This is a genomic window from Kitasatospora sp. NPDC096140 (genome assembly GCF_040303045.1).
Classification (GTDB): Bacteria; Actinomycetota; Actinomycetes; order Streptomycetales; family Streptomycetaceae; genus Kitasatospora.
This window is the reverse complement of the sequence record NZ_JBEOUW010000029.1, coordinates 55,327-110,230: the sequence shown is the minus strand read 5'-3', so window position 1 is coordinate 110,230 and position 54,904 is coordinate 55,327. Positions and strand designations below refer to the sequence as shown.

The 54,904-nt window shown below is 72.1% G+C and carries 57 protein-coding genes (2 of these 57 running past the window's edge); 27 read left to right on the top strand and 30 right to left on the bottom strand.

Features of this window, described 5'->3' with window-relative positions; genetic code table 11:
- Nucleotides 1-657 carry the 5' portion of an SDR family oxidoreductase gene (locus tag ABT048_RS27440; RefSeq protein ID WP_350524178.1) on the bottom strand. The gene continues 186 nt to the left of window position 1, outside the view, so only the first 657 of its 843 coding nucleotides appear in the window; it begins with the start codon at nt 655-657; its stop codon lies beyond the left edge, outside the window.
- 133 nt (nt 658-790) lie between these two features.
- Here ABT048_RS27440 and ABT048_RS27435 point away from each other — a divergent pair, with 133 nt between their 5' ends.
- Nucleotides 791-1,303 (top strand): MarR family winged helix-turn-helix transcriptional regulator, encoded by a 513-nt coding sequence (locus ABT048_RS27435; protein WP_350524177.1) that lies wholly within the window; start codon nt 791-793, stop codon nt 1,301-1,303.
- Nucleotides 1,304-1,324: 21 nt separating this feature from the next.
- Here the strand turns inward: ABT048_RS27435 and ABT048_RS27430 are convergent, their stop codons facing one another.
- Nucleotides 1,325-2,254 (bottom strand): hypothetical protein, encoded by a 930-nt coding sequence (locus ABT048_RS27430; protein ID WP_350524176.1) that lies wholly within the window; start codon nt 2,252-2,254, stop codon nt 1,325-1,327.
- 938 nt (nt 2,255-3,192) lie between these two features.
- On the opposite strand from ABT048_RS27430, the gene ABT048_RS27425 reads away from it, so the two are divergent.
- The 4 genes from ABT048_RS27425 to ABT048_RS27410 all read left to right on the top strand — a co-directional run bounded on the left by ABT048_RS27425 (nt 3,193) and on the right by ABT048_RS27410 (nt 7,102).
- Entirely contained in the window at nt 3,193-3,459 is a 267-nt protein-coding gene (locus ABT048_RS27425) for a hypothetical protein (RefSeq protein WP_350524175.1), read from the top strand.
- The gene (locus tag ABT048_RS27420; RefSeq protein WP_350524174.1) at nt 3,456-3,821 is read left to right on the top strand and encodes a hypothetical protein; all 366 of its coding nucleotides are present in this window, start codon (nt 3,456-3,458) and stop codon (nt 3,819-3,821) included. The genes ABT048_RS27425 and ABT048_RS27420 overlap by 4 nt, the downstream gene beginning before the upstream one ends.
- Before the next feature lie 191 nt (nt 3,822-4,012).
- Nucleotides 4,013-4,600 (top strand): DinB family protein, encoded by a 588-nt coding sequence (locus tag ABT048_RS27415; RefSeq protein WP_350524173.1) that lies wholly within the window; start codon nt 4,013-4,015, stop codon nt 4,598-4,600.
- Nucleotides 4,601-4,762: 162 nt separating this feature from the next.
- Nucleotides 4,763-7,102 (top strand): serine/threonine-protein kinase, encoded by a 2,340-nt coding sequence (locus tag ABT048_RS27410; RefSeq protein WP_350524172.1) that lies wholly within the window; start codon nt 4,763-4,765, stop codon nt 7,100-7,102.
- A 75-nt stretch (nt 7,103-7,177) separates the two neighbouring features.
- Here ABT048_RS27410 and ABT048_RS27405 read toward each other — a convergent pair whose 3' ends face one another.
- The gene (locus ABT048_RS27405) at nt 7,178-7,609 is read right to left on the bottom strand and encodes a hypothetical protein (RefSeq protein WP_350524171.1); all 432 of its coding nucleotides are present in this window, start codon (nt 7,607-7,609) and stop codon (nt 7,178-7,180) included.
- Between the two features lie 397 nt (nt 7,610-8,006).
- On the opposite strand from ABT048_RS27405, the gene ABT048_RS27400 reads away from it, so the two are divergent.
- Complete coding sequence (locus ABT048_RS27400; protein ID WP_350524170.1) at nt 8,007-8,684, top strand: hypothetical protein; 678 nt, start codon at nt 8,007-8,009, stop codon at nt 8,682-8,684.
- Between the two features lie 135 nt (nt 8,685-8,819).
- Here the strand turns inward: ABT048_RS27400 and ABT048_RS27395 are convergent, their stop codons facing one another.
- A complete protein-coding gene (locus tag ABT048_RS27395) occupies nt 8,820-10,259 on the bottom strand; it encodes a HEAT repeat domain-containing protein (protein WP_350524169.1) in 1,440 nt (479 codons plus the stop codon).
- A gap of 614 nt (nt 10,260-10,873) precedes the next feature.
- Between ABT048_RS27395 and ABT048_RS27390 the strand changes: the two genes are divergently transcribed.
- Together ABT048_RS27390 and ABT048_RS27385 are read left to right on the top strand one after the other, a co-directional pair.
- Nucleotides 10,874-11,551, top strand: coding sequence for a VC0807 family protein (locus tag ABT048_RS27390; protein ID WP_350524168.1), 678 nt, complete (start codon nt 10,874-10,876; stop codon nt 11,549-11,551).
- A gap of 260 nt (nt 11,552-11,811) precedes the next feature.
- Nucleotides 11,812-12,921, top strand: coding sequence for a mechanosensitive ion channel family protein (locus ABT048_RS27385; protein ID WP_350524167.1), 1,110 nt, complete (start codon nt 11,812-11,814; stop codon nt 12,919-12,921).
- Nucleotides 12,922-13,072: 151 nt separating this feature from the next.
- Here the strand turns inward: ABT048_RS27385 and ABT048_RS27380 are convergent, their stop codons facing one another.
- From ABT048_RS27380 to ABT048_RS27360, 5 genes are all read right to left on the bottom strand, one after another.
- Nucleotides 13,073-13,708 (bottom strand): hypothetical protein, encoded by a 636-nt coding sequence (locus tag ABT048_RS27380; RefSeq protein ID WP_350524166.1) that lies wholly within the window; start codon nt 13,706-13,708, stop codon nt 13,073-13,075.
- A 483-nt stretch (nt 13,709-14,191) separates the two neighbouring features.
- Nucleotides 14,192-15,373, bottom strand: a complete 1,182-nt coding sequence (locus ABT048_RS27375; RefSeq protein WP_350524165.1) for an Ig-like domain repeat protein — start codon at nt 15,371-15,373, stop codon at nt 14,192-14,194.
- 367 nt (nt 15,374-15,740) lie between these two features.
- Nucleotides 15,741-17,216, bottom strand: coding sequence for an FAD-dependent monooxygenase (locus ABT048_RS27370; protein WP_350524164.1), 1,476 nt, complete (start codon nt 17,214-17,216; stop codon nt 15,741-15,743).
- 101 nt (nt 17,217-17,317) lie between these two features.
- Nucleotides 17,318-17,710: a nuclear transport factor 2 family protein gene (locus ABT048_RS27365; RefSeq protein ID WP_350524163.1), complete on the bottom strand. Its 393-nt coding sequence runs from the start codon at nt 17,708-17,710 to the stop codon at nt 17,318-17,320.
- A 569-nt stretch (nt 17,711-18,279) separates the two neighbouring features.
- Nucleotides 18,280-19,386: a right-handed parallel beta-helix repeat-containing protein gene (locus ABT048_RS27360; RefSeq protein WP_350524162.1), complete on the bottom strand. Its 1,107-nt coding sequence runs from the start codon at nt 19,384-19,386 to the stop codon at nt 18,280-18,282.
- A gap of 546 nt (nt 19,387-19,932) precedes the next feature.
- Between ABT048_RS27360 and ABT048_RS27355 the strand changes: the two genes are divergently transcribed.
- Nucleotides 19,933-21,246 (top strand): Ig-like domain repeat protein, encoded by a 1,314-nt coding sequence (locus ABT048_RS27355; protein ID WP_350524161.1) that lies wholly within the window; start codon nt 19,933-19,935, stop codon nt 21,244-21,246.
- Nucleotides 21,247-21,341: 95 nt separating this feature from the next.
- Here ABT048_RS27355 and ABT048_RS27350 read toward each other — a convergent pair whose 3' ends face one another.
- The 3 genes from ABT048_RS27350 to ABT048_RS27340 form a co-directional block, all read right to left on the bottom strand.
- A complete protein-coding gene (locus ABT048_RS27350; RefSeq protein WP_350524160.1) occupies nt 21,342-21,959 on the bottom strand; it encodes a TOPRIM nucleotidyl transferase/hydrolase domain-containing protein in 618 nt (205 codons plus the stop codon).
- Between the two features lie 520 nt (nt 21,960-22,479).
- Entirely contained in the window at nt 22,480-23,091 is a 612-nt protein-coding gene (locus tag ABT048_RS27345; protein WP_350524159.1) for an SMI1/KNR4 family protein, read from the bottom strand.
- A 170-nt stretch (nt 23,092-23,261) separates the two neighbouring features.
- On the bottom strand, nt 23,262-24,038 hold the full coding sequence (locus tag ABT048_RS27340; protein WP_350524158.1) for a hypothetical protein: 777 nt from the start codon (nt 24,036-24,038) through the stop codon (nt 23,262-23,264).
- 155 nt (nt 24,039-24,193) lie between these two features.
- Between ABT048_RS27340 and ABT048_RS27335 the strand changes: the two genes are divergently transcribed.
- Together ABT048_RS27335 and ABT048_RS27330 are read left to right on the top strand one after the other, a co-directional pair.
- Nucleotides 24,194-24,706 carry a DUF1877 domain-containing protein gene (locus ABT048_RS27335; protein WP_350524157.1) on the top strand — a complete coding sequence of 171 codons (513 nt, stop codon included), beginning with the start codon at nt 24,194-24,196 and terminating at the stop codon, nt 24,704-24,706.
- Between the two features lie 172 nt (nt 24,707-24,878).
- The gene (locus ABT048_RS27330) at nt 24,879-25,634 is read left to right on the top strand and encodes a hypothetical protein (RefSeq protein ID WP_350524156.1); all 756 of its coding nucleotides are present in this window, start codon (nt 24,879-24,881) and stop codon (nt 25,632-25,634) included.
- A 442-nt stretch (nt 25,635-26,076) separates the two neighbouring features.
- On the opposite strand, the gene ABT048_RS27325 is transcribed toward ABT048_RS27330, so the two are convergent.
- A complete protein-coding gene (locus ABT048_RS27325) occupies nt 26,077-26,373 on the bottom strand; it encodes a putative quinol monooxygenase (RefSeq protein WP_350524155.1) in 297 nt (98 codons plus the stop codon).
- A 147-nt stretch (nt 26,374-26,520) separates the two neighbouring features.
- Here ABT048_RS27325 and ABT048_RS27320 point away from each other — a divergent pair, with 147 nt between their 5' ends.
- Both ABT048_RS27320 and ABT048_RS27315 read left to right on the top strand, forming a co-directional pair.
- Nucleotides 26,521-27,495, top strand: a complete 975-nt coding sequence (locus tag ABT048_RS27320; protein ID WP_350524154.1) for a GlxA family transcriptional regulator — start codon at nt 26,521-26,523, stop codon at nt 27,493-27,495.
- Between the two features lie 82 nt (nt 27,496-27,577).
- A complete protein-coding gene (locus ABT048_RS27315) occupies nt 27,578-27,991 on the top strand; it encodes an anti-sigma factor (RefSeq protein ID WP_350524191.1) in 414 nt (137 codons plus the stop codon).
- Between the two features lie 102 nt (nt 27,992-28,093).
- On the opposite strand, the gene ABT048_RS27310 is transcribed toward ABT048_RS27315, so the two are convergent.
- A complete protein-coding gene (locus ABT048_RS27310; RefSeq protein WP_350524153.1) occupies nt 28,094-28,591 on the bottom strand; it encodes a DUF4265 domain-containing protein in 498 nt (165 codons plus the stop codon).
- Between the two features lie 201 nt (nt 28,592-28,792).
- Nucleotides 28,793-29,191 (bottom strand): VOC family protein, encoded by a 399-nt coding sequence (locus tag ABT048_RS27305; protein ID WP_350524152.1) that lies wholly within the window; start codon nt 29,189-29,191, stop codon nt 28,793-28,795.
- 104 nt (nt 29,192-29,295) lie between these two features.
- Between ABT048_RS27305 and ABT048_RS27300 the strand changes: the two genes are divergently transcribed.
- Entirely contained in the window at nt 29,296-30,312 is a 1,017-nt protein-coding gene (locus ABT048_RS27300; protein ID WP_350524151.1) for a helix-turn-helix transcriptional regulator, read from the top strand.
- Nucleotides 30,313-30,589: 277 nt separating this feature from the next.
- On the opposite strand, the gene ABT048_RS27295 is transcribed toward ABT048_RS27300, so the two are convergent.
- Complete coding sequence (locus ABT048_RS27295; protein ID WP_350524150.1) at nt 30,590-31,309, bottom strand: hypothetical protein; 720 nt, start codon at nt 31,307-31,309, stop codon at nt 30,590-30,592.
- A gap of 387 nt (nt 31,310-31,696) precedes the next feature.
- On the opposite strand from ABT048_RS27295, the gene ABT048_RS27290 reads away from it, so the two are divergent.
- Nucleotides 31,697-32,419, top strand: a complete 723-nt coding sequence (locus ABT048_RS27290; RefSeq protein ID WP_350524149.1) for an SDR family oxidoreductase — start codon at nt 31,697-31,699, stop codon at nt 32,417-32,419.
- A gap of 75 nt (nt 32,420-32,494) precedes the next feature.
- On the opposite strand, the gene ABT048_RS27285 is transcribed toward ABT048_RS27290, so the two are convergent.
- The 3 genes from ABT048_RS27285 to ABT048_RS27275 all read right to left on the bottom strand — a co-directional run bounded on the left by ABT048_RS27285 (nt 32,495) and on the right by ABT048_RS27275 (nt 34,696).
- Nucleotides 32,495-33,100, bottom strand: coding sequence for a 2'-5' RNA ligase family protein (locus ABT048_RS27285; RefSeq protein WP_350524148.1), 606 nt, complete (start codon nt 33,098-33,100; stop codon nt 32,495-32,497).
- 91 nt (nt 33,101-33,191) lie between these two features.
- Nucleotides 33,192-33,605 (bottom strand): SsgA family sporulation/cell division regulator, encoded by a 414-nt coding sequence (locus ABT048_RS27280; protein WP_350524190.1) that lies wholly within the window; start codon nt 33,603-33,605, stop codon nt 33,192-33,194.
- 308 nt (nt 33,606-33,913) lie between these two features.
- Complete coding sequence (locus ABT048_RS27275; protein ID WP_350524147.1) at nt 33,914-34,696, bottom strand: RNA polymerase sigma factor; 783 nt, start codon at nt 34,694-34,696, stop codon at nt 33,914-33,916.
- Nucleotides 34,697-34,991: 295 nt separating this feature from the next.
- Here ABT048_RS27275 and ABT048_RS27270 point away from each other — a divergent pair, with 295 nt between their 5' ends.
- Together ABT048_RS27270 and ABT048_RS27265 are read left to right on the top strand one after the other, a co-directional pair.
- Nucleotides 34,992-35,273, top strand: coding sequence for a hypothetical protein (locus ABT048_RS27270; RefSeq protein ID WP_350524146.1), 282 nt, complete (start codon nt 34,992-34,994; stop codon nt 35,271-35,273).
- A gap of 207 nt (nt 35,274-35,480) precedes the next feature.
- On the top strand, nt 35,481-37,091 hold the full coding sequence (locus ABT048_RS27265) for an amino acid permease (protein WP_350524145.1): 1,611 nt from the start codon (nt 35,481-35,483) through the stop codon (nt 37,089-37,091).
- Here the strand turns inward: ABT048_RS27265 and ABT048_RS27260 are convergent.
- From ABT048_RS27260 to ABT048_RS27250, 3 genes are all read right to left on the bottom strand, one after another.
- A complete protein-coding gene (locus ABT048_RS27260) occupies nt 37,042-37,716 on the bottom strand; it encodes a TetR/AcrR family transcriptional regulator (protein ID WP_350524144.1) in 675 nt (224 codons plus the stop codon). The two genes, ABT048_RS27265 and ABT048_RS27260, sit on opposite strands and share 50 nt — an antisense overlap.
- Nucleotides 37,717-37,946: 230 nt before the next feature.
- The gene (locus ABT048_RS27255) at nt 37,947-39,128 is read right to left on the bottom strand and encodes an MFS transporter (RefSeq protein WP_350524143.1); all 1,182 of its coding nucleotides are present in this window, start codon (nt 39,126-39,128) and stop codon (nt 37,947-37,949) included.
- Entirely contained in the window at nt 39,125-40,018 is an 894-nt protein-coding gene (locus tag ABT048_RS27250; protein ID WP_350524142.1) for a pirin family protein, read from the bottom strand. The genes ABT048_RS27255 and ABT048_RS27250 overlap by 4 nt, the downstream gene beginning before the upstream one ends.
- A gap of 194 nt (nt 40,019-40,212) precedes the next feature.
- Here ABT048_RS27250 and ABT048_RS27245 point away from each other — a divergent pair, with 194 nt between their 5' ends.
- Together ABT048_RS27245 and ABT048_RS27240 are read left to right on the top strand one after the other, a co-directional pair.
- The gene (locus tag ABT048_RS27245; RefSeq protein WP_350524141.1) at nt 40,213-40,785 is read left to right on the top strand and encodes an NADPH-dependent FMN reductase; all 573 of its coding nucleotides are present in this window, start codon (nt 40,213-40,215) and stop codon (nt 40,783-40,785) included.
- Nucleotides 40,786-41,056: 271 nt separating this feature from the next.
- Complete coding sequence (locus tag ABT048_RS27240; protein WP_350524140.1) at nt 41,057-41,380, top strand: hypothetical protein; 324 nt, start codon at nt 41,057-41,059, stop codon at nt 41,378-41,380.
- Nucleotides 41,381-41,579: 199 nt separating this feature from the next.
- On the opposite strand, the gene ABT048_RS27235 is transcribed toward ABT048_RS27240, so the two are convergent.
- Nucleotides 41,580-43,052: a lipase family protein gene (locus tag ABT048_RS27235; protein ID WP_350524189.1), complete on the bottom strand. Its 1,473-nt coding sequence runs from the start codon at nt 43,050-43,052 to the stop codon at nt 41,580-41,582.
- 279 nt (nt 43,053-43,331) lie between these two features.
- On the bottom strand, nt 43,332-43,781 hold the full coding sequence (locus ABT048_RS27230; protein WP_350524139.1) for an ester cyclase: 450 nt from the start codon (nt 43,779-43,781) through the stop codon (nt 43,332-43,334).
- Between the two features lie 109 nt (nt 43,782-43,890).
- Between ABT048_RS27230 and ABT048_RS27225 the strand changes: the two genes are divergently transcribed.
- Nucleotides 43,891-44,571 (top strand): TetR/AcrR family transcriptional regulator C-terminal domain-containing protein, encoded by a 681-nt coding sequence (locus ABT048_RS27225; protein WP_350524138.1) that lies wholly within the window; start codon nt 43,891-43,893, stop codon nt 44,569-44,571.
- A 92-nt stretch (nt 44,572-44,663) separates the two neighbouring features.
- Here ABT048_RS27225 and ABT048_RS27220 read toward each other — a convergent pair whose 3' ends face one another.
- Entirely contained in the window at nt 44,664-45,581 is a 918-nt protein-coding gene (locus ABT048_RS27220; RefSeq protein ID WP_350524137.1) for an NmrA family NAD(P)-binding protein, read from the bottom strand.
- Complete coding sequence (locus tag ABT048_RS27215) at nt 45,581-46,006, bottom strand: nuclear transport factor 2 family protein (protein WP_350524188.1); 426 nt, start codon at nt 46,004-46,006, stop codon at nt 45,581-45,583. The genes ABT048_RS27220 and ABT048_RS27215 overlap by 1 nt, the downstream gene beginning before the upstream one ends.
- 138 nt (nt 46,007-46,144) lie before the next feature.
- Between ABT048_RS27215 and ABT048_RS27210 the strand changes: the two genes are divergently transcribed.
- Nucleotides 46,145-46,840: a TetR/AcrR family transcriptional regulator gene (locus ABT048_RS27210; protein WP_350524136.1), complete on the top strand. Its 696-nt coding sequence runs from the start codon at nt 46,145-46,147 to the stop codon at nt 46,838-46,840.
- 275 nt (nt 46,841-47,115) lie between these two features.
- Here the strand turns inward: ABT048_RS27210 and ABT048_RS27205 are convergent, their stop codons facing one another.
- Entirely contained in the window at nt 47,116-47,673 is a 558-nt protein-coding gene (locus tag ABT048_RS27205) for a DUF3291 domain-containing protein (RefSeq protein WP_350524135.1), read from the bottom strand.
- A 369-nt stretch (nt 47,674-48,042) separates the two neighbouring features.
- Between ABT048_RS27205 and ABT048_RS27200 the strand changes: the two genes are divergently transcribed.
- Nucleotides 48,043-48,756 carry a GntR family transcriptional regulator gene (locus ABT048_RS27200; RefSeq protein WP_350524134.1) on the top strand — a complete coding sequence of 238 codons (714 nt, stop codon included), beginning with the start codon at nt 48,043-48,045 and terminating at the stop codon, nt 48,754-48,756.
- Between the two features lie 59 nt (nt 48,757-48,815).
- On the top strand, nt 48,816-49,694 hold the full coding sequence (locus tag ABT048_RS27195; RefSeq protein ID WP_350524133.1) for an SCO6745 family protein: 879 nt from the start codon (nt 48,816-48,818) through the stop codon (nt 49,692-49,694).
- Between the two features lie 143 nt (nt 49,695-49,837).
- On the opposite strand, the gene ABT048_RS27190 is transcribed toward ABT048_RS27195, so the two are convergent.
- Together ABT048_RS27190 and ABT048_RS27185 are read right to left on the bottom strand one after the other, a co-directional pair.
- Nucleotides 49,838-50,230, bottom strand: a complete 393-nt coding sequence (locus ABT048_RS27190; RefSeq protein WP_350524132.1) for a hypothetical protein — start codon at nt 50,228-50,230, stop codon at nt 49,838-49,840.
- Nucleotides 50,231-50,311: 81 nt separating this feature from the next.
- Nucleotides 50,312-50,887: a TetR/AcrR family transcriptional regulator gene (locus ABT048_RS27185; protein WP_350524131.1), complete on the bottom strand. Its 576-nt coding sequence runs from the start codon at nt 50,885-50,887 to the stop codon at nt 50,312-50,314.
- Between the two features lie 84 nt (nt 50,888-50,971).
- Here ABT048_RS27185 and ABT048_RS27180 point away from each other — a divergent pair, with 84 nt between their 5' ends.
- From ABT048_RS27180 to ABT048_RS27165, 4 genes are all read left to right on the top strand, one after another.
- Nucleotides 50,972-51,850, top strand: coding sequence for an SDR family oxidoreductase (locus ABT048_RS27180; protein ID WP_350524130.1), 879 nt, complete (start codon nt 50,972-50,974; stop codon nt 51,848-51,850).
- A 440-nt stretch (nt 51,851-52,290) separates the two neighbouring features.
- Nucleotides 52,291-52,836 (top strand): hypothetical protein, encoded by a 546-nt coding sequence (locus ABT048_RS27175; RefSeq protein WP_350524129.1) that lies wholly within the window; start codon nt 52,291-52,293, stop codon nt 52,834-52,836.
- 331 nt (nt 52,837-53,167) lie between these two features.
- Complete coding sequence (locus tag ABT048_RS27170) at nt 53,168-53,743, top strand: hypothetical protein (RefSeq protein WP_350524128.1); 576 nt, start codon at nt 53,168-53,170, stop codon at nt 53,741-53,743.
- Nucleotides 53,744-53,880: 137 nt separating this feature from the next.
- A complete protein-coding gene (locus ABT048_RS27165) occupies nt 53,881-54,489 on the top strand; it encodes a hypothetical protein (protein ID WP_350524127.1) in 609 nt (202 codons plus the stop codon).
- Here the strand turns inward: ABT048_RS27165 and ABT048_RS27160 are convergent.
- On the bottom strand, nt 54,476-54,904 hold the end of the coding sequence (locus ABT048_RS27160) for a hypothetical protein (protein ID WP_350524126.1). The gene runs 603 nt beyond the window's last position; 429 of the gene's 1,032 nt are visible here — the last part of the coding sequence; the start codon falls outside the window, past its right edge — the gene reads right to left on this strand; its stop codon occupies nt 54,476-54,478. The two genes, ABT048_RS27165 and ABT048_RS27160, sit on opposite strands and share 14 nt — an antisense overlap.

Below are 54,904 nucleotides of genomic sequence, written 5' to 3'. Positions count from 1 at the left end.
GGCGTGGGTGATCGTTTCGACGGTGACGTCGCGGTCCAGGACCTCGGACAGCACGGCGAGTTGCTCGCGGAAGGTGAGGGACTGGCCGCCGGTGAGGGTGAGGGTGCGGCCCTTGAGGGCGGTGCCGGTCAGTGCTTCGACGGCGATGTCGGCGATGTCTTCGGGATGAACGGGCGCGAGGTGGGCGTCGGGGTAGGCGAGCCGGACGGGCAGGCCGTGGCTGATGGGGTGGGACCAGCCGAGTGCGTTGCTGGCGAAGGCGTCCGCGCGCAGGAAGGTGGTGGGTATGCCGGAGGCGGCGAGGGCGCGCTCGACGCGGAGGTTGTGGGCGGCGAGCGGGTCGGTCTCGGCGCCGGGCGTCAGGACCGAGGAGGAGGAGAGCAGGACGATGTGCTCGACGCCGGCGGCCCGGGCGGTCCCGATGAAGGCGTCGATGCCCTCGGGGTTGGGGTAGAGGAAGACCTGGCGCACCCCGGTGAGTGCGGCCGAGAAGGTCTGCGGCCGGTCGAGGACCAGCTCGACGGTGGCGACACCGGCCGGGACGGTCAGCTCGGCCGGTTCGGCGCTCGCGGCACGGACGGGCAGGCCCTGGGCGTGCAGCCGGCCGAGGACAGCGCGGCCGATCTTGCCGCGAGCGCCGGTGATGAGAACGGTCATGGGAACCCCCGGGTGTCGTGATGGTGACTACCGTCGACCAGAATTGCTCAACGGCCAACACATGCATGCTTGCATGCATGTAATTTCTGGTCAACACATGCCTTCACGTGCCCACGGACCCTACGATGGGCACATGACGACGAACGACGCCCCCCAGCAGTCCCCGGCACCGCAGGAGCCGACGGCCGAGGAACTGCTGGACGCGGTCGGCCCGGCATTCGGCAAACTGCGCCGCACCTCACTCCTGGAGGTCGAGAACCCGATCTCGGCCAAGGACCTGAGCCGCACCCTGGTGCTCAACCTCGTCCTGGAACACACCCGCGACTCCGAGAAGGAGATCACGGTCGGCGCACTCGCCGGACTCCTCGGCGTCGACCCCTCGGTCGCGAGCCGGATGGTCACCGACAACATCAAAGCCGGCTACCTGCTCCGCGCCGCCTCCCAGCACGACGGCCGCCGCACCGTCCTCCACCTCAGCCCCGCCGGCACCGCCCTGATGGCTCGCTTCCGCCGCCACCAGCGCTCCGCGTTCGAGTACATCACCGCCGACTGGGCCGAACACGACCGCCTGGAGTTCGCCCGCCTGATGCTCAAGTACGTGGACTCGCTGGGGCGGTTGAAGGAACGCACACCGTCCGGGGAATGAACGACCACGAGCCAGACGGGCCTACCACGTGCTCGGGCCCGCGTCGGGGTCCTCATTGTCGAGGGCGTCATCCGTGAGGTTGGGGCGTTGCTCCCTCGGGATGAAGTGCCGACGCTCCAGATCGAAGGGCGTGCGGACGGATATGTCTATCTCCGCCTTGGTGAAATCCTTGTGTTCCTTGTAGCCCTCTTTGTCCTTGCTCTCCTTCCCCTCCTTCGCCTGCTGACGTGCGAGCCGCAGTGTCTTCTCCTCGTCCGCGGGGTCATTGCAATTCAGGATGTAAGCGGCGGTCTCATCGGAGGCGGCGAACGGGTCGCCGGGAGTGACAGATATTTCGAGGTGGTCGCGGCCGTTGGGGGCGATACTCTTCGGGAAGCTTTTCAGGACGAATCCGGCGCCCATGTCCGTATCGGCCGGTTCGGCGAAGGTCAGCTCGCCTGGCCCGATGTTGGAGACGGGTACCACCTGATCGGGCGCGGCGCCATGCACGGTTGCCACTCTCAGCGTGGTATCCATCTGAATTCGCGGTTTCTTTCCTTGTTCGATGGTGGCGGCCGAGGTCCAGACGAAGCCGAGCTCTTCAGGATCGGTGTTTGTGATCCGCACGTTCCAGTGCTCATAGCTGCCGCCGACGATCTCCAATTTCACCGTGAAGACATCGGTAGAGAGGTCCCGGGACCAGGACGCATTCGCGATCGGGAACCCGTCCACATCGCGGATGGCCACCTTTACGTTCTGCGGAATTATTGTGAGCATCCCCCCGCCGACCTGGATCTCGATATCGGGAGCCCTTCCGCCGTACGGTGGCCCGATGGCTATCACTTGCAGGAACCATTGTGTTTTCGACTTGTCCACCACAAAGGGGACCACATCGGTGCTGGCCTGATTCGCGAGTCTGAACTGGCCGGTGTCGGGAAACATGTGGTTCACCGGGCTACTCATGGCGATCATCTCCCCTGGCTGTCTGGCCCCTGGCCTGCGCACCGACGAAGAGCTGCAGACTGCCGCGCCCGTGGGAACACACGGCCAGGGCCCGATTGTGCATGGGACGCCCCCAGCATGTGGACGGCGACGGTTGGTGTCGAGTCGTGCGGCAACCGCCCCACCTCAGTCCTCTCAGGATATTCCGGATTTGATTGCGTATCAATTGCGGTGATCATTGCACGGGCATTTTTCGGAACCCACCCGCCCCGTCGGGGGCGAAGCCGCAACGGGCACCCGTTCTTGCCTCCTCCGGGCGCCGCCGTGGACGCTCGACGGCCAGATACGCGTCCGCAGTCACTGTGACCTGCCCGGCCGATCGGGACGAATGTCACGGAATTCGCCTGATACTGACGGTTATCTGCCGGCCTGGGCCCGAGGGAAATACCGTCCCGCCCAGACGTCCGTCGTGACGCTCCGTGAAATAACCTTCAGGATGGTTTCGCATCGAACCGTCAGACCCGACGGGGACTCCGGCGACCGACGAGTCTGAAATCAGGGCGACGCTTGGACGCACGCACGCTGGGCCTGATGCGTCAGGGACGGGAACGGCCCCGCCCCCGCCACGTGTGGGGCGAGTTGCTCACGCAAGGCAACCGGCCGCCCGGAGTTTCGCGCCAGGCTCTGGTCGCGCCCGGTCCGCACTTCCCCCCTTGCCCTTCACGATCGAGTTGTTGATCATGCAGCTCGGATTCGATCGACCTGGCCGTCCCGGGGGCACGCAGTACCACCGCCTTGCCCGCGACCACGCAGCAGGTGGCGAGGCCGAGGAAGCCTGCGTGGGTGGCGTCCCGGATGTGGCATCCGGGTGAACCGGGCCGATGTGACGCCACTGTGACGCCGGATCGGACGGCGCGGTGACAGGCCGTCGCGAGACTGCGGGGGATCCACTGACGAAAGGAGCGCCCATGCCCACCGCACCCACGTTCCCGGGCGTGTACGTCGAGGACGAGGGGACGTGGGAGAACGCGCTGCGCGTCCAGGTCCTCGTCGCGACCGACCCCGCCCGGTTCGACCTGGTGATCAGCCTGCTGGGCGGTGACGCCGGCAACCCGACCGTCCTGCGGCAGGAGACCTACCGGGGGTTGACCGCCGACAGCACCAAGACGGACGACCCCCTCTACCTCACGACGGCCGTCAACGCGGCCTCCGTCTGGTCACCGTGGGCCCCGTGACGGGAGCGAACACTCCCTCGCAGCCCGCCGCCGGGGGGCTGGTCTCCTCCGCCGTGGTCGAACTGACGACGCTTCCCCACACGAACACCCTGGGTGTCACGGTGACGATCCAGGGGCTCCCCCCGAGGCCGATCACCTTCCCCGGCAAGCCCGACTCCGTCGAGACGCTGGCCACCGCCTTCCAGTCGGCCCTGCGAACGGCCGTGGCGAACAAGGCCGTCTGGTCCCAGGCCGTCGTGCGGGTGGTCCCCGACAACGCCGACCCCACCAAGAGCCGGCTCCAGGTCCTGCGGGAGCGGGTCCGGCAGGTCCGGCTGCACGCCCTGGAGACCCTCTCCGCCCGGATGAGCCACCCTGCGTGAGCAGCTGGGCGTCGAGCCCAGCGCCGAACTCGCCGGGCTGCTGCCGCTGCGCAACCGCGTCCTGCCCGCCCGGCGGCGACCGGCGCCGACGCACTGAGCGGCCCTGCCGTGGGCCTGCGCAGGAGCCCGCATGCGCACTGCCACGTACGGGATCTTGAGAGCACGAGCAGCCCGTGGCAGGCTCATGCCGCATGATCGATGAGTTCGCGAAGGACAACCTGCACGGGAGACTGCGGCGGGACCGCACGGCGCTGCTCTGGAAACTCGACGGCCTGTCCGAATACGACGCCCGCCGGCCTTTGACAGCGACCGGGACCAACCTCCTCGGCCTGGTGAAACACGTGGCCACCGTCGAGGCCAGGTACTTCGGCGAGGTCTTCGACCGCCCGTCCCCGGAACCGCTGCCCCGGTGGCAGGACCACGCCGCGGGCAGCGATCTGTGGGCGACCGAGGACGAGACCCGCGATCAGATCATCGGGTTCTACCGGCGCACATGGGAACACTCGGACGCGACGATCAACGAGCTTCCCCTCGACGCCCCCGGCCACGTGCCGTGGTGGTCGGAGCCATATCCGAACACCAACCTGTTCGCCGTCATGGTCCATGTCCTCAGCGAGTCCGTCCGGCACGCCGGGCACGCCGACATCCTGCGCGAGGGCCTCGACGGCCGGACCGGGTTGCGCGCCGAACACGAGAAGCAGATCGACGCGGAAGCCCGGGCAGCCTACTGCGCGAAGATCGAGCAGGCCGCCAGGTCGGCCGCACCGGTCGAGGCATGACGCGCCACCGGCACCCAGCGGCGAGGAAGTTCGGCCTCGACGGGGTCGAGCAGCGGATGGACCTGCGGTTTCCGAGGGCCGCCGTCGGTTCGTGAACGGGTGCCCCACTAGGCTGGGCCGGTCGGCCGGGTGGCCGCTCATGCCTGGGGGAGGGGTCGGAACGTGACCTTGCTGGAGAACGATCCGCGAGAGATCGGCGGGTACCTCCTGGAGGGCAGGCTCGGCGCGGGCGGGATGGGTGTGGTGTACCGCGCCCGGTCGGTGTCCGGGCGCCAGGTGGCGGTGAAGGTGATCCGGCCCGAGCTGGCCGCGGACGCCGAGTTCCGGGCCCGGTTCCGGCAGGAGGTCACGGCCGCGCGCAAGGTCAGCGGGGCGTTCACCGCACCCGTGCTCGACGCGGACGCCGACGCGCCGGCGCCCTGGCTGGCGACGCTCTTCATCGCCGGTCCCTCGCTGGGAGAACGGGTCGCCGACCAGGGCCCGTTGACCCCGCCCGAGGTGCGCAGGCTGGCCGCCGGGCTCGCCGAGGCGCTACGGGAGATCCACCGCGTCGGGCTGGTTCACCGCGACCTCAAGCCCGGCAACGTGCTGCTCGCCGAGGACGGCCCGCGCGTCATCGACTTCGGCATCGCCAAGGCGGCCGGCGAGACCCAGCTGACCAGCACCGGAGTGGCCGTCGGCACCCCGCCGTTCATGGCGCCCGAGCAGTACCGCAGCGGTACGGCGACGGCGGCCACCGACGTGTTCGCGCTGGGCTCGGTGCTCGCCTTCGCGGCCACCGGGCGCGGGCCGTTCGGCGCGGACTCCTCGCATGCGGTGGGGTTCCGGGTGGTGTACGAGGAGCCGGACCTGACCGGGCTCGCGGCGGAGCTGCGTCCGCTGGTCGTTGCCTGCCTGACGAAGGACCCGGAGCAACGTCCCACGGTGGAGCGGCTGTTGGGGCTTGCCGCGCAGGTTGAGCGGGAACGGACGGTTCAGTTTCGGACCGGGCTGGTGACGCCGACGGCCGCGGGCTCGGCGACGCCGACGCCGACGGCCGCGGGTCCGGTGACGCCGACGCCGACGGCCGCGGGTCCGGTGACGCCGACGCCGACGGCCGCGGGTCCGGTGACGCCGACGCCGACGATCCTGGCCGCTCCGCCCGCGGCGGTGGCTCCGCCGGTTCCGGTGACCGCGCCGCCCGCCACGCCGCCGACCGCTCTGCCCGCCGGGGCCGCAGCGCCGACGGGCCCGGTCCCACCGGCCGTCCCCTCGTACATGGCGGCTCCCTCCTACCTGGCAACCCCCTCCACCCGCCCGTCCCTCGCCGACGCCGCCCCGCGCCCGCGGAGGCGCAAGGGTGTGCTGATCGGCTCGGCGGTGTCCGCGGTGGTCGTTGCCACGGCGGGCACCCTGGGCTTCCTCGCCTGGCAGAACCGCGTCCCGGACGAGCCCGGGTCCCACGGCTCGAACCCCGGCCCGTCCTCCTCGGTGACGGCGACGGGTCCGACCGCCGCCTCCGCCTGCGGCCCCGACGGCAAGCAGGCGGTCGGCGCGGACGGTCTGCAGGTCGCCCTCGTCAAGCAGTGGCAGGCGGACTACGCCAAGGAGTGCCCGGGTGCCGCGATCACCTTCAACGGCCCCGCGAGCGGCACCGTGATGGACCAGTACGCGACCTTCAAGTCCGACGGCGTCGCCCTGGACTCCCCGATGACGGCCGATCAGCGGGCCGTCGTCGGCCGCCACTGCCCCACCGGCTACGCCTCCCAGATCCCGGTCACCGTGCTGCCGATCGCCGTGGTCTACAACGCGCCCGGGTTGAAGGGGCTGGAGTTCGACGCCCCGACGCTCGCCAAGATCTTCACCGGCAAGATCACCAAGTGGAACGACCCGGCGATCAAGGCCCTCAACTCGATCTGGAACCTGCCGGACTCGCCGATCGACGTGCGGATCCCGAGCAACGAGTCGGCGGCCACCGCCATCTTCACCCAGTACCTCGCCAAGGCTGCGCCCGCCGACTTCCCGTACCAGCCCGGCCGGGCGTGGCCCGACAAGTCGCGCCCCGCGTCCGGCACGAACGCGTCCGACCTGCCCGCCTACGTCGCCGGGGGCCAGTGGTCGATGTCCTTCGTGCCGCTCCCGGACGCCGGCGCCCTCCAGAAGGCCAAGGTGAAGTCCGGCGGCTCCCAGGCGGTGGAACTCACCCCCCGCTCCGCCGGGTTGATGGCCGCCGGGGGCTCGGTGCAGGGCACGGGCACCAACGTGACGGTCACGATCGACTACACGAAGCCCGGCTCGGGCAGCTACCCCATCGTCGACGTCGGCTACATCGGCTTCTGCGACCACGGCGGGGCCGACCGCGCCTTCGCCGGCACCGCCGTCCTGACGAACTTCCTGGCCCACGGACTGAGCACGACGGGCCAGGCCGCCGGCGAGAACCTCATGTACGGCCCGCTGCCGGAGGCCATGGCGAAGCGTGTGCTGGACTCCCTGGCCCCCCTGCGGGTGAAGCCCGGTAACTGATCGAGGAGCAGACCTGCACGGATCGAGCGTCACCGGGCAGGGCGAGGCGCTGGGTGCCAGCGCCGGGGTGCGGCTCTAGAGTTCCAGGTCCTCCGCCTTCTCGGCCCATGGGACATCGCACAGCCCGGGAGCCGTCCGGCCAAGTGACGGCAGGTCGGCATCGGACTGGAACCACACCACGACGAGTCGGGAGAAGTGGAGGACGGAATCCAACTCCGGGTCCACCGGTTCGGAGGTGAAGAGCCCCGTGCACAGGACGTGGGGGAGCTCCTCCATCGGGCCGAAGGTTGCCCGTCGGAGCTCACGCGGCACCCGAGGCGGCTCCACCAGGTGCACAGGAGGTGACGGGTAGTCCTTCTCCGCTTGCTTGACCGCGCCCGCCACGATCGCGTCGTTCATCTCTCGGGTCGGGTACCCCATCAGCAGTCCGTCGTAGGTCTCCGCCATACGGAGGCTGGAGAGCTTGACCGACCGTCCCGATCCGAGGACCACCTGTGCCAGTGCCATGGCGAGCAACCTACCGGCCTGCCCCGCGCCTGGTAAGCCCACCGCAGCCTGGCCGCACGGCACGGACGCAGCCCACAGACAGCGATCGTGTGTCCGTCCGCCGGTCACGGGACAGGGACCGTCCTCAACAGCAGGGTCCTCACCCGACCTTGCCTGCAGGCGCCGCGACCTCGGCACCCGGCCCAGCGTTCAGAACAGGACCCGAGAGCAGGACCCCAGCGTCGCAGCACCGGACCCGCCGGGCGGCTCGCCGCCTCGGCCGCTTCGCCCCCTGACACACGTTGCACGGCGGGCGGGGGCGCGACCGATGGACCTCCGTGTGGTAGACCAGTGCGCAGGTGCGGGATCACTCACCCGCGCCGGCAGCCACCGGCTGCCACTGACATCGGGGGGATGTATGAGGGTTCGCCGTACCCTGGCCAGATGCCTGGCCGTTGCCACCGTCGCCGCACTCGGCGCGGCCTGCAGCAGCTCCGGCACAACACCGTCGGGCGGTACCGGGGGTGTCGGGGGTGGCGGCGGCGCGGCCGTGCCGCCCCCGGTGGCACCGTCCTCCAGCCGGGCCGGGGGGCTCGCCGGGCGCGGGCCGGTGATGCACGGGGTGTTCGGCGAAACCGGGTTCACCGCCCAGGTGGTCAGCGCCGCCACCAGCGCCTCGCTGCCCGGGATCGCCCCGCCCCTCGGCAGGACCACCCTGCTGGTCCGCCTCAAGGTCGCCTCGGACCCGATCGACCGGACGAGCAAGGCCCCGAACCACATCATCATGGCCGTCAAGTACCCGGCCTGCGGGCCGGTCCCCGACTGCTGGCACACCGAGGGCGGGGCACGCGCCCTCCCGGAGAGCGACGTCCTGGACGGCACCCACATGAACAGCGTGCCCGACTGGTTCGGCACGTTGGACGCCAACACCAGCTACTACAAGTACGTCTGGCAGTTCGTCCCGGAGGGCACCGACTTCTCGGCCGCCCAGTTCTGCCTCCAGCAGAGCGACGGCAAGCCGGACGTCTGTGCCCCCCTCGGCCAGGTCGAGCCCTTCCACGGCCAGATGGACCGGGCCGACCTGGAATCGTCCTAGGCACGGCAGGAACCGGCGTGCGTGGGGCGCCCTCGTGGCGCCCCACGCCTGGCACCCTGCAGCTCGCGACAGCCCGCGGGGCTTCTCGCGGTCCGCGCAGCGAGTCGCCGCCCGGTGCGCGCCCGCCCCTCTCGGCTACCGACTGCCAGGTACCAGGCGGATTACGTCACGCAGCAGTTGGACCACGCCCTCGGTGATCTCGGTACGGCGCTGCTCCGCCAGGGCGAGCAGTTCGGCGGCCTCTGCGGGGCCGGCGTCGAGGGACGGGACCGGGCGGGTGAGCCAGGGGTGCGGGGCCAGAGCGCGGATCTGCGTGGTGGCGTCGGTCTTGCCCCGGGCGGCGAGTCGGGGGTCGGGATCGCCGCTCACGAGGAGGGCGGCGCGCAGTGCGGTGAGTCGGTCCCGCCGGTTCAGCAACCGGTAGCCGGCCCGTCGCACCGCCGGCCGCTGCGGGTCGGCGAGCATGTCCCACAGCAGGTCGGGGGGCAGCTGGGTGGCACTGGGGGCGAGGGTGGCAGCGGCCTCCTTGACCACAGCGGTGGAGCCGTCCCGAAGCAGCACCGTGACCTGGGGGACGGACACCGCGTCCAGGCTCCGCAGGGCGCGCAGCGCATGGACGCGAACCTGAGGGGCCGGGTTGTCCAGGAGGGGGGTGAGCAGCGGGCCGTCAGAGCGGCTACCGGTCTCGGCGAGCCCTCCGATCGCCCCGACCTGCGGCTCGGCCGCCTGGACGGCCGCGCGGTAGTACGCCGGTGAATCCGTACCGGTGCGGCGTGCCGCCTCCCGCGCCAGGGCCCGTACCAACGCGGACGAGTCGTCGAGGAACGGCACCACGTCCTTGGGGGAACCGGTACGCATCAGCCCTGTGAGGGCGGTGATCCGTACCTCGGCGTGACGGCTGCGGGCCAGACGGCGCAGCAGCTCGACCTGGTCGGTCCACACCGCCTGCCGGGCAGCGGCCTCGGCGGCCCGGGCCCTGACCTGCCGGTCGGGGTCACTCTCGGCGAGGACGGCGAGGTCACGAAGCCCGAGGCGGTGCGTGGCAGTGTCGAGCACGAAGCGACGCACCATCGGCTCGGGGGCCGTGAGAAGCCGTCCGGACAGGGCCGTGCCCGACTCGGCCAGCAGCGACGCGCGGAGTTGACCGTGGGCGAAGGCGCCGCGCCGGCGCCGGTTGACCAGCAGAGCCGTACGCACGGTCGCCGCGGTGGCCGACAGGGGATTCTCATGGAGCAGCACGGCCAGACCCGCGCACGCCGACTCCCGAACCTGCCTGACCCAATCGCTGGTCCGCAGGACGAGGAACGGCATCATCTCGGGGTGCGGCCGGCTCAGCATCCGCCGTACCACGCGCTCACGAACGCGGCCGTCAGCGTGCGAGGCCGCCAGGGCGAGCGCGACCGGGTCGGTCTCGGTGAGCGAGGGGGCCTGGCGGCCCGTCGAATACCACGACTCTCGGCGTATGAAGGCATCCAGGCGCAGCAGCAGAGCCGGACGCTCCGTCAGCACGCGCAGCGCTTCGAGCGAATCCTCGGGATGTCCGGCCGAGCCGACCGCGAGCAGCGCAGCGGTCAACTCCTCAAGTGCACCTTGTTCCTGAGCCCGTGCCCCGGACACCGCCAGCCGCACACGCTCCAAGGAGTCCGTACCCGGTGAAGGCTGCGAGAGGGCCTGTTGACGGCGGAAGAAGAAGTTCACCCCCGTCATCCTGCCGGAGCCGACCGACTTGCCGCTTCCCATATACGACGCCATCGAGAGCCCCGCCCCGGGGCACCGCTTGGTGGTCCGGCCGGGGCAGCATCGAGGTGTTCCCTCCTCGCCCTTTCGAGGTGCCCGGGGTGGAAGGGATCTGGACGCCTCACGGCTGTCAGATCGCCTGGTCCTGCTACTGAGTTCGAGTCGAGGGCTGTTGCGTGGGCGTCGTGGCAGCGCAAGGATGTGCGGGCATGAGCGATCTCGACCCCGTAGCCCGGGTAACCCGCATTCGGCGGGTCGGGTCGGGTCCGCGGGCGCCGGGATCACGGTCGCTCGTGTGGCGTTCGATCCGGACCCCGTGAACTCCCGTGAGCCTCTGGAGCTGCGAGGAACGCAACCGCCTCGCCTGAGCGTGGACGGCTGTGTCCGTGAGATCACCATCCTGGCCCTTCTCTCGACCCGGAGGACACCATGACACCCAGGAGGTGCCGGCGGTGACGGCCCCCGAGACGCCGCCGCGGCCGAGCGGCCGACGTCTGCTGCTCGGTGTCGCGTGGGACGTCGTCGTCCCGATCGCCTTGTACTACGGCCTGCGCGCCGCCGGCGTCAGTGTCTTCGTCGCGCTGCTGGCGGGCGCCTTCCTGCCCGCGCTCACCACGGCGGTGCAGTGGCTGCGCACCCGCAGCCTGGAGGGCATGGCGGGTTTCATCGCCGGAACCATGCTGCTCGGCGTTGCAGCCGCGCTGGTCAGCGGCAGCCCCCGGTTCCTGCTGGCCAAGGACGGTTGGCTGACCGCCGTGGCCGGGCTCTGGTTCCTGGTCTCGATCAGGGCCAGGCGCCCGCTGCTCTTCCACGGCGGCCGCCCCCTGCTGGAGGGTCGGTTCCGCTCCGACGGAACCTCCTGGGACGTGCTGTGGGACCGCGAGCCGGCGTTCCGCCGGATCTGGCGGGTCTCGACGGCGATCTGGGGTGTGGCGATGCTGCTCGACGCCGCCGTGCGGGTCGTGATGGCCTACACCCTGCCGGTGGACGTGGTGCCCGGCCTCGGTGCGCTGCTCTGGCCGGTCACGCTGGTGCTGTTGCAAGTGGTGAACGGCGTCTACTACGAGGTGGCCGGGCTCTGGCGGCTGACCGCCGGCACGGCCGGGCGCTCGCCGGCCGACCGAGACTGACGCCGATCATCGGGCCGGCCGCCACCGGCGTGCTCCTCACCGGAAGGTGACGGCCTGCCTGCCGAGCGGACGGAACGCCGAGGTCCGGCTGTGGTGGCGGCCGGGCCATGGGGCAGGATGGCAGTCCGTTCGGAATGCGCACATCCGTTCCGACGTGGCTGCGCACAACACGACCCGACAGGCGACAAGGTGACCAAACAGCACATACAGCGGCCGGCGACGGCCCGTTCCATCGACCTCCACGCCGCGGGGGCGGGACGGTGACCCGGGACCTGGTCCTGCACGACTGGGTGGTGGCCGGCATCGCGCTGACCTCCGGCTGTGTCGCCGGCCTGGTGCTACGGGCCCTGATGAAGTGGCTGGGCAAGCACGCGAGCAGGACGAAGTGGAGCGGGGACGACATCATCGTCGACGCACTGCGCACCATCGTCCCCTGGGCGGCCGTGATCGCCGGGGTCGCGGTGGCCGCTTCGGCCCTGCCGCTCACCGCGCGGGTCGGGGGGCTGGTCGACCAGTCGCTGACGGCCGTGCTCATCGTCATCGCGACGTTCAGCGCGGCCCGGGTCGTGGCCGGGCTGGTGCAGTCGGTGGCCGCGTCCCGGACCGGTGTCGCGGCGTCCGCGTCGATCTTCGTCAACATCACCCGGATCGTGGTGCTGTCGATGGGCGTTCTCGTGGCCCTGGAGACCCTCGGGGTGTCCATCGCCCCGCTGGTCACCGCCCTCGGCGTGGGTGGTCTCGCCGTCGCGCTGGCGTTGCAGGACACCCTCGCCAACCTCTTCGCGGGTGTGCACATCCTCGCCTCGAAGACGGTCCAGCCGGGTGACTACATCCGGCTCACCAGCGGGGAGGAGGGGTACGTCGTCGACATCAACTGGCGCAACAGCGTGGTGCGCAACCTGTCGAACAATCTGGTGATCATCCCCAACGGCCGCCTGGCGCGGACGAACATGACGAACTACTCCCAGCCCGAGCAGAAGCTGTCGATCCTGGTCCAGGTCGGGGTCGGCTACGACAGCGACCTGGAGCACGTGGAGCGGGTCACCCTCGACGTCGTCGACAGCGTGATGGCCGACATCAGCGGCGGCGTGCCCGACCACGCGGCCGCCGTCCGCTTCCACACCTTCGCGGACTCCAGGATCAACTTCACGGTCATCCTGGGCGTCGGCGAGTTCAGCGACCAGTACCGGATCAAGCACGAGTTCATCAAGCGCCTGCACCGCCGGTACCGGACGGAGGGCATCTCGATCCCCGCGCCCACGCGCACGGTCTCGCTCCAGCAGGACGGGGCGGACGCATCCTCGTCCCTCCCACCGGTGCCGCACCCGTGGGACGCGTCGTCCGAGGCGCTGACGGACCGACGGCGGTAGCCGGGCGCGGCGGCGCCACCCGGCGGACCGAGCCGAGGCGAGGCGAGGCCTGCAGCCCGTACGCCGCGCACCCCGTGAGCGGCGGCGCCGGCACGACAAGTGCCGACGCCGCCCGTCAGGCGTGCCTGGCCCGGGCTCAGGGCCGGTGCGGTCAGCTGGTCCAGAACGACGACAGGTTCTGGTAGGTGCCGTGGTCGGCGATGGCGCCCTGGTAGGACAGCGAGTTGCCGTTCTGGGTGTCGATGACCACGAGCTGGTCGCCGCGGAACAGGCGGTAGTCGCTGTAACCGAAGAACGTGGCCGCGTCGATGCCCTGCCTGAAGTCCGCCGGGATGTTGCTGTAGGTGCCGTGGTCGGCGATGGGGCCGTAGTAGGTGACCCGGTTGCCGTTCTCGGTGTCGATGACGACCAGTTGGTCGCCCTTGAAGAGCCGGTAGTCGTTCCGTCCGATGAGCGTGGTGGCGTCGATGCCCCGCTTGAAGTCCTCGGGGATGTTGCGATAGGTGCCGTGGCCCGCGATGGCGCCCTGGTAGCTGATCTGGTTGCCGTTCTCGGTGTCGATGACCACGAGCTGGTCGCCGCGGAACAGGCGGTAGTCGCTGTAGCCGAAGAACGTGGCGGCGTCGATGCCCAGCTTGAAGTCCTCGGGGATGTTGCGATAGGTGCCGTGGTCGGCGAGCTTCCCGTCGAAGGTGACGGCGTTGCTCTTCTGGGTGTCGATGACAGCCAGGCGTCCCTGCTTGAAGAGCCGGTAGTCGTTCCGTGCGATGAGCGTGGTGGCGTCCATGGGATGGTCCTTTCGCTGACGTTCGGTCGGACAGGCCGTTCCCGTACGCTGCGGTTGTGCGCTGCGGTTGTGCGCTGCGGTCGTGCGGGACGGCCCGCTGCGTCGCCCTCTGGCCGATCGGATTCCGCATATGACAACGACAAGCAGCATCCACACAGTCACCCGCTGCTGTCGACAGCGCACCGCACACTGAGAGCCGGAACCGGCCACAATCCCCAGGCGACTCCTCCACCTCAGATCAGTCCGACCGTGTCGAAGCGCCGCCCGCAACCCACCGCCGGGCAGGGGCCCGGGCCCGACGTTCCAGCCCGTCGGGACGCGTAGCGGGAGCAGGGCGGTCTTGAGGGAGTAGGGGCAGGCGGCGCGCCGAAGCCGGCCGGGGGACGGGGCCCGCGCGGCCGGGAGAAGCGGGCGCGGCACCACGCGGCACCGCGCGGCAATCCCGGGAAAGCACGTAGGCCTTGGGCAAGGCGGCAGGTGGTTCTATCGGGGGTTCACGGTCACGGTGATGCTCTCGGGGTTGCCGCTGTTGCCCTGGTAGACGGTGTCGCCGCTGTAGACGGCGGTGACGGTGTGGGCGCCGGTGGTGCGGAAGGCGGTGACGAGGCCGGCGGCGGCGCAGTTGCCGAGGGAGAGGACGAGGCGGGAGCGGCCGAGGGTGGTCTGGGTGGTGGTGTCGGTGAAGGTGACGGTTCCGGTGGGCGTGGTGGTCGAGCCGCGACCGGGGCAGATCAGGTCGCTGAGGACGACGGGCAGGCCGGTTCGGGTGCGTTGGGGCATGGCGGTCAGGACCGTGGTCACCGGCTTGCCCGGGGCGAGGTAGCTGATGGTGATGCCCGCGGCGGCGCTGGTCGCCGTGGGGCCGGTGCCGCCGGCGGGCACGAGGGACGAGCCACCGCCTCCACCACCCGCGCTCCCGGCCGGGGTGACCAGGGGGTTGATGTTGCCGCCTCCGCCGCCGCCGTAGAAGCCCGCGCCGCCTCCGCCGCCGGTGTTCTGGCCGCCGTCGCCGCCGGTGCCCAGCATGCCGGGCGTGCCGGAGGCTGTCCCGCCGCCTCCGGCACCACCGGTACCGCCGTGCGTGGCCGCGCCCGCTCCGCCGCCGATGCCCCCACTGCAGGCCCCGTCCGTGCCCGGCTGGCCGGCGTCCCCGCCCGGGCTTCCCGCGCAGGGGCTCTGGGCGGCTTCACCGGCCCCACCGCCGCCCGCAGCCACGATGAGACGGGAGTCGGTGGTGGTGAGGGGGACGGTGCGGGGCTGGGTGCGGATGTCGGAGGCTCCGCCTCCGCCGCCGCCGAAGTGGGAACTGCCACCGCCGTTGAAGCCGCCGACGCACAGCGTGTTCGGGTAGCAGGATCCGCCGGTGGCGGTGCCCCCGACTTCGACGTAGAGCGTCTGTCCGCCGGACAGCCCGGTGAGCGTGCCCGACACCTGGGCGCCATGGCCGCCGCTCGCGCCACCGAGCCCTTCCATGCCGCCGGCCGCGCCGATCGCCGACACGTCGACCTGTGTGACACCAGCCGGGACGGTGAACGTCTGCTCGGCGCCGGTGAAGGCGAACGTGCAGGTGGTGGTGGGACCCGTGGTCGTGCAGGTGCCTTGCGCGTGCGCGGGCGCGGACAGGGCCACCGGGGCCACGGCCGCGCAGAACACCCCGGCGGTCACGGCCAGGACCCGGCCCCGGCGCCCTCGCGGACCGGTGCGGTGACTGCGTGTGGAGCCCGGCCGGTCGGCAGCAGGCGACAGTGCGAACGTCACGATCCACTCCAGGAGGGGCGAGGGCCGGTCGGCCCGGTGTCTTTCCGCCACTGTGGATCACGCAGTCCGAGCCCCGGCCTCGCTCCGATCTGACACACCGACGGTTCACGCCGCCGGTCCCCCGGGACCGGCCTTCGCCGGCAACCCCGGATCGGGGGCACAACTGCGGCCCGGAGCAAGCACCCAGGCGCCGACACCACGCCGACGCTTCCTGCCGCCCCCGGCAGGCAGGTGCCCCGGGGCGGAACGCAGCAGCGGGCCCGCCGAGCGGCGTTCAGCGACACAGGGTGCGCAGGGTGGCGAGGCAGTCCGCGGCCCGGCGCTGCGGGTCGGTGTCGGTGCTGGCCCAGGCGATCCGGGCGTCCGGCCGGATGAGCACGGCGGTGACGTCCCGCCAAATCACTTGTGCAGCACCGGTATTGACGGTTCCCGCGCGCTGCTCCAGGCCGTCCTTCGGGCACGGCGTCCGAGTCCCGCCGAGGTCCAGCAGCAGTGGTCGGCCGTGGTGCATCAACGGGTGGGCGGTGGGCGCACCGGCCGGGATGTCCAGGGCGAGACCGGCCAGCCGGGTGCCGTTCAGCGGGTGCCCGCCGGGCTGGGTGTCGGCCGGTATCGGGTCGTCGAAGCCGGCGATCCGGCGGGCCCACTGGTGGTTGGTCCGTGGTTCGGTGAGTGCGGCGGACCAGACCTCGCGCAGGGCTATCTGCTCCGGGTTCGCCGCGGCGAACAGGGCGAGTTGCGCGCGGGTGTTGTCGATGACGGCGCGGGCGGCCGGCCGGCGCTCCGTCTCGTAGCTGTCGAGCAGTCCGTCGGGCGCCCGGCCCTGGAGGGTGGCGGCCAGCTTCCAGCCCAGGTTGGTGGCGTCCTGGATGCCGAGGTTCATGCCCTGCCCGCCGGCCGGGAAGAACATGTGCGCCGCGTCCCCGGCCACCAGCACCCGTCCGGCCCGGTACCGCGCGGCCTGGCGGGTGGCGTTGCCGTAGCGCGAGAGCCACCGGGGGTTGCGGATGCCCAGGTCCCGTCCCAGCAGTGCGCGGGTCTGCTCGCGCACCTCGTCCAGGGTCAGCGGTTCGCCGGTGCCGTGGTGCATGGTGGCCGTGGAGAGGCCCGCCAGGCGGTGGACGCCGTCGCCGATCGGGGCCGCCAGGAACGAGCCGGCCGGTCCGGTGGCGGAGAACGGCCCGGTGGGCGGATCGTCGAGTTCGACGTCGGCGAGCCACCCGGTCATGGTGGTGTCCTGACCGGGGAAGTCGATGCCGGCGGCCTGGCGCACGGCGCTGCGGGTGCCGTCGCACCCCACGACCCAGCGGGCCTGCACGGTCCGGTGGGTGCCGCCGGCCCGGATCACCACCTCGACGGCGTCCGGCCCCTGCGTGAGCGAGACGACCTCCTCCCCGCGCAGCACGCGGGCGCCCACGGCGACCGCGTGCTCCTCCAGGAGCTGTTCGGTGACGGACTGGCCGAGCGCCAGCATGAAGGGGTGCACCGCCCCGGTCGTGGAGAAGTCCAGCCGGGTGGTCGCCGCGCCGAAGTGGCCGGTCGGCACCGGGGTGCCGCGTTCGATGAACCGCTCCGCGAGGCCGCGGGTGGCGAAGGTGTCCAGCGTGCCGGCCTGCATGCCGACCGCGCGCGACCGTCCGTCCGGTGCCGCCCGGCGTTCCACGACGGTCACCTCCACCCCGTGCAGGCGCAACTCCGCGGCGAGCCAGAGCCCCACCGGGCCGGCCCCGGCGATGAGCACGTCGAGCATGACAACCACTTCCTCTCACTTTTCGAGCGACTTTCCGAACCATGCGCCGGGACGACGGCGGGCCGGGCACCGGGCGTGGTGCCCGGCCGTGGTCGGGTGGTTCAGCGGGCGCTGCCGAGGTTTCGGTCGCCGTCGGTGCCTTCGAGCATGAGGGTGGTCTCCTCTATGCGGCGGAAGCGGCCGTCGGGGGCGAACTCGCCGAAGAGGTAGACCTCCATGCGGACGGTGGTTCCGTCGGTCTTGACGACGGTCATGGTGTGGCGGTCGGCGTAGCGGTTGCCGGCGGTGAGTTCGTCGTGGACCTCGACGGAGCCGTCGGCGACGACGGTGCGCAGGTGGGCGATGTGGTCGAGGAACTCGGCGCGGTCGGCCCATTCGCCGTCGGTGCGCTGGCGGTAGTCGGGGGCGAAGTGGCGGTCGGCGGCTTCGTCGAGGTCGAGGCCGGGGGTGAGGAGGAGGTCGGTGAGGGCGGCGCGGACGTCGGTGTGGGTCACGGGGATTCCTTCGGTTGGGTGCGGGAGCGTCCCGCTGTGGATCGAGCGAAGATGCGTGCCTGAAGCACGCTTATGACTGTAGCGGAAAAGCGTGCTCGGCGCACGCAAAATCTGGAGCGGTCAGGGACCCGGCAGAACACGACACCCCGCCCATGCCGCGCCTGGGGTGTCCGCAAGGAAGAGCCGGGGCCGGGCCAGTAGGTTGCGACCCGGGCCCTGACGGTCCGTGTCCCCGACAGACGCGGAGCGGATGCCCTGGTGATCTCGGACGGGGTTGCCCAGGAGCTCGGATTCGATCTCACCCGCGAACTGCGAGAGGCGTGCGGGCGGGCTGATCGCCGGGCGTTGGAGGAACTGGCACGAACCGACGGCGGCGAGGCGGCACGGACTGCGGTGCGCGTCCTCGACGGAGGTACCTCCGCCGCTTGAGACACAGCCGGCGATGGACGCGCTGATCCCGCCGACGGGCGTGATCACCGCATCCCGGCCAGGACTCGACCACGTCCGGCCTCGCCCGATCACCAGCCGGACGTACACCTCGGACACTCCCCGCCGACCTCGCGGCAACGCTACCGGCGTGTGGTCGCGGTCGCGGTGAAGCCGCAGCACTCGAAGATCTGGACCGGAGCACCCGACGTCCGCCGGATGGACACCCGGTCGAGCGTCGCCGTGGTGTCCGCCGTGGCGGCGATCACGGCCACGCCGCCGACACCGCCCTCGATCCGGTGCTGCCGGACGGTGAACGTGCCGTCCTGGAGGGCCATCCCGAAGTAGTCGTTGTCCGTCAGCGAGTTCCGGGAGAGGTCCGCCGATCCGACGGCATAGATGCCGACCTGATTGCGGTTCACCGAGTTCCCGGTGATGACCGTGCCCGGCGCGCCGGCGACGATTCCGGCGTGCTGGGTCTGGCTGAAGAAGTCGGGGCCGCACTGGCTGTCCGACGGGCGACAGGCGTTGTCGGTGATCGTGCTCCGGGCCACCGTGCCGGTCGCGCCCAGGACGAAACCGATCCCGTCGGTGGAAATCGTCGGGTGGCCGGTCACCTCGCTCTCCAGGACGCTGACGGAGGATCCGGCGTTGAGGACGGTGACGCCGGAGCCCTGGTAGTCGCTGATACGGGAGTTGCGGATCGTCGCCGAACCGGTGCCCGTCGGGAAGTCGCCGACGAAGATCCCGACGGCGCTGTGCGGGCAGGGCGCGGCGGGCGTGTCCGTGATGTGCGAGACCGCCGCGTTGTTCAGGTCCAGGTGGCCGCCGCTCAGGACCCGGATCCCCGAGCCGAGGGCGCCGCTCGCGCACGTACCCGAGCCCGGACCGCTGACCGCCAACCGGGACATCGCCACCCTCGCGCCCCCGTGGATCTCGACGATCGAGGTTCCACCGTCCTCACCCGGAGCAAGGACAGCAGGTGCAAGGATCCTCGTCGTGTCCGCCCCCGCACCGCTGATCCTCAGGTCCTTGCCGACGAACAGCTGCTCGCGGTACGTCCCCGGGCGGACACGGATCTCATCGCCCGGCTGCGCGGCGTCGACGGCGGCCTGGATCGTCGGATAGTCCGTGGGAACGGTCCTGACCCTGCTTGTCGCGTGGGCGGTGCCCGGCAGCAGCACGCCGGCAGCCAGGACCACCAGGAGTCCGCCCAGCAGGGCGGTGATCCTCGTACGCAGAGACTCCACAGGTGTTTCCCTTCGCGCGCGCCGTCGTCGGACGGGAGCGGTCCGCCGGCCCGTCCAACGGTCACAGTTAGCAGGCATTCGGCTGCGGACACGGCTCGGCACTCCGGTCCGAAGGCGCGCTGCCGGAAACGTCACCCGTCCTCCTTGCCCCGTGTCGTTCGGGGGAACCCGGCCGTGTCGGACCTGAGCACCGTTCGGGCTGTGCTGTTCCGGCCCGCAGCCGCCCGGTCGGCGGCCGTGGTGCTCCGGATGCGGGCCGGAGCCGGTCGGAGTGACGGCTCGTCGGCAGGACACGTGATCCGGTGTCGCAGAGCGCGACACTTCGCCACCTGACGTACATATGTCATAACGATGAGTGACCGATCTGGCTGCGGCTCGCCCCGCTGTCCCGCGGCCGCCGACGGTCCCACCCCAAGCCATTCACGTCAGGAGACATCGGTGATCACAGACCACACCCCAGGACAACCGGCCGACCGCGTGACAGCCGGACGAAGCCGAGCCCGCGCAGGTGCCCGCGCTCGTGAGCAGTGGCGGCGGGCAGGGGCGGTGGCGGGCCTGTGCCTGGCCCTGTCCGGGACGGGCCTGGTACCCGCGACCGCCGCACCGACGGGGGCCGCGGGTTCCACCACTCCGGCAGGGGCCCACGGGGCCGACCCGACGTACACCTTCACCTACACCGGCGCCGCGCAGACCCTCGCCGTCCCGGCGAACGCGGTGATCACGATCACCGCCGACGGCGCCGGCGGTGGCGACAACACCGGCACCGCCTGCACCACCACGGGAACGGGCGGGACGGGGGCACGGGTGGTCACCACCCTCCCCCAGACGACCGCCCCGACGACGCTCACCATCGACGTCGGAGGCGCCGGCGGCAAGGGCTGCAACGGCACCGGTACGGGAGGCGCCGGCGGGTTCAACGGCGGTGCCTCCGGCGGCAGTTACCCGGCCCCGAACTTCAAGTACGAGGGCCCGGGCGGGGGTGGAGCCTCCAGCGTCAGCGCGGGCGGCTCCCTGCTGGCCGTCGCCGGGGGCGGCGGTGCCGCCGGCGGCACCGGAGGAAGCTCGGCCGGGGGCAACGGCGGCAACGGCGGGACGCCGGACGCCACCGCCGGGACCGACGGAACCGCCACCGGCCCCGGGGCCTCAGCGGGGAAGGGCGGCGGCGGGGGCAGCACCGGCACGACCACCGGTGGCGCCGGCGGGGCCGCCGGCACCGCTCCGCTCTGTTCGACGACGGCGGGCGGTCCTGGCAGCGGGTTCAGCGGCACCACGGTCGGCACCGGTGGCACCGGTGGCAGCATCGGCAGCGGCTGCGCCCTCACCGTCATCGGTGCCGGCGGCGGCGGGGGCGGCGGGTACTTCGCCGGCGGGGGCGGGGGAAGCGCCACCGTCAACAACCTGGGCCTCACGGGCAGTGGCGGCGCAGGCGGCGGGGGCAGCAGCTTCACCGCCCCGGCCGGGACCGGCACCAGCTTCAGCACCTCCACCGTCGGAACGGCGAACCACAACGGCCAGGTGATCATCACCTACGTCGTGGGCAAGCCGGTCACCACCTTCCTGAGAGCGATGCCCCAGCGCACCCGCACCGGCGTGCCGGTCGTGCTCAGCGACCTGATCTGCCCCGGCGGCGGATCTACCACCCGGCCCACCGGCACCGTCACCTTCACCGACACCACCACCGGCACGACCCTGGGCACCTCACGCCTGGTCCTCTCCCTCGGCAACTGCGCCGCCGCCGGCCTGGTCACCGCCTTCCGCACCGCCGGCCCCCACACCGTCACCGCCGTCTACAGCGGCGACTCGGTCTACCAGGACAACAGCGGCAGCCCCGAAAGCATCGTCGTGACCGTGAACCCCTGATCAGATCGCCACAGCTCAACCGACAGACCCACCACCCGCGAGGGCCCCGGCCCCTTCCCCGGCCGGGGCCCCCGCCCCCTGGCGATCCACTGCCGTCAAAGATGTCGGAGCAGAGCCTGGAGGGGGGCGGGGACGCGGTCCGGGTCGAGGGCCTCGGTCAGGAGGCGGCCGTAGCGGATCTTGCGGCCCTTCTTCGTGCCCAGGAAGCGGCGCATCTGCCGGTGCGGCGGCCGGTCCTGCTGGGCAGGCTGGCGGACGAAGATGCGCCAGGCCGGGAGGTCGCCCTCGGCCCGGACGATCTCCTCGACCCGTGGCACGCCCAGCGCCCGGATGAGTTCGTCCTCCAGGTCCGCCGCACACACGAAGATGCCGTCCAGCGGCTCGCCGGCCCGTTCGAAGCCGCGTTGGTAGAAGCCCTGTTCGCCCTCGTCGCACAGCCCGACAAGGCGCAGGCCCAGCCCCGTCGGCCCGAGCAGGCCGGCGAACCGGCCGACGTTCATCGCCCCGCCCATCGAAACGACGCACACACCCCGGGACTCCGGGTCTCGACCGTGGCGCGCGGCCAGCACCTCGACGGCCGCGACATCACTCGGCCCCTCCAACAGCACCGCCGTCCTTACCCGCAGTCGCCCGGCCAGCTCGCCCGCGGGCCCACCCGGCCCTCCCGCCGCCCAGCCGGTGATCGCATCCCGGAACGCCCGCATGTCCGTCATACGCCGATTCTGCTCGGCCCGACGCATGAGGGCACGGGGTTTTCGCTCCCGCTGTGAGCGGAGGACGAGGCCGTGGACGTCGCCGAGTGAGGGGCTCGCGGGACGGTGTCGAACCGTCATTCAGAACCTGCGGTGCCACCAGGCCAGTTCGGATGATGCCTGTGGTTCGTGATGGGTTCGCTGCAGCAACACCGCGTCCAGATCGTCGACCCGTGCTCGTAGTTCGCCTGAGGCTCGGGGCGGAAGCATGAAGACGGCCTCTTCGAGCTTGTCGCGGGCCCAGCCTTCGCCGCAGCAGGGGCAGGTGAATTCGGCCTCCCATGGCTTCCAGCGTCGCTTGGTCCCATGGACTCGGGCGGACCACACGCTCATGGCCGTGGCGACGATGCCGGGTATCAGTCGGTCGCGCTCCAAGCGGCGGATGGCTGCGTTCGTCGGTCCTGACACACGTGGGACATCGCGGTAGCGCACCCATGGGCTACTCCGTGATCGTTCGCGTGATCGAAGTGAGGCCGGCGTTCTATGCGGCATCGACCCTTCGGGTGCGGTTCCGGTGCTGTCGAAGGATGCGGTCGATCGGCGCCCGCAGGGCCGGTGAGGTCAGTTCCAGGTCACGGTTGTCGCGCCCAGCGAGCATGTGGTCGAGCCAGCGTTCGTACCAGGCCAGGAAGTCAGTGGCCGACGAGACGTTGGGGCCCCGGAAGCCGTCAGCGTTTCCGGTGACGACGCGGCCCGTCAGGGGACCGGTGACACCGAGAAGCACCAGGTCGGTGCACCCTGCCTCGATGATGTTCAGGAACAGGTCACCTCGGTGAGGCCGGCGGTCGGCGAACGTGAAGCCCCGAGGGCGGCCGCGCTCGCCGTGGGGGTCCATCGTGAACAGTCGGCATGACGGCAACGGCAGCAGGCCGTAGAAAGGCGATGCTCCGCCCCCGCCCAGTGTGGTCAGGAAACTGCGGTAGGGACCCGGCAGTTCGATGTGGTGGTCGGTCTCGAACTCGGCGACCTTCGCATCCGGCAGTGGGGATTCGAGACGGAACCGGTGCTTCTCTTCGCCGAAGGAGTGGCTTCGCAGCGCAGCGTAGGGCGCCTTGGCCAGTTTGTGTCGGATGCGGATGATCCGGGAGTCCATGGGAACTCTTCTCTCTGTCCTCCCGCAAGGTACCTGCTCACTGGCCGGAGTGTCACCAGTGTGATCAGCTGCCTGCGTGCCCAGCCGAATCCTGGCCGGGCATGCCGACGGCCACGCGGCCGGACGCGGGAGAAGTCGAGGCCCACTACGGGCGCAGAGGGCGCCCGACTTCAGCGGCGCGGTTCCTGGTGCCGACCCGGGCGGATCACTTGGTGCACAGGCCCGGCCAGCGCCGCACTGGCCCGGGCCAGGCGATCGCCCGGCAGGGCGAAGTCATTGGCGGGGTTGCGGAACGAATACCTGCCGTCGTTGACCTGTGTACCGCCCGCGGCCGTCGCCCATTGCACCGGACCGGCAAGTCCTTGACCTTCGAGCATGGTTGCGGCGAGCGGTTCGGCGGCCTGCGTTCCCAAGCGGGCGCGCAACGCCGCGGCCAGGCGGTCGACGGCCTCCGGTGGTGCGGCCGCGTCCCCGAAGGCGGGCAGTAGGAGCAGCAGGCGGGCGTGGGGGTCAGCGACTGTGCCACCGACGGCCAGACCGTTGTCCGCGGCGGCGATCAGGTCCGGCCAGGACAGGCCGGGGCTCATGAAGTGCCCGTCGATGCGCGCGAGCAGCTCGGCTCGTTCCCAGTCGGGATGGTGGAGCAGGTAGTCGATCCCGGCCTCGTCGGGAGTGGTGCGGTAGACGACATGGAGGCGGTGGCCGGCAGTGAGCGGAATGGTGAACGTGGGCCAGTCGGCCCGCTGCCACAGGCGCTGCTGGTAGGCCCGGTGCTCCGCCCATGCATAACCCTGTCCGAACAGCAGCCCCCCGGCGCCGCCCGAAGCACAGGAGTAGAGGTGCCCCATCCAGAACAGCCTCTCGTCCAGCAGCTCGGGACGCAGGCGGAAGGAACCGTCGGGGTAGCCGGGGATCCGTGTGGGATGTGCATCCGCGTCCTTGGTCACGCGGGCCATCATGCCGCGCTGCCCTCCGGCTGACGGAGCCGGCCCACTGCGACGCGATCTTTGCGGGACAGCCCTTGATCAAGCAGCGGAATCCTCCGAGCCTGTCCCGAGGAAGTGGCGGCAAATCCGGTGGACAGTGTCGGGATACTGCCGTCATGGCTGTCACCCAGCAACTTGCCCGAGTCACGGCGGAGTACCTCGCCGCCTGCCGCCGGTCAGCCGCGGAATCGCCCGACGGAAACCATCACTGGGATCCGCCGTCCGTGGACTGTCTGGATCTGGACTGGGCGCCCTCCATGCTGGAGCGTGCCTGCGAGCTGACGGGGCTCGACGCCGTCCGCCTGGGGGCGCTCAAGCGCGCGACCGATGGCGACGGCGGCATCGATCTGGACTTCCTCGACGCGGGCCCGCACGCGATCGCCTTCTTCAGCAACTCCGCTCCGACTGCCCTCGTTCCGGAGGCAGTTGCCGAGGTGTCGGCGCTGCTCGGAGGGATCGACATGCAGGCGATCCTCCGGTCGGTCCTGGACAGCGGCGCGGGGTCCACGCTCGGCTACGGGTTCATCGGCGATCCGACGGAGTACCTGCTGGGCCACTTCGGTGCGCTGTGCGACTTCTATGCGGAGGCAGCCCGGGGGGGTCTGCTCGTCGTGCTGTGGTGGGACTGAGTCGGTAGGCCTCGTCGATCAGCAGATCGACAGCCGGGGCCGGGCTGGCCGGTCCACGCCGGGCGGACAGGGCCTTGGGGCAGGCGTTCCCGCCCGCCGGGCAGTCCGAAAACGCCTTTCACGGACCCACGGGCTTGGCTACGGTGGGCAACCCGCGCACGAAGGCTGGTCCATGTCCCGAGAGATCATCACCGCCTGCCTGCCCCCGACCGACCCCGCCGACGTCATGGAGGCGCTCGCCGCCGCGATGGCGCCGTTCTGGAACGACGCCGAGATCCCGCCGGGCGGCGTCTGGCAGGGCGAATGGCAGTGGTGGCACATCTACGGCGGGTACAGAGCGGACGGCTTCGCGGTCCGCGCCGGACACGAGGCCGATCCGCGGCTGATCCGCAACCCGTTCGAGCTCGACGGCCGACCGCGCCCGCCGCAGCCGGCCGGGCGCTGCGACGGCGGGCCGCGCGGCCTGCTCGACCTGGATGTCGACCGCGCGCCCGTGGCGGACCAGGCCGGCGCCGACTGGGACCGCTGGGTCGCCTTCAGTGCCGGCTTCGAGCCCGCGCTGACCCTGAGTGCCATGAACGAGCGGGCCTGCGACGGTGCGACGGCCTGGGCCGCGTACCGCGAGCAGCCGGTCGTCCGGGCCGCGGTCGCCCTGTGGGCGAGCGACGAGCGAGCCCGCCGGTGGACCGGCATGTCCGATCCGGTCGGCCACTACGCCCACACCCGTGAGCAGTTCGTCCGCCGCACGGTCGCCCGCGCGGTGACGCCCGGCGTGCTGCTCACCCTGGACGGCGAGTGGATCGACGGCACCGGCTCGTCGTCCGACCCCGAAGTCCTCGTCGGTGCGCGGTACTTCGACTTCGCCGACCGCTATCTCGACGAACTCGCCGAGGATGCCCTCGCGATCCGCGTCCGCTTCCACACGTGACGAGCCCGCCCCCACCGCGGTCCCGACTCCCTTGCGAGCGCTCGCCGGAACCACCGCGTGCAGATCGGTGCTCGTCGGGCACGGCGCCCGGGCCGGGCACGATGGGGCGCGACCTGTTCGGATCCGTGGCCCTGTGGTGGCGGATGACGGCCGCGATGATGCTCCCCGTGGTCACGCCCGTCCGCTCGTCGTACCTGCGGACACAGCGTGCCCACCCGGTGCCCACGCGACGGGTTGGACGCGAGCAGCCGCAGCACCCTCGCGGGTCGCAGAGGGTCCTCGCCGCGTCCGCGGGGTCAGCCACCTCCTGCCGGTGCCTTGGCAGGACCGTCAGGGGGTCCGAGCTGCCGACGGTCGCGAATCACGGGCGGCGCCGTCGCGGGGTCCGGGCTCCCCGGGACGGCGCCGGTGCCGGGCGGGTGGGACCGCGGCCGGGGAAGGGCTACTTGACCGCGAGGATGTCGATCAGGCGGATGTCGGGGTCGGCGGCGAGGAGGTCCGGACCGACCTGGGCGAGGGCGGCGGGGATGCGGCCGGTCAGGTGGGCCTGGCGGCCGGCGTCGTCGGCGAAGGCGTCGAAGATGCCGAAGGTGGAGCTGTCGACCTGGAAGGCGTACCAGACCTGGGTCCGGCCCTCCTCGGCGGCGATGTCCCGCGCGGTGTCCAGCAGGGCGGCCACCTCGGCCTCCTTGCCGGGCTTGGCGGTGAGCAGGGCCAGTACACCCAGCTTGAGCGTCATCGGGGGTCTCCCTCGTGTCGTGACGGGCCCTGTGTGATGGGCCCGGTTCGGCCGGACGCATCCCGCGTTCCGGCTCGAATTACAAGCTATGGGGCCGAAAACCGACCCGCGAGTGGCGGAAACGACACGTCGGTTACCGTTTCCGACATGCATATCGCCATGGTGGCCGTCGACGGCATCTTCGACTCCGGGCTCTCCGCCGTCCTCGACGTCCTCAACACGGCGAACGCGGTACGCCTTCAGAGCGAGGAGGCGCCGCCGTTCACGATGACCGTCGTCGGGGCGGGCACCGAGGTGCGCACCGGCAACAACCTCACCCTGGCGACCGTGCCCGCCGGGGAACTGCCGCACCAGCCCGATCTGCTGCTGATGCCCGCGGTCGGCTTCAAGACGCCCGACGGGGTGCTGACGGCCGTCCGATCATCCGCCAACGCCTGGGCACTGGAGCTCGGCGGGCGGCTGGCCGAAGCCGGCACTCCGGTCGGCGCGGCCTGCACCGGTACGTTCTTCCTGGCCGAGACCGGGGCACTCGACCGCCTGCGGGCCACCACCAGCTGGTGGCTGGGGCCGTCCTTCCGCAGCCGCTACCCGGGCGTGCTGCTGGACGAGTCCCGAACCCTCGTCCAGGACGGCCGGGCCACCACCGCCGGCGCCGCCTTCGCCCACATCGACCTCGCGCTGTGGGTGGTACGCCGCCACAGCCCGGAGCTGGCCGACAGCGTCGCCCGCTACCTGCTGATCGGTGACCGGCCCTCCCAGGCCGCCTTCGCCGTGCCGACGCTGCTGGCCCAGGCCGACCCGATGATGACCGCCTTCGAGCGCTGGGTGCGCGCCCGACTGGCCGACCCCCCGCCGCTCGCCGTCGCCGCCCGGGAGCTGGGCGTCAGCGAACGCACCCTGCAGCGCACCGCCCAGGCCGTACTCGGCATGACACCGCTGGACTTCGTCCAGGAGGTCCGCCTCGACGAGGCGACGTTCCTGCTGCGCACCACCGCACTGAGCGCCGAGGCGATCGCCACCAGGGTCGGCTACCGCAACGTCGGCACCCTGCGCGCACTGGTGCGGCGCAAGCGCGGCACCACGCTGGACGCGCTGCGCCAGGGCGGCTCGGGGGCCCGCTGACGGCAGTCGCGACACGGGTTCCCGGGCCGGCACTCCCCCGGGCAGCCGGCCTGCGCCGTAGCCGGGTCGCCAGGGTCTCCGCATCGGGCGGGCACGGACCTTCTCCTCCCGGCGCCCTCGGGCCGGCGCCATCTGCAAGGCGGTCGCGTGGTCGTCGGCCTGGTTCAGGGCCGGATTCCTGGTGTCCGGGATGCCGCCGCTGCCGGAGGGCACCGCCTACGAGCTGTGGTTCGACGACAGCGGGACGATGCGGCCCGCCGGTCTGATGCCCGCCACCAGCGGAGCACTTCTGCTGAGCGGCCCCGTGAACGGGGCGCGCGGGGTGGGAGTGACCGTGGAACCGGCCGGCGGATCGGCGCATCCGACACGAACCCCGCTGGTGGTCCTTCCCTTCAGCGGATCATGCCCCCGTGCCACCGGCACGTACACACCCACTCACACTCGTCCTCGTCATCCTCGTAGGACATCCGATCACTTCCCCGGAACCGGTGGGTGACGGGGAGCGCGGACCGGCCGCGTCGGCGATCCCGGCGGGTCAACGGCGCGACCGGTTCCCGGCCCGCTCGCACCCGGTCGGTGAACCGGGTCGAGGCGGCGCTCACTCGCCCTGGGTGTCGGCGCCGGCTTCCCAGGCGGCCGTGACGCAGCCCTCCTCCCAGTGCCACCAGCCCTTCACCTCACCGTGTTCGAGCAGCTTGCGAATCTGCTGGATGTCCGCTTCCGGCGGCACCTTCAGTGCGACCATCCCGAACTGTTCGATGCCTTCGCCGGTGGTGCCGAGCCGGTGGAAGGTCTCCAGCACGGTCTGCCGGGCCGCCGCGGATCCTCCGTCCTTCCGGACGATCAACCGGATGGTGCAGTTCTCCGAGGGGTGAACGGTCTCCCCGGCCCAGCGCAGGCCGTCGTCGTCGACGTCGACCCGAATGACGTCGCCGCTCGCGATGCCACGGACGAACCACGGGGTGTTGTCGAGGCGCACCGTTCCGTCGCCGAGGTCCACCGCCCACAGGCTCTCGACGCCTACGGGCGGCCAGCCGTCCTCGTCGATCTCCATCCGGAAGTGGACCTTCACGTGGGCGTCGCTGATGTTCGTCACCGCGCCATCATCCACGGGGACCGGCGGACACGGAGCCTCGGGGCTGCGGGAAGCGACCGGCCGTACCAGGTCCGACGGCCGCCGTGGTGCGCAGCCGGCCGGTGGGACGACGGCGGCGGGCCGCCCATCGGCACGGGGGCGGCCCGCCCGCCGCATGTCGCGTCACGGTGGTGGCGCGGGGTGCGGCGGGCACAAGCGGCGTCAGCGTGCGAACTTCTCCTTGGCCGCCGGGGTGACGGGGGTGAAGAAGTTGACGAGGTTGCCGTCGGGGTCGCGGAACAGCAGCGACCGGTTGCCCCAGGGCATCGTGGTGGGCCCGGCGACGACGTCGGTGACGAAGCCGGTCAGGTCCCGGTGGACGCGGTCGACGTCGTCGACGAGGAATTCGGTGATCACGCTGTGGTTGTCCGCCGGGCGGGCGGAGCCCGGGGCGAACAGCGGGACGGTGCGGGTGCCGGCGATCGCGAGGGTGGCGCCCGCGGTCTTGAGTTCGGCGAAGTCCTCGGTGGCCCACGTCGCCTGCGCCCCGGTGGCCCGTTCGTAGAACTCGACGAGGCGCGCTACGTCGCTGGTGATGATGCGGATCGAGACGAATTCCATGGGGATCTCCTTGGCTCTGCTGAAGGCGTGCACGTCGCAGGCTAGGAGAAATAGTGGACAGAATCGGTCCTCTTTCAGCCCGGCATTCGCGCTATGTTGTGCGCATGTCCCGACCCACCGGCCGCGTGCTGACACTCCTGGAGCTGCTGCAGTCCGGCGGCACCCGTACGGTCGCGGAACTCGCCGACCGGCTCGGCGTCGAAGGGCGCACCGTGCGGCGGTACGTGGACCAGCTGATCGATCTGGACGTGCCCGTGGAATCGGTGCGCGGCCGGTACGGCGGGTACCGGCTCGCCCCCGGGTACCGGCTGCCCCCGCTCATGCTCAGCGACGACGAGGCCCTGGCCGTGCTGCTCGGCCTGGTCGCCGGCCGCCGGGCCGGGCTGATGACGACGCACCGCACGGCGAACGAGACGGCATCGGCCAAGATCCGACGGGTGCTGCCCAGGCACACCGCCCGCCGGCTCGACGCACTCCTGGATTCCCTCGCCTTCACGGACCAGCCGGGCGATTCGGACACCCCGGACGCCGACGTCCTGCTCACCCTCGCCGATGCGGTCAGCAACCGCCGCCCGGTGTCGATCCGTTACACCGACCGCGACGGACGGCGCAGCGAGCGCACGCTGCACGCGTACGGGATCGTCAACCATGCGGGCCGGTGGTACGTCACGGGCACGGACGTCCGGATCGGCGAGGACCGGACCTTCCGGCTCGACCGCATCGCGGACGCGCGGACCCTGCCCGGTGCGTTCGAAGCGCCGCCGGGTCCCGATCCGGCACAGCGGGTGCTGTCGGGGTTCGCCACGGCCGAGTACCGGCACGAGGTGACCTTGCGGATCCACGGGACGGTCGAGCAGATCCGCGCCCGTCTTCCCGCCAGCGTCGCGACCCTGGCGGAGTACGGGCCCGCGGCGGGCGAGGACCCGGCAACCGAGCGCTGGCTGCGCGTCGAGCTGCGGGCGGAGCGGCTCGACTGGCTGCCGCCGGCACTCGCCGCACTCGACCGGCCGTTCGTCATCGAGCGCCCGGATGAACTACGCGACCTCGTCGTCGAGTTCGCCGATCGCCTCGCGTCCCGTGCCCGCGCCGAGCACGAGGTCGGGCGGGCTCCCGCTCCCTGATCCCGCTCCCTGATCCGATTCGGGCAGGCCGTGTGCGCGGGCGGTCGGCTAGCGGTCGGCTCCATTCACGCAGCCGTCGAAGATCACGGGCCGCCGCGCGGCGAACCAGGGGGAGATCAGCCGATGCCGAGCGCCGGCGACCAGCCGGACGACGGCCGTCCCGCAGCAGAGCGGTCCCGCACCGGCAGCGGACCTGAAGGCCGAACTCGCCCGGATGCTCCCGGCACTGGCGGCGCTGCGGACCGCCTCCGACGGCACCAGCGCCCCGTCGCAGAGTTCAGGAAGTCGTCCGCGCGTCGGGCTGTCCGGGGTTCCCCGCCTCCTGTCCGGCCGTCGGGGATGGGTCGGCGGGCTGCGTGCCCTGGCGCCGTGGCCGTCGGGGGCCGGCGAGGGTGCGATTGTCCGCGTAGTGCCAGATGTCCGCCCGGCGGTACCGGCGGCGCATGAACCCACTGGGGAGTTGTTCCGCCTGGGCCGGCTGGGGCCAATTCCGCGGGGGCTTCTTGGGGTAGTGGGTGATGCTGGTGGGCTCGACGCCGAGGATGCGGGCGGCCTGGGAGAGGGTGACGAGGTCGTCGGGGTTGCCGGAGCGGTCGACGTCGAGTTCCCTGCGCTGGGCCCGCCGGCGGTAGTCGGCGTACCACGCGTCCCATTCCTCGGCGTCCCAGTAGGTCGTCTTCCGTATGGTCTTGACCGGTTCGGGGTGGCCGTTCTCCTCGCGCAGGGACCACATCCGGTCGAGGGTCCCCCGGGCCAGACCGTGCCTGGCAGCCAGCTCGGCGCGTGATTCCAGGTCTCGGGTGTCGCCCCGCTCCCGGTACCAGCGGTCCCACTCCTCGCGGTCCCAGACCAGTTCGCGGCCGACCGTGCCGACGGCCTCGGGGTGACCGGTCAGGCTGCGGTTGCGGTGCCACTTCTCCAACGGGGACAGGGTCATCCCGTACCTGTCCATCAGATCGCGCCGTGTGTAGACCTCACGGCCGTCCAGCGTCGTCACACCGTGCTCCTGGTTGCTCCGGGCCGGGCGCACCTGATGGCTCGGGGCGCCCGCGATGGGCTGCGTCGTTCCTGGAAGGGCTGCAAGGGCCTTCGGTCGGGAGGCGCACCGTGCGGGTCGGTGGCCTGCCGGCGTACTCCCACCGGCGCCGCCCGCTTCCCTCCCCGACATGAAGCCATTCGCCGTATCGAATACTGCCTGATTCCGCGGCGGTTCTCCAGACCCGAGTGGACGGGCGACGACAACCAGGCCTTCCTGCCCCGCCCTACGGTGTTCGACATCTCTGACGGTGGGACAGGGCCTCACGTCCGGCGAGGAGTCGCCGCCCTGAGCAGCGGCGAGGACCGTGGGCGGGATGATCCGCCTCCGGCGGGGAAGGGACCGGCCATGGACACCACCGGCATCCCCGCACCGATCTCCCTCGTCACCGGCGCCAACCGCGGCATCGGCCGCGAAACCGCACGCCAACTCGCCGAACTCGGGCACACCGTGCTGCTCTGCGCCCGCGACCCGAAGGCCGCCGAGGACGCCGCCGCCGACCTCTCCCACAGCCCCGGCGGGCGCGGCACCGTCCTGCCCCGCACCCTCGACGTCACCGACGCAGCCGGCGTCCGCGAACTCGCCCGCTCCGTCGAGGCCGAGTTCGGCCGCCTCGACGTCCTGATCAACAACGCCGCGACCAACTACGACACCGGGCGCCGCGCCGTCTCCGTCGACCTCGACGAGGTCCGCCGCACGATGGAGACCAACCTGTACGGCGCGTGGCAGGTGGCCCAGGCGTTCGTTCCGCTGCTCCGTCGCTCCGCCCACCCGCGGATCGTCAACGTCTCCAGCGAGAGCGGCTCGCTCGCCGCGATGGGCGGCGGGACCCCGTCGTACAGCCTCTCCAAGGCGGCTCTCAACGCCCTCACCCGCACCCTCGCCGGAGAACTCCGCACCGACGGCGTCCTGGTCAACGCGGTCTGCCCCGGCTGGGTCGCCACCGACATGGGCGGCGCGGGCGGCGCTCCTGTCGCCACCGGCGCCGCCAGTGTCCTCTGGGCCGCGACCCTCCCGGACAACGGCCCCACCGGCGGCTTCTTCCGGCACGGCCGCCCCCTCGCCTGGTGAACCCCGCCCGCCCGGCGTCCCACGATGCGGTCGCGCGGGCCCGAGGCCCGGAAACCGTGGCAGCCGTGGCAGCTGTCACAGCTGCGGCAGTTCCGGCAGCTCCGGAAGTTGCCGGACCTCGCCCGTGCCCAGCTCGACCGTGAACCGGGCCCGCATCGGGCCGTCGCCCCGGCGGGAGAGGAGGGTGAGTTCGCCGACCCGTGCCGAGGTGGTGCCCAGGAGGGCGGCCAGTCGGGGCGCGAGCCGGCGAGGGTCCCGGGTCCGCCCCAGGGACAGGTGGGGTGTGAAGTCGCCCGCCCGTCCCCGGCAGCGGGGGAAGCGCTCCACCAGCGAGCCGTGGAGCGCCTGCCACGGGCCGGAGCCGTCGCCCGCCGGGTCGAGCCAGACCGTGGCGTCGTGGCGGTGGCGGAAATGACGTACTCCGTGCAGGCGCGCGGTGAACGGTTCGTGCTCGGCCGAGGCGGCGCCCAGCAGCGGGAGCGCGGGCCCGAAGTCCGCCTCCGGGACGAAACCGAACAGCACGTTGACGTGCGGCGGCCACCGGCGGATCTGCGGATCGTGCTCCTCCCGGATCCGCTGGACGGCCTGCCACAGGTCCGTCGGCGGCAACCAGGCGAGCGCCGTCCGGGGCGTCGGTCCCACGTCCAGGACGCCCGGCACCTCGATCGGGTGTCCGTCCACCCCTCCATGGTCACCCCTCCATGGTCACCGCTCCTGCGGGCCCGCGACCACCGTCTCGACCCACGGACGGGATCCCGACAACCGGTCGGGGTCAGTTCTCGGCGAGGATGTGGGACAGCTTCCCTTCGAAGTCGACGTGACGGTCTTCGGTGCCGGGCGGCACCGCGGCCTCAGTCCGCTTGAGGAACGACCGGAGCGCCCGGGCCGGGGCCTCCAGCAGGGCTTCTCCTTCCGGCGGGCTCAGCGCGATGCAGACCACCCCCTGCCCGTGGCTGCGTGACGGCCACACCCGGACGGCGCCGGTACCGGCGGGTCGCTGCAGCCCCTCCGCGAGGAGATCCCGGGCGAACACCCACTCCACGGTCTCGTCGGCGCCCGTGTGGAACGTGGCGTGCACGGCGTAGGGGTCGGCGGTGTCGTAGCGCAGGCCCGCGGGGACGGGAAGTGAGGACTTGTCGGACACGATGAGGCGCAGGTGCAGCTCGCAGCTGACCGTGGTGTTCATGAGCGGCACGTCCCGTGGAGCTGCCGAAGGACGTCGTGGCGCGCGCTTCGCCCAGACCGGCTTTCCGATCCCCGCTCGGTCACCCGGAGCGGAGGACTCCTCGACGTGCCGGCTTCCGGAACCGGCCGCCGCTTCCCCGGCCGCCGCATGGACCCGCTCGACGGTCGACGGCGGCAAAGGTCTGGCGAGAGCGGCTCGGACCTCGGGGGCGCCCAGGCTGGAGGCCTCCAGGAGCGCCGCGAACTCGTCGTCGCCGTAGTCGTCCGACACGTTGTGGTCGGTTCCCCCGGACACGCCGCCGCGTTCGGTCATCGGACTCCCCCTTCCCCGAGTTCGAGCGTGCGGACCATGTCCCGCCAGTGACGACGTGCGCGGCTCAGTCGGCGCTCGACGGCTTTGGCCGAAGGGAGGCCGACTCGTTGGGCGACCTCTTCGTGGGTGTAGCCCAGGGACAGCCAGGCGATGATCTCTCGCATCTGCGGATCCGTGACGGCGGGAAGAATGCGCTGCAGTTCGTCGCGGGTGGCGGCGGCCTGATGGGGGTCGACCGCCCGCTGATCGGGAATCCCGGCGATCTCCTCGTCCTGGTCGGCCGGTGCGAGGCTCGCCCGCAGGGCCTGGCCTTGGACCCACTCGCGGTGCCACCGGCCGTAGACCTGCGGAAAGACGCGGATGACGGCATTCATGTAGTAGGTCGTCAAGGATGCGCCACCGTCCGGCTTCCACGTGCCACGAACCAGGCCGCGCTCCTTGAACAGGACGAACCCGGCGACGGCGGACTCCTCGGAGACCTGCTGCCGTTCCTCCCTGCACCACCCGGTCACGATCTTGTTGGCCGGCACCGGCCTCCCGGAAGCCTTCGCCAGGCGGAAGATCTCGCCGGAGAAGGTCCAGGAACCCATGACCTGGACGCCGTACTGCATCAGCTTCTCGGCGTAGCTCTCGAAGCGGGGGCCGGCGAAACCGTGCGCGCGGAAGTAGCGGACGAGTCCGGCGTCGGCCTGTCGGCGCCGGGCCCGGGCCCGGTCGTCCTCCAGGAGTGCCGCATCGGGCAGAGCGCTCTCCAGGTCTGCCGCCTGTGCGGCGGTCATGCCGCCGAGGGTGTCCGGGGCGGGCCCCTCGGCGCCTTCGCCGTCCGGAAGTTCGGCGGCAGGGTCCTCACATGACACACCGACTCCCACGTGTTCTTGCCGTCGAGGCGAGACGCGTTGCCTCGCAGGAGGGGTATTAGGTGCCGCCCCGGGGCTTCCCCCCTTGCCGACCGAGACTTTCCCCTTGTGATCCGGGTCACACATCGAGGTCGGGGGGTGATCGTGCGGCAGCCTCCTACAGCTCCTTCGAGGCCGCCCGAGGGGACGGCCGCACCGGACACCGCAAGGAGCGCCCGTGAACACCCCCAGCACCGAAGCCCGCCCCCGCCTCCAGCCCCGCCCTCAGCCCCGCCCTCACCTCCGCCCTCGTCTCCGGACGCGGGACGCCTCCGCCGGCCGGCGGCTGCCGCGGCCCGACCTGCGGTGGGCGCCGGTCTCCCCCATCGCAACCGCGGCACTGATCGGCTCCAGGGCCCCGCACGACCACTACCTGATCGCCGCCGTTGTCCTGCTCACCATCACCGCCCAGGTCTGCGACACACTCAGGGCCATCCACGCCGTCAGGCCCGATGCCTGACCCCAACGGCCGCAGGATGCCGAGCAGTTGTACGGAGCGTTGCCCGCCGGCACGGCCGGGTCAAGGCCGGGTCCGCGTCCCCGACAGCCGTCCCGCACTCCGGTCGGCGGGTGTCCACGCCTCGATCGGACCGGTCCGAGGACTTGATCATGACGGGTGGTCGGGGACAGGATCTCCCCCGGTTGGATCACAACGGGGGGAGCCGAGATGCCGGACCGGTCGGTCAGTCATGGGCTGAGACAGCGCCACATCGCCATGATCGCGTTGGGCGGTGCGATCGGAGCCGGGCTGTTCGTCGGCTCCGGTGTCGGGATCGCCGCGGCGGGGCCCGGGATCGTGGTGTCGTACGCGGTGGCCGGGGTTCTCACGGTGCTGGTCATGCGGATGCTCGGGGAGATGTCCGCCGCCCACCCCGGCTCCGGGTCGTTCTCCGCGCACGCCACCCGCGCCTGGGGGCCGTGGGCCGGGCTGCTGGCCGGCTGGATGTACTGGGCGCTGCTGGTGGTGAGCGTGGCCGCGGAGGCGATCGGGGCGTCCCGGATCGTGGCGGGATGGCTGCCGCAGGTGCCGGCCTGGGTGTGGGTGGCGGCGTTCATGGCGCTGTTCACCGGGACGAACCTGGCGGGTGTGCGGCACTTCGGTGAGCTGGAGTTCTGGTTCGCCGGGGTGAAGGTCGCCTCGATCTGCGCGTTCATCCTGCTCGGCGCCGCTGCCGCGCTCACCGGCCGGACACCTGCCACGGAGAACCTGACCGCGCACGGCGGCCTGCTGCCGCACGGCTGGCACGGGGTCGCGGTGGGCACCATCGCGGCGGTGTTCGCGTACGGCGGGCTGGAGACGGTGACCATCGCCGCCGCCGAGTGCGAGGACCCGGTGGGCGCGGTACGCCGGGCGGTGCGCACGGTGCTGTGGCGGGTGGCGCTGTTCTACATCGGCTCGATGGCGGTGATCGTCGCCGTGGTGCCGTGGGACGACCCCGCGGTCGCCGACGGCCCGTACGCGGCGGCGATCGGCCGGATCGGGGTGCCGGGCGCGGCGCAGCTGATGAACGCCGTCGTGCTGGTGGCCCTGCTGTCGGCGATGAACGCCAACATCTACGGCTCCTCGCGGATGCTGCACGCCCTCGCCGCCCGCGGCGACGCCCCGCGTCTGCTGACCCGCGGCGGCCGGCCGGCCGAACGCGGCGGCGGCTCGGCCGACGCGCCCGGCGCCTCCACCGCCCCGACCGGCACCGGCCGCGCCGTGCTCGCCTCGGCCGCGTTCGGCTTCTCGTCGGTGGTGCTCAGCCTGGTGTGGCCGCGGACCGTCTTCCCGTTCCTGCTGAACTCGATCGGAGCGGCGATCCTGGTGGTCTGGATCCTGATCGCCGCCTCCCACCTACGGCTTCACGGCCGGCAGCGGCACACGGACGCGCGGGATCGGCACGGGCCGGAGCAGGAGTGCGAGCCTCAGCAGGAGTGCGGGCCGGAGCAGGAGCACGGGCCGCAGCCGGTGGCCCCGATGCGGGGCTTCCCTTACCTGGGCGGCTGCCTGGCGCTCGCGGCGATGGCCGGGGTGCTGGTGTTCATGCTGGTCGACCCGGGCAGCCGCAGCCAGGTGCTCTGCACCGGCGCGTGGACGGCGGTGCTGCTGCTGGTGGCCGGGCTGCGGCGGCGCCGTCGCCGGCCGGACGCCGGTCCGGCCGCGGTACCGACGGCTGCTGCTCCGACCGTGACGGGCGCCCCGACCGTGACGGGCGCTCCGGCCGCCGGGCCCGCCGTCGCCGTGGTCACTGCTCCCGTGCGTACCGCGCCAGGAACAGGTCGACCCCGGAGATGATCATCCGGTGCATCTCGGCCTCGTCCAGTTCGGCTTCCGGGCTGAACGTCCGCACCAGCTGCGGCACGCCCACGGTGCAGGCGACCAGCTGCTGCACGGCCAGCGCCGGGTCCTCCACCGCGAGCACTCCGCGGCGGTCCAGTTCGGCGAAGGCCTCGACCAGCGGGCCGTTGTTCATGTCGTAGCTGACCCGGTACCAGAGCTGGCCGAGCTGCGGGAAGCGGTCGATCTCGCCGATCACCAGTCGGCGCAGCGACATGATGTCGGGGCGCAGCAGGATGCGGGTCCAGTCGAGGGTGAGCGTGATCAGCGCGGAGCGCAGGTCGTCGGCCTCGGCGATGGTGGAGTTCCACGGCTTGAGGTCTTCGTAGGTGGTGGGCAGTATGCCGCCGATCACCGCGAGGAAGAGCCGTTCCTTGTTCCCGAAGTGCTTGTAGATGGTTGCCTTCGAGACGCCGGACCGCGCGGTGATGGCGTCCATCGAGGCGGCGGAGTAGCCCTCCTTGAGGAATTCGGCCAGCGCGGCGTCGATGATCGCCTGCCGGCGCCGCTGGGCGGCGTCGACCGGGCTCGGGATGATCGGGATGCCGAACTCGTCGATCGGCTGGGGGCTGTCGGCGGCCATCGGGGCGCTCCTCGGGGTACTCGGGGGAGACGGTACGGGCCAGTATAGGAAACTGAACGGTTCGGTCCTACGCCTGACGCCTGACGCCCGGCGCCCGGCCCGGACGCGAGCCGGCCGGCGCTCCGGCCGACGCTCCGGCCGGCGTGCGGGAGAACCGGCAGCACCCGGCCGGCATCCGGCCGGCCCCGGCGGCCCGGCGGCGCGCCCGGTCAGTGCACCGGCGAGGCGGACTACGGGCCCAGCCCTGCGATCCGCTCGCCGAGCGCCGCCAGCTGCGGACCGAGCGCCGCGCCGAGCAGGAACACCAGGTTGAACAGCCCGATGGCCTCCGGCCGCCGCTGCGGCGCCACGGCCTCGGCGGCGACTCCGGTCAGGATTCCCTGGCCGCCGGCGTTGACGCAGGCGCTGGCCCCGGCGCCGAGCAGCACCAGCGGTGCCCAGGGGCCGAGCGCAGCGAGCGCGAGTGCGGCGAACGAGACGCCGAGCAGCAGGCCGGTGGTCCGCTGCAGGCCCAGCCGGGGCGCGGCGCGCACCAGTGACCAGGAGAGCAGTGCACCGGTCAGGGTGGCGAGCGAGCCGACGGCGCCGGTCCCGACGACGCTCCATCCGGTCAGCGCGGCAGCCCGCCGAGGTGCGGCGTACACCAGGCCGAAGTTGACGGTCGCCAGGACCAGCATCACCGCCGCGACGGCCCGGAACCGCCGCACCGCCAAGGCGTCCAGGCCCAGGAACGGGCGCCACGCCGCCCCCGCCCCCGCCTCCGCGCGCTGCGCCGGCCCCGGCTCCGGCTCCGGTCCGCCGCACCCGCGCAGGGCGGCCGGCAGCGCCGCCAGGGTCAGCACCGGCAGCACCAGGCAGGCCCGCCAGCCCAGCCCGGCCGCCACCGCCGCGCCGATGAACAGCCCGGCGGTACCGCCCGCCGCGCTGCCGATCGCGACGACCCCGGAGGCTCGTCCGTCCGGTTGGCGCGCGGCCAGCTGGAAGGCGGCCACGTTGAACCCGGCCGCTCCGACCGCCATCACAGCGCGCCCGGCGACCAGCGGGCCGAGGGCCGCCCCCGCGGCGAGCGTGACCAGCACGCCGAGCAGCAGCGCCCCCGCGGAGGCGAGCAGCAGCGCCCGGGGGCCGCGCCGCCCGGCAGTGCCGGTGAGCAGGGGGGTGCCGAGCATCATGCCGAGCCCGTAGGCACTCATCAGCCAGGCGGCGGAGTCGAGGCCGACGTGCACCTCCCGCGCGATGGCGGGCAGGACGAGGCTCGGACCGGAGAGCCCGGCCGCCCCCGGGGCGGCGACCGCCGCGAGCAGCAGGCCGGTCCGGAGCGACCCCCGTACGCCCCGGCCGGCGCTGCCCGCCGACGGCTCCACCGGGAGCGTGCCCGCCCCGGCCGCCGTGTTCGGCTCTCCCGGACTCATTCCGGGATCCTCCCGAACTTTCCGTTCGAGAAGTCGAGTTGGGCCTGCCGCAGCTCGGCCGCGGTGTTCATCACGAACGGGCCGCCGCGGGCCACCGGCTCGCCGATCGGCTCGCCGGCCAGGACCAGCACCTCGGCCGGGCCGTCCGGCGCGGCGACGGCGATCCGCTCGCCGTCGTACGCCAGCACCGCGAGTTGACCGTCCGCCAGCGGCGCGTCGGGCAGTTCGACGGCGCCGGAGAGCACGTAGACGGCGGCGTTGTGGCCGACCGGCGCGGTGAACTCGACCTGCCCGCCGGCGGGCAGCACGGCGTGCGCGAGCAGGACCGGCACGTGGGTCTCGAAGGGTCCGGCCACGCCGTGGCTGCGGCCCGCGATCACCTTGACCCGGCTGCCGTCCTCGGTGTGCACCACCGGGATGGTGTCGGGCCCCTGGTTCTGGCTGCGGGCCGGGAGGTCCTTCAGCCGGGCGGGCAGGTTCACCCAGATCTGGAGCATGTGCTGGCGACCGCCGTGGGCGAGCAGTTCGGCGGTCGGCTCGTTGGAGTGGACGATGCCGGCGCCGGCAGTGAGCCATTCGACCTCGCCGGCGACGCTGGTGCCGCGCCGACCGGTCGAGTCGGCCCAGTCCATCGAGCCCTCGATGAGGTAGGAGACCGCCTCGAAACCGCGGTGCGGGTGGGCGGGGGCACCCTTGGCCTCCCCGGGGGCGAGCAGTAGCGGACCGGTCTGGTCGACCATCAGGAACGGGTCGAGCATCGGGAGTTCGGCCACCGGGAACGGGCGGCGGACGGGGAAGCCGGCGCCCTCGAAGGTGTGCACGGGATCGATGACGGTGGCGGTCGAACGGACGGGGGCGGCCTGGGCCGCGGCGAGCTGAGTCGTCGTCATGCCGGAACTGAACTACACGATTCAGTTCATAGTCAAGACTGAACCGTATGGTTGACGCATTGAACTGAACGGTTTAGATTCCTCGGCGTCGGAACGACCGCCGGCCCCGCAGCCGACCCGCACCGGGCAGGCCGCCACCCGCACCCCTGCGCACCCACCGCACCCACCACACCCACCAGCAAAGGAACGCCACCATGACCGCGTCCAAGGTCTTCGCCATCTCCGGCTCGCTGCGCGCCGACTCCCACAACACCGCACTGCTGCGCGCCGCCCGGAAGTTCAACCCGGCCGGCATGGAGATCGAGATCTACGACGGCCTGCGCGACATCCCGCCGTACGACTACGACCTCGACCATCCCGGCCTGCGCCCGGCCGTCGTCGAGGAGCTGCGCCGCAAGGTGCTCGACGCGGACGGACTGCTGATCGCCACCCCCGAGTTCAACTACTCGATCCCCGGCGTCCTGAAGAACGCCCTGGACTGGCTGAGCACCGACTGGAGCAAGACCGAGGGCCTGCCGCTGCACCGCAAGCCCACCGCGATCATGGGCGCCGCACCCACCAACTTCGGCTCGGTCCGCGCCCAGCTGGCGCTGCGCCAGGTCTTCGTCTGGACCGACAGCGACGTCGTGGTCAAGCCCGAGCTGGTGGCCTTCCGCTCGCACGAGCGCTTCGACGGCGAGGGCGAGCTGATCGACGAGGGCACCGTCGGCATCCTCAAGGACCTGCTCACCGCCCTCCAGGGCAAGATCGACGCCGCCCGCTCCTGACGCCCGACGCCTGACGTCCGACGCCGTCGGTCCCACCGACACCTGACGCGGTCCCCGGGCCACCCGCCCGACTGCCCGGCCCCGCCCGGCACCACAACGCACCGCACCACATCGCACCCCGATGCCCGCCGCCCCCACGCGGCTCGAAGCCCCGCCGAACCCGGCGGGGCTTCGCCACACCTGCGGTGCCCGCCCCCACGAACACCCGACCACCTCCGGCGATCCGCGCCCGCTCGTGGCGCCCGACGGTGTTGTTCGACAGGATGTTCCGGTGACGAACCTGACCCGGATCTGGACGACGACCCGCACCAACTTCCGCGCGGCCGACCGGGTCGAGCGGTGGACCGCACGCGCTGCCTGGGCGATGCTGACCGCCACGGCCTGGCTGGCCGTGATGTTCACGACGGTCTGGGGAGCCATGGTCGCCGGGGTCCCCACCGATGTCGTGGGATGGCTGGCCATCTTCCTGTCGCTCGCTGTCCCCCTCGTCTCCTGGATCGCCATCACCTCCGAGCCCGACGGACGTCCCGGTGCACCGGCGTTGACGGTCGTCCTCCTGCTGGCGGCGACCGTGCTCGTCATCACCTTCATCTGAGTCGACGCAGGTCAGCCGCCCGGCCCGCGCGCCCCGGCACTGGTCGACTCACAGCGCGCGAAGGCCTCGTGGCGGGCCGCTGTACGGGATCATCCGGCCCGCCCCACACGCCGCGGCCCGGCCGATGCGGAGAGGCGATCCTCCCGGCGGCCGCCCCGTCGGCGGCCACGCCGCCGGCGGGGTGATCACGAAGCCGGTCTCACAGTCCCTTGTAGGTGAACTCGGCCGCCGGGCCGGTCGGGGACGAGTAGCCGTTCGACAGCACGGTGACGTCGATGGTGCTGGGCTTGCCGATGCCGATGGTCGGGGCGGGCACGGTGGCGACGAGCTCGCTGGGCGCGCCAGTGCGCTTGACCTGGACGGACGGGGAGGGGTTCGTACCGAAGAAGACCTTCGCGTCGGAGCCGAAGTTGACGCCGGTGATGGTGACGGAGTCGCCCTTGCGGCCGCTGTCCGCGCTCAGGCCGGTGACGATCACCGGGGCGGGGCCGCCGTAGGCGAAGCGGCCGAAGGGGACCGCCGGCGAGGTCCCGAGGTCGTTGGTGACCCGGACGTCGACCACGCCGACACCGGGAGGTGCGGGGACGGTGACCGCGGTGCCGTCGCCGCTGACGACCGGGTCCTGGCACGGGACCGTGCCGAAGTCGACCGCCGTGCCCGGGCCGAAGCCGGTACCGGCGACGACGACCGCGCTGCCGCCCTCGCCGACATTGGCGGAAATGGCCCGCACCACCGGGCCCGGCAGCACGTCGGGGGCACCGAGCAGGCCCAGGTAGGTGGAGTTGGCGTGCTGGAAGGCGACCTGGCCCATGAAGTCCTGCAGCGACTTCTTGACCATGACCGGGTCGTAGTCGCTCTGGTAGTCCGGGTGCAGCGGGTTGGCGTTGCCCGGCTGGGTGTAGCCGTGGGGGCCGGGCAGGGAGGCGATCGCCGTGATGACGGCGTCGACGTCGTCGTTCGCCGCCGGGCCGGGCGGATCCGGGTACCACTTCTTGGCGGCGTCGAGGTTCGTCCAGGCCTGCGGCACCAGGTCCCAGGTGTTGTAGTAGCGCTCGTTGGCGACCCAGCTCAGGGAGTCGACGTACGTCGCGAAGTCGGAACCCCCGGCGGTCGGGGCGGCGAAGGTGTAGAGACCGAACCGCGGGGTGACGTTCTGCCAGGTCTGCGCCTGCAGGTAGGGCGCGACCATGGTGGCGATGCAGCCGCCCAGACTGTGGCCGATCACGTAGACGGAGGGGGTCTGTGCGGCCCCCGCGAGGGCCTCGGCGAGCGCCTCCACCAGGGTGTTGCCCGCCGCGGTCATGGTGACGACCTGGTTGAACGCCTCCATCGCGCCCTTGGAGACGGACACCGGGGAGTGTGGCGAGCCGACGGCGGTGAACGGCACCACCGTGCCCACGTCGAGGTCCTCCAGCAGGTCGGTGACGTTGGCGACCGTGCCGCGCAGCACCACGGCGAACGCGTTGGCGGAACGGCTCGCGGCCAGGTACGCCATGTTCGCGTTGTCCGGGCTCAGCGCCAGCCACTGAAGGCTCCAGTCGCCCCCCGTCGCGAGCGAAGGCGCGGCCAACTGCCGGCCGACGCCCTGGAAGGCCCTGCTCTGCTGCTGCGCCGGCGTCTCGCCCGACGGACGCGGGGTGGCCGCGGTCGCCGCGATCGCCGCCAGTGTCATGGCCACTTGGGGCATGGTTGCCGTGCTCTGTTCCGTCGGCATGCGTACTCCCTGGGAACGGAATGCCTCACCGGTCGGGGAGGCTCCATCTGGTTTCCGCCGCGAGCGCCTGACGATGTGCCCGGACACGGGACGTCATTCCATCGGGCGCGTACCGTCGCCCGGAACGAGGCGCGGGTGCGCACGCCGATCACCACCCGGTCACCACCTGATCACCGTCCGCGACATCCGGATGCCGCACCGCGCCCTCGGGCTCGCAGGCCGGGCACCGGGATCGGGTCAGTCCGTGGTCGGCCAGTCCCAGCCGAGCTGGACGAACATGCCGAGGCGGTCGCTCACGGCGCGGATCTCGACGATCCGGCCGGCGCGGACGGTGAAGATCCAGATCTGCTCGACGTCGCAGCGGCGGTTGGTCGGCTCGGGCATCCGGGCGTGGTAGCCCGTGTGCACACCGGCCACCCGCAGCCGGGCGACGACCTCGTCGTCCTCGGCGATGAGCTGCTCGATGTGGAAGCCGTCGCCCTCGGCCTCGGTGCTGAAGGCGGCCAGCTGGAGGCGGAAGCCCTCGATGGCGGCGCCGGGGGCGTCCTCCTCACCAAAGATGATCTTGTTGTGGTCGATGACCGACGGGGAGAGCAGCTGCACCCAGCCCTCACCGGAGCGGTCGTTGAGCGCGGCGACGAAGTCGCGGATGACCTGCTTGTTGGCGGTGGTCGTGGTGGTCGACATGGTGATTCCCCCTGTGGCGGCTTGTTTCTTACGCGGTAAGTTTCGCTGGGAACGAGTGTTCTCTTATGCTGTAAGAAAGTCAAGCCCGTACGGGGAGGTGGAGGAGCGGATGACGGAAACTGCGGAGACGGCGGAGCGTCAGACGCCCAGGCGCGGCCGGGGCGAGCGGGTCGGGCTGAGCAGGCAGCAGGTCCTCGACGCGGCGCTCGGCCTGGTCGACCGGGACGGGCTCAAGGGCCTGACGATGCGCTCGCTCGGCCAGGAGCTGGGCGTGGAGGCGATGACCCTCTACCATTACGTGCCCAACAAGGACGCCCTGCTGGACGGCCTGGTGGAGCAGGTGTTCACGGCGGCGACACCCGCCCTGGACGGCTCGGCCGACTGGCGCACGGCCCTGCACGCGTACGCCACCGCCCTGCGCGAGGGCCTGCTACGGCACCCGGCCGTGCTGCCGCTCGCCACCTCCCGGCCCGCCGTCACCCCGGCCACCCTCGACGACCTCGAAGCCCTGCTGCACCTGCTCACGGCCGGCGGCTTCCCGCTCGGCCGCGCCCTGCACGCGCTCAACTCCCTTGCCGTGTTCGTGATCGGCCACGCGACGGCGGAGGCCCGGATCGTGGTCGGAGCCGAGGAGGCCGGTGGCGCCGACTGGCTGGCCGCGCTCGATGCGGAGCGGTACCCGCTGCTGATCCGCGCCGCGACCGAGGGGACCGGCACGGACGACGCCGAACGGTTCGCCTTCGCACTCGACGCCCTGCTGCTCGGCTTCGACGCGCTGCGCTCGGGCTGAGGCGCAGGCAGAGGCACGACCGGCGCCACCGGAGCGCCGTCCGGGCCGTCCATCCCTCCGGGCGGGTCGGGGATATCAGGGGCCGGCGCGGGTCATCGGCCGGGGCGCAGCTCCCGTTCGGCGACCTGCCGGAAGCCGTGCGGCGGGCGGCCGGTGACGCGTCGGACGGTGTCGGTGGTCCGGTCCTCGGCCCCCTCCGCGATGGCCCGGTCCATGTCGGCGAGCAACCCGGCGAACTCCGCCGGCATCAGGGCGGCGAGGCGGTCGCGCAGTTCCTCGTGCGTCAGGCTGCGGTGGACCACCGGACGGCCGGTGACCTCCGCGGCGATCGCGGCGATGTCGTCGTGGGTGAGTGCGTCCGGGCCGGTCAGGATCAGGTCCGCGTTGGGCGCGGGGTCGTCGGTGAGGGCGTGCACGGCGACGGCGGCGATGTCATCGGCATCGACGAAGCCGATCCGGCCGGCCCCGGCCGCGGTGAGGATCGTGCCGTCCTCGCGGATACTGCGGGCGTGCAGGTGCTCGCCGGTGAAGTTCTGCATGAACCAGGAGGGGCGCAGCACCGCCCACTCGTCGAACAGCCCCGGCAGGGCCCGGTGGACGACGCCCACGGCCGGCCCGCCCTCGGGCACGGCCGAGGAGCTGAGGAGCACTGCGCGGCGCACCCCGGCGGTGCGGGCGCGGCGCAGGAAGGGCAGCATGACCGCGGCCGGGTCGGGCTCGCCGACGGGCGGGACGAGGTACACGCGCTCCGTTCCGGCCAGGGCGTCGTCGAAGGTGGCGGGGTCGTACCAGTCGAAGCGCACCGGCTCCGCACCGGCTGGTGCGGTCGCGGGCGCGGTGGCGGGTTCAGCGACGCGCCGGCTGGCCGCCCTGACGCGGTGTCCGGCGGCGAGCAGCAGCGCGGCCGTTCGGCTGCCGGTCGTGCCGGTGGCGCCGGTGACCAGGACGGTCCCGACGGCCGGGGCTGCGCCGGGGGTGCCGGCGGCCGGGGCGGTGGAGGCGTCCGTCATCAGGCAGCGCTCCCGGCGAAGTCCAGGCCCGGTTGCCGGACGGCGAGGGGGTTCCAGTAGTCGCGGTAGGAGGTGAACCGCCCGTCCCGGACGGTCACGACGGCGATGTAGGTCATGTCGAAGGGGCCTCCGGTCCGGACGAGCCGACCCACCCCGCGCATCTCCACGACGACGGTCGCGGGGTCGGTCGTCCGGTGGATCTGCACCTCCGGGAAGTCGTGCAGCTCGATGTGGTCGGGGTAGTCGCGCATGTAGGCGGCGACGGCCTCCTGTCCGTCCAGCCGCCGCGGCCACCCGGGCGGGGCGAACGGGAACTCCATGACGCCGTCCTCGGCCCACAGGCCGACCCAGCCGGGGACGTCCCCGGCCAACAGCAGCCGCAGGCCGTGGCGGAACAACTGCGCGGGCGAGGGGTTCTCGGGCATGGGCGCCTCGGGCGAGGGGTTCGCGGGCATGGGTGTCTCGGGCATACGTGTCTCCGTCCCGTACGATACGGACCAGCGGTCCGCTTCGATGAAAGATACGGACCGCCGGTCCGTATTGCAATCGGAGGTAGCCCGCCCATGCCCGAACCCGCGCCTGCACCTGCGTCTGCACCTGCGTCTGCACCCGATCCCGCCACGCCCGAACCCGCGGGTGCGCCCGGCACTCCGGGCGAACGGAAGCCCCGGAAGGACGCGGTCCGCAACCGGGTAGCCGCCCTCGCGGCCGCCGACACGCTCTTCGCCGCCTCCCGCAGCCCCGAGGACGTCACCATGTCCGACATCGCCGCCGAGGCCGGCGTCGGAAAGGGCACGCTCTTCCGCGCCTTCGGCGACCGCACCGGCCTGATCCGGGCGCTCTACGGGACGCGCCTGGCGCCGCTCATGGAGGCCGTCGAGCACGGCCCGCCGCCGCTGGGGCCCGCCACCCCGCCCCTGGAGCGCGTCCCGGCCCTGCTCGACGCCCTCCTGTGCTTCAAGTTCGACAACCGCCACCTCGCGCTGGCACTGGAGGGCACCGGAGCCGACAGCCCCTACCGGACGGAGCACTACGACCGGTGGCACGCCATGCTCCGGGACCTGCTGCTGCGGACCCCGGCCGCCGCCGGGAGCGACTTCACCGCCCACGCCCTCCTGGCGGCCACCCGCGCCGACCTGGTCGAGCACCTGGCCGGCGAGAAGCACACCTCCCGGGACGAACTCCGTTCCCAGCTCGCGGACTTCACCGGCCGCCTGCTCGGCACCGGCTCGCACCCGGGTACCGCGCCCAGGGAGTGACGACGCCCTGCCGCCCTCCCCCGGGCCTCCTTCCCGAACTCGACCCCCGGGACGGCATGGAGCAGGTGGGGCGCGGGCCGGCGGGCGGGTGAGTGAGCGAGAGGCTGTCGTCGTGATGGAACGGAAGGACTTCCGGACGCTCGTGCGTGGACATCGGCTTTCGGTGCACCGTCCGCTCGGCCCCGGGAGCTGTGCGGCCTCCCGGGGCCGACGGTCGCTCGCCGTCATCCGCGCCGAGGCGCGTGACAGCGAAACGAGTCGTTCAGGCGTCCACGTCAGTGGTCCTGATCACTCGTCGGCCCGATGCCCTTGGTCCTGGCCGGAGTTCCGTCCGGGGCGAACGGGTGGTGGAAGGTGAAGGCGTGCGGCGCGGAGCTGTGGTCGTGGAGGTGCTCCAGCCTGGAAACCCCGTCCCGCCAGGTGGGTATCGCGCCGTCGGAGACCCACCAGAAGACGTAGTTCGGGTGTCCCGACCGCTCGAACCAGTCGTAACGCCTGTTCAGCGCCTCGCGGTGCAGGCCGGTGTAGACGGCGTCGAGGGCGGAGCGCAGGTCGGTCCAGACCGAGAGGGTCGTGGCCAGGGCGGTGGTGTCCGCCGTGCGGCCCTTGTCGTACCAGGCCGGTACGGCGAACTCTCCCCAGGCACCCCAGTCCGCCTCGAAGAACTCTCCCGGGGCGCCGTCCGTCGCTTCGGCATGCCCGAGGTATCCGGGGTGCTGGGCGATCTTCCGGTAGACGACCTCGCCGACGTCGTAGAACTCGCGCGTGAGAGGTGCGGGATCGGCAAGGGGTGACTTCAGGACGCCGAACGTGTACAGAGCAAGATGGGACATGCGTCTCTCCCTGGTTGGGGCTGCCTGGCGTGGACCCGGTTCGGTGGCTTCCGCACGGAGCGAGGGTTCGTGGGGGCATGACGGACTCGGCCCGTCGCGGGCGACCCGGCCTGGAGGAACCCCCCGTGCGCCGCGGGCGGCCACCGACGGCGAGGTGAAGGTAGCCGCCCCGGTGGGGTCCTGTCGAAGTTGCGTTTTCCTTGCTCAAGTGGCTTCTTGCACAGGCCATGGCGGGAACCGGCGGGGTGGCGCCGTCCCCCGCTCCGGGGCCCCGGGAGCCGCCGTGAACAACCGTCAGGTGCCACCCGTCGCCGAGATCGACCATGACATGGATAATCGATTATTGATCTGATCATCTATCATGTAGCCATGGCTCAGACGACCCAGACGACACACACCTCGCCCTCGCCGGGCAAGCAGATGCTCTCCGAGCAGGTCTACGCACACCTGCGGGACGCGATCATGCGCGGGGACCACGCCCCCGGTGACGCCCTCAAACCCCAGGAGCTCGCCAAGGAGCAGGGCGTGAGCCTGGCCGTCGTACGTGAGGCGCTCGTGCGGGTGGTCGGCGAGGGCCTCGCCGACCGGCTGCCCAACCGCGGCTTCGCCGTCCCGGCCTTCTCCGACCGCCGCTGGCAGGAGATCACGGAGGCCCGCCGGGCCATCGAACCGGTCATGCTGCGCATGTCCGTCGAACGCGGCGACGTGGACTGGGAAGCCCGCGTACGGGCCGCCCACCACCGTCTGGCCCGCACCCCGGCGTACGTGCCGGAGGAGGGCAAGCACTACAGCAGCGCCTGGGCCGAGGCCCACCGCCTCTTCCACCGCACCCTGCTGGAGGGGTGCGGCAACCTCGTCCTGCTGGAGACCTTCGACCGGCTGTGGACCGCGAGCGAGCTGGCCCGCCGCTGGTCGGCGCACCGCAACCCCGGCAGGGACGGCCTCCTGGAACATCGCCGCCTGGAGGAGGCGGCCCTCGCCCGAGACGCCGACACCGCAGCCGACGTCCTGACCCGGCACCTCAGCCGGACCGCGGCCGGACTGACCGACTGCCCCCACCACGAGCCCGCGGACGAAGCCTGATGCGCCTCGCCCACCCGGCCGCACCACCACACCCGATCCACCGACACCGGAGCCACCGCATGACTTCCTTCGAGACGCCTTCCTTCGAGGCGAGCACGGGCCGCCGCTGCCACAACGCCGTCAACCCCCTGCACGCATCGGTCTACTTCGCACCCGAGCCGCAGGACGAACTCGCAGCACTCGGGCTGGAACGCGGAGCCATGGTCTACCTCGCGAGCCGCGCGGCACCGCTCGGGGCCGTCGACGCGGGCACCGTCACCGCGACGTTCTACAACTTCAGCCACGAGCACGTACAGCGGTACATACCCGCCGCGTGGACGGTGACCACACCGGCGGAGGTGCTCGCGGCACGGCTGCGCGGCGCGGACCGGACGCTGCGGCGACTACTCGGGAAGGACGCCCTCGCGTCCGCGGAGATGACCGAGACGGCCGGACTGGCGCTGCACGCCACCGAAGCCTGCCGCCGGGAGGCCCGGCCGCTGTACGCCGCCAACGCCGGCCTCCCCGTACCCGAGGAACCGCACCTGGCGCTGTGGCACGCCGCGACACTGCTGCGCGAGCACCGGGGTGACGGTCACCTCGCCGCCCTGGCGGTCGCCGGCCTGTCCGGCATCGAGGCGCTGGTTCTGCACAACGCCACCGGTACGGCGCCGACTTCGGCACTGTTCATGCGGACCCGCGGATGGTCCGCGCAGCAGTGGGACGCCACCCGGGACCGGGTCCGCGAGCGCGGCCTGCTGGACGAGGAGGGCGACCTCACGCAGGCGGGCGCGACCCTGCGCGAGGAGACCGAGGCACTCACCGACCGCCTCGACGCCGCCCCGTACGACCACCTCGGCCCGGCCGCCACCGCACGCCTCACCGAACTGGCCGAGGGATTCTCCGGGGCCCTCAGGGCAGCGGGTGCCTTCCCCGCGGTGCACTTCGGCAGGGACTGAGAACGGGGGCCGGGAGCCGGGAGCCGGGTGCCCTCGCACCAGCCACGGCCCCCGGCCCCCTGGCCCCGACCCCGGCCGCATCGCGAGCGGCCGGGGCGTGAGCGGCCGCGTCGTGAGGGGTCGGGGCGAGGTGGCAGTCCCGGCTACTCGCTCGGGCGCTTTCCGTAGTAGGCGCTCACGGTCCTGGCCAGTTTCCGTTGGATCGTCCTGAGAGCCCTGAGGGTGTCCTCGTCGCCGAGCCCGGTGGTCGTTCGCCACTCGACGCCCGAGCCGACGAGGTCGCTGACGAAGACGATCTCCGCTGCCAGAAGGATCCGTGCCCACTCGACCGGTTCGAGGGGAGCATCACCGCCCAGGGCGTCGCGCAGGACACCGCACTGGTCGAGCAGGTCCCGCGCGTCCGCGAAGCCCATGCCGAAGGCGAGTTGGTCGCTGCACCGCGCCGGGCCGCCCCATTCGACGAGCGCTCGTCGCAGCAGGCGGACCTCGCCCTCGGCCAGCAGCTCGCTCGGCCTCACGGCCTGCTCGGACTTCATCTCGTCTCCCGTCGTACCTTCGCGTCGAGCGCCCGGTCCACCGACCACGCGGCACCGTGGCGGCGCGCGCCGAGGAACGGCTCAGGTGGGTGTGCGCTCCGCGAGCACGTTCCACAGTTCCTGTGTCGAGGCCCGGAGGACGTCCGGCAGGGCCGACTGGTCGGGCCCGTCGATCCAGCGCGCGAAGGCGACCTTGAACAGGGCGATCCCGGTCTCGGCGGCCAGCCGCGCGGCCGGCTCGGGGGTGCCGCGCTCGCGCAGTGCGTCGGTCATCGCGTCGGCGAGCCCGGCAAGCTTGATCAGTTCGCGTTCCCGCAGTTCCGCGTTGGCCGACACGATCGCGTCCCGCAGCCTGACCTGCTCGGAGTTCTCCTGGAGCCGGGCCGCCAGGGCTTCGACCGCCGCGCCCACCACATCCATCGCGGACGCCTCGGCGGGCGCGTCGGCGACGGACCGGGCCAGGAGCTCCTTCGCCATCTCCGTGCCGAAGAACAGCACTTCGCGCTTGTCCGCGTAGTGCCGGTAGAAGGTGCGCTCGGTCAGTCCGGCCCGTGCGGTGATCTCCCCGACGGTGGTCCGCTCGTACCCCTGCTCGGCGTAGAGCTCCAGTGCTGCCTGTGCCAGCCGGCCTCGCGCGTTCGGCTCCCATCGACCCATGCCGCGATCCTACGTGATGACAGGCCCTGTCATCACATGTAGTGTGATGACAGAACCTGTCATCACTCATCGGGAGGCACCACCATGCGGGTTTTCGTCACGGGCGCGTCAGGCTGGGTCGGCTCGGCCGTCGTCCCCGAACTCATCGGCGCGGGCCATGAGGTCCTCGGGCTCGCCAGGTCCGACAAGTCCGCCGCCGCCATCACCGCCGCCGGAGCCGAGGTGCTCCGCGGCGACCTGGACGACCTGGACGCCCTCAAGGCCGGGGCGACCGACTGCGACGCAGTCATCCACCTCGCGTTCATCCACGACTTCAGCCGGTTCGACGCCTCCGTGCAGACCGACGCCCGCGCCATCGAGACGCTGGCCGCCGCGCTGGAAGGCTCCGGCAAGCCCCTGGTCGTCACCGGCGGCACCACCGCGGTGCCCGGACGGGTCGCGACCGAGCACGACACCTCCGCCCCGGGCTCACCCGGCGCCGGCCGGGACGCGAACGCCAAGGCCGCCCTCGACTCGGCGACCCGCGGCGTCCGCCCCTCCGTCGTGCGACTGCCGCGGACCGTGCACGGCGAGGGCGACGGCGGTTTCATCGCCCAACTGGTCACGGCGGCCCGGGAGAAGGGCGTCTCCGGTTACGTCGGCGACGGGACCAGCCGCTGGCCCGCCGTGCACGTACGGGACACCGCCCGCCTGTACCGGCTCGCACTGGAGCAGGTCCCAGCCGGCTCGGTACTGCACGCCGTCGGCGACGAGGGCGTGCCGGTCCGGGAGATCGCCGAGACGATCGGCCGACACCTGGGCCTGCCGACGGCCTCCGTCCCCGCCGAGGACTTCGGCTTCCTGGGCCGGATCCTGGCCGTCGACCAGCCCGCCTCCAGCGCCCTCACCCGCGAACTGCTCGACTGGCGCCCGTCCGAGCCTGGCCTCGTCGAGGACCTCGACAAGGGCCACTACTTCCGCTGACCACGGCCGCCCCGCGCCGGGAACCCGGCGGCACGGGGCACCGGGTGGCGGGCGTGAGGCCCGAGAAGCCGATGGCCGACGCGGTGGCGCGGTGGCGCGGGGCACCGGAGCGCGGAGGGTGCGTGCGAGCCGAAGGTGAGTACGCGTACTCATGCGGTGACCGTCCGAACCGTCGGAGGATCATGGCGGGCCGTCCGACACGGCCCGCCGCCAGGCTCGCCCGCACCGACGAACGACTTCCACCTCGGCCGGGGGCGACCGTGATCCTCCCGGGGGACTCCCTTGCGCTCCGCATCCGCATCCGCATCCGCATCCGCACGCCGTTCCGTCGCCGTCCCGGCCACCGCCGCCCTGGCCCTCCTCCTGACCGCCTGCGGCCCCGACAACAGCGACACCTCCGCCGCGCGTCGCCCACCGCGCCCACCACATCCACCGCCACCGTGAGCCCGAGCACCGCATCGCCGTCGACGGCGGCCCCCGCGCTGCCCACCATCACCGCCGCACCGCCCACCGCCACCCCGACGGCCCCGAGCCGCTTCGCCGACGCCCTCCCGCCGTCCGCGACCGCGACCGGCACCTTCACCGACAGCGCGAAGGGCGACATCTCCCTCACCATCGGCCCCACCAGCGTGGTCAAGGGCGACATCGCCTACCTCGCGGCCTTCCTCAAGCCGGAGGACATGGCCGGCAAGACCCCGTACTACGTGCGCGTCACCTACACCCACACCGGTGGCAACGGGATCTACGAGCCCTACTTCAACCTGCGGCTGCGCGCCCTGGTCAGCGACACCGCCCAAGCCCGCAAGGTCGACCTGCTCAGCGCCTTCCCCAAGTGCGAGAGCGACGTCCCCCACGGCGGCAAGGACTTCGTCAAGGGCCAGAGCAACCACGAGTGCGCCATCTACCTCGCCCCGGCCGACAAGCCGCTGCAGTACGTCGTGTGGCTCGACAAGGACAACAAGCCCCTCGCCTGGAAGGCCAGTTGACCCGGCCCCGTCCGGGCAGGCGAGCCACAGGTCACGCCCGACAATTCGGAGGCGCACGGCGCCGTCCTGCTGACAGGATGGGCCGCATCGCCACCGGTGCGGTGAACGGGCGGAGAAGGCGGGAGAGACCTTGGCACGGCGCATCATCCGAACGGCATTGCTGTTACCGGCACTGATCGGCCTCACCGCGGCCTGCGCGGCGTCACCGCCGAGCCCGGCCGATGTCCGCGGCAGCGCTCCCGCAGCCGACGCCGCAGCGCCACCGTCCGCTGCCGCCCCGGCTGGTCCCGCACCCGCGTGGCGCACCCTCGGGCCGCTGTCCGCCGGGCAGTTGACCGATGTCCTGCTGTCGGCCGCAGACCTGCCGCCGGGCAGCACCATCGAGCCCGCCGACGTCCCACCCGCCGCAGAGCCGGACCCCCCGGCTGCGGCGGCGCTGCGGTTTCCGGCCTGCGCACCGGTCCTCACTGCCGTCTCCGAGCAGCCTGCGACCGCTGCCCGGCGTTGGTACGTCACGGGGGACAACACCCTCGCCAACCGCACGCTGGTGGACGTCGGCAGCTTCACGGACGGCCGGTCGAAGGAGCGCTTCGACGCGCTGGAAGCCGCCGCGTCCGGGGGCTGCACCGGTTTCCACCTGGACGGCGCCGGAGGCGGGATCGATCTGCGGGTCGAGCCGGTACCTGCTGGCACGTCGGAGGTGCCGGCGGTCGGCTTCCGCGTCGTCTCGCCCACCGGCGGGGTGACCTCGCGCGGCGGTTTCACCCGCGTCTACCTGTACGCAGCCGTCGGAGACAACCGGGTCCTGTTCCACACCGGCGACGACACCGCGCACCAACCTGCCTTGCGCACCGACCTGGTGACTGCCCAGATCCACCGACTCACCGCATCCGCAGCGACGGGCTGAACCCGTTCCGCACACGGCCACGCGTTCACTGACGTCCGGTCCGGGCAATGCGTGCGGATCCCGATCAGCAGTACTCAGCCGATTGTTGAGTACCTCCGCCCATGAGTCCGTGCCGACATCTTCCTATCGTGACCTGCATGGACACGAACTCGACCGCCACGACTCCTCCGGCCACGGCAGAGCAGCGGTGGGCGACCGGCTGCGGGATCGCGGTGGTCGTCCTCACCGCCCTCGCCGTCCTGGGAGCCGTGGCAGTGGGCCAGTTGGAGAAGAGCCTGACCGGGTACGGGCACCTCGAAGGCACTTCCGGAAGCGCGGCCGAGCCCCTCCGCCCCGGTCGGACCGTCCGCTACGACGACGACCTGACGGTCACCGTGGGCCCGGCGCACCGGGAGCCCGACGACGCCTACAGCTTCACCATCACCTACGACAACGGCACGGACGGGGAGCTGCGCCCGGGCGGGACGCCCCCGGACACCGGCATCGGCACCGGGAAGAGCAGCTACGCCCCCGTCGTGGTCCACGGGGGGACGCCCCTCTCCCCCGACATCCCCGGCTGGGGCGTGACCGTGCTGGACCAGGCCGGCTCCGCGGCCGCTCTGATGCCGCCGCTCGCCCCGGACGGCAAGCGCACCGTGCCGGTGCGGGTCAGGCCCGACAAGGCGGGGAGCTTCGTCACGGTGCAGGTCAACCCGGAACCCGGCGGGAACCGCGACACCGCGTACTGGCAGTTCACCCTGGGCTGACCGCAGGGGCAGAGGCGCCGGCACCGCCCCCGGCACTGGCACAGACGGGACGGGTGCGGGCGGCGTAGGAGCGGGCGGCCACGACGAGGCCGATGCCCAGACCACCGAAGGCCAGGCCGCCGAACTCGACGAACCAGGTGACCCCCGAGCTGGAGGTGAACGGCGGGGACGGCTTGATCGCGGGCAGTGCGCCGACGGCGATGAGCGGGGCCATGATCGTGAGGAAGACCCCGTACATCGCCAGTGGGACACCGGTCAGCCAGGCCGGAATCAGGGGCAGCAGGCGCGGCACCCGTCGTCCGGCCAGGAACAGCGTCCAGCGGGGGAACACCTGCCCCCACACGAACAGCAGCCCCAGCAGCAGGAAGATCCCGACCATCGCGGCCAGCACGGTCACGTCGATCCCCGCCGACGC

Bases quoted from the DNA above. Each gene is read 5' to 3' on its own strand.
- ABT048_RS27245 (WP_350524141.1), top strand. From the start codon at position 40,213: ATGACCGCGTCCAAGGTCTTCGCCATCTCCGGCTCGCTGCGCGCCGAC.
- ABT048_RS27210 (WP_350524136.1), top strand. From the start codon at position 46,145: ATGCCCGAACCCGCGCCTGCACCTGCGTCTGCACCTGCGTCTGCACCC.
- ABT048_RS27335 (WP_350524157.1), top strand. From the start codon at position 24,194: ATGGCTGTCACCCAGCAACTTGCCCGAGTCACGGCGGAGTACCTCGCC.
- ABT048_RS27250 (WP_350524142.1), bottom strand. From the start codon at position 40,018: ATGACGACGACTCAGCTCGCCGCGGCCCAGGCCGCCCCCGTCCGTTCG.
- ABT048_RS27230 (WP_350524139.1), bottom strand. From the start codon at position 43,781: ATGTCGACCACCACGACCACCGCCAACAAGCAGGTCATCCGCGACTTC.
- ABT048_RS27195 (WP_350524133.1), top strand. From the start codon at position 48,816: ATGACTTCCTTCGAGACGCCTTCCTTCGAGGCGAGCACGGGCCGCCGC.
- ABT048_RS27305 (WP_350524152.1), bottom strand. From the start codon at position 29,191: ATGGAATTCGTCTCGATCCGCATCATCACCAGCGACGTAGCGCGCCTC.
- ABT048_RS27415 (WP_350524173.1), top strand. From the start codon at position 4,013: ATGATCGATGAGTTCGCGAAGGACAACCTGCACGGGAGACTGCGGCGG.
- ABT048_RS27325 (WP_350524155.1), bottom strand. From the start codon at position 26,373: ATGACGCTCAAGCTGGGTGTACTGGCCCTGCTCACCGCCAAGCCCGGC.
- ABT048_RS27400 (WP_350524170.1), top strand. From the start codon at position 8,007: ATGAGGGTTCGCCGTACCCTGGCCAGATGCCTGGCCGTTGCCACCGTC.
- ABT048_RS27180 (WP_350524130.1), top strand. From the start codon at position 50,972: ATGCGGGTTTTCGTCACGGGCGCGTCAGGCTGGGTCGGCTCGGCCGTC.
- ABT048_RS27225 (WP_350524138.1), top strand. From the start codon at position 43,891: ATGACGGAAACTGCGGAGACGGCGGAGCGTCAGACGCCCAGGCGCGGC.
- ABT048_RS27260 (WP_350524144.1), bottom strand. From the start codon at position 37,716: ATGGCCGCCGACAGCCCCCAGCCGATCGACGAGTTCGGCATCCCGATC.
- ABT048_RS27435 (WP_350524177.1), top strand. From the start codon at position 791: ATGACGACGAACGACGCCCCCCAGCAGTCCCCGGCACCGCAGGAGCCG.
- ABT048_RS27350 (WP_350524160.1), bottom strand. From the start codon at position 21,959: ATGACGGACATGCGGGCGTTCCGGGATGCGATCACCGGCTGGGCGGCG.
- ABT048_RS27165 (WP_350524127.1), top strand. From the start codon at position 53,881: ATGGACACGAACTCGACCGCCACGACTCCTCCGGCCACGGCAGAGCAG.
- ABT048_RS27190 (WP_350524132.1), bottom strand. From the start codon at position 50,230: ATGAAGTCCGAGCAGGCCGTGAGGCCGAGCGAGCTGCTGGCCGAGGGC.
- ABT048_RS27220 (WP_350524137.1), bottom strand. From the start codon at position 45,581: ATGACGGACGCCTCCACCGCCCCGGCCGCCGGCACCCCCGGCGCAGCC.
- ABT048_RS27370 (WP_350524164.1), bottom strand. From the start codon at position 17,216: ATGCTCGACGTGCTCATCGCCGGGGCCGGCCCGGTGGGGCTCTGGCTC.
- ABT048_RS27185 (WP_350524131.1), bottom strand. From the start codon at position 50,887: ATGGGTCGATGGGAGCCGAACGCGCGAGGCCGGCTGGCACAGGCAGCA.
- ABT048_RS27265 (WP_350524145.1), top strand. From the start codon at position 35,481: ATGCCGGACCGGTCGGTCAGTCATGGGCTGAGACAGCGCCACATCGCC.
- ABT048_RS27330 (WP_350524156.1), top strand. From the start codon at position 24,879: ATGTCCCGAGAGATCATCACCGCCTGCCTGCCCCCGACCGACCCCGCC.
- ABT048_RS27345 (WP_350524159.1), bottom strand. From the start codon at position 23,091: ATGGACTCCCGGATCATCCGCATCCGACACAAACTGGCCAAGGCGCCC.
- ABT048_RS27380 (WP_350524166.1), bottom strand. From the start codon at position 13,708: ATGGACGCCACCACGCTCATCGCACGGAACGACTACCGGCTCTTCAAG.
- ABT048_RS27430 (WP_350524176.1), bottom strand. From the start codon at position 2,254: ATGATCGCCATGAGTAGCCCGGTGAACCACATGTTTCCCGACACCGGC.
- ABT048_RS27280 (WP_350524190.1), bottom strand. From the start codon at position 33,605: ATGAACACCACGGTCAGCTGCGAGCTGCACCTGCGCCTCATCGTGTCC.
- ABT048_RS27255 (WP_350524143.1), bottom strand. From the start codon at position 39,128: ATGAGTCCGGGAGAGCCGAACACGGCGGCCGGGGCGGGCACGCTCCCG.
- ABT048_RS27275 (WP_350524147.1), bottom strand. From the start codon at position 34,696: ATGACCGCCGCACAGGCGGCAGACCTGGAGAGCGCTCTGCCCGATGCG.
- ABT048_RS27235 (WP_350524189.1), bottom strand. From the start codon at position 43,052: ATGACACTGGCGGCGATCGCGGCGACCGCGGCCACCCCGCGTCCGTCG.
- ABT048_RS27200 (WP_350524134.1), top strand. From the start codon at position 48,043: ATGGCTCAGACGACCCAGACGACACACACCTCGCCCTCGCCGGGCAAG.
- ABT048_RS27205 (WP_350524135.1), bottom strand. From the start codon at position 47,673: ATGTCCCATCTTGCTCTGTACACGTTCGGCGTCCTGAAGTCACCCCTT.
- ABT048_RS27290 (WP_350524149.1), top strand. From the start codon at position 31,697: ATGGACACCACCGGCATCCCCGCACCGATCTCCCTCGTCACCGGCGCC.
- ABT048_RS27300 (WP_350524151.1), top strand. From the start codon at position 29,296: ATGTCCCGACCCACCGGCCGCGTGCTGACACTCCTGGAGCTGCTGCAG.
- ABT048_RS27320 (WP_350524154.1), top strand. From the start codon at position 26,521: ATGCATATCGCCATGGTGGCCGTCGACGGCATCTTCGACTCCGGGCTC.
- ABT048_RS27215 (WP_350524188.1), bottom strand. From the start codon at position 46,006: ATGCCCGAGAACCCCTCGCCCGCGCAGTTGTTCCGCCACGGCCTGCGG.
- ABT048_RS27425 (WP_350524175.1), top strand. From the start codon at position 3,193: ATGCCCACCGCACCCACGTTCCCGGGCGTGTACGTCGAGGACGAGGGG.
- ABT048_RS27405 (WP_350524171.1), bottom strand. From the start codon at position 7,609: ATGGCACTGGCACAGGTGGTCCTCGGATCGGGACGGTCGGTCAAGCTC.